Source organism: Rhizobium sp. BK008, assembly GCF_014197345.1.
Taxonomy (GTDB): Bacteria; Pseudomonadota; Alphaproteobacteria; order Rhizobiales; family Rhizobiaceae; genus Rhizobium; species Rhizobium anhuiense.
Map to the genome: position 1 here is coordinate 2,299,927 of NZ_JACIFK010000001.1, position 46,248 is coordinate 2,346,174.

At 62.5% G+C, this 46,248-nt stretch carries 37 protein-coding genes (1 of these 37 only partly in view); 16 read left to right on the top strand and 21 right to left on the bottom strand.

The window, feature by feature from the left end:
- From FHT69_RS11325 to FHT69_RS11345, 5 genes are all read right to left on the bottom strand, one after another.
- Positions 1-1,135, bottom strand: the 5' portion of a protein-coding gene (locus tag FHT69_RS11325) for a TadE/TadG family type IV pilus assembly protein (RefSeq protein WP_183905342.1). 467 nt of this gene lie to the left of the window's left edge; the window shows 1,135 of its 1,602 coding nt (coding positions 1-1,135); the start codon lies at positions 1,133-1,135; its stop codon lies off the left edge, out of view.
- A 93-nt stretch (positions 1,136-1,228) separates the two neighbouring features.
- Positions 1,229-1,534 (bottom strand): hypothetical protein, encoded by a 306-nt coding sequence (locus FHT69_RS11330; RefSeq protein WP_048338684.1) that lies wholly within the window; start codon positions 1,532-1,534, stop codon positions 1,229-1,231.
- The gene (locus tag FHT69_RS11335; protein WP_048338685.1) at positions 1,518-3,005 is read right to left on the bottom strand and encodes a type II and III secretion system protein family protein; all 1,488 of its coding nucleotides are present in this window, start codon (positions 3,003-3,005) and stop codon (positions 1,518-1,520) included. The genes FHT69_RS11330 and FHT69_RS11335 overlap by 17 nt, the downstream gene beginning before the upstream one ends.
- A gap of 56 nt (positions 3,006-3,061) precedes the next feature.
- Positions 3,062-3,979: a Flp pilus assembly protein CpaB gene (gene cpaB / locus FHT69_RS11340; protein WP_048338686.1), complete on the bottom strand. Its 918-nt coding sequence runs from the start codon at positions 3,977-3,979 to the stop codon at positions 3,062-3,064.
- 99 nt (positions 3,980-4,078) lie between these two features.
- Positions 4,079-4,276 (bottom strand): Flp family type IVb pilin, encoded by a 198-nt coding sequence (locus FHT69_RS11345; protein ID WP_018241340.1) that lies wholly within the window; start codon positions 4,274-4,276, stop codon positions 4,079-4,081.
- 258 nt (positions 4,277-4,534) lie between these two features.
- Between FHT69_RS11345 and FHT69_RS11350 the strand changes: the two genes are divergently transcribed.
- Positions 4,535-5,059: a prepilin peptidase gene (locus FHT69_RS11350; RefSeq protein WP_132574688.1), complete on the top strand. Its 525-nt coding sequence runs from the start codon at positions 4,535-4,537 to the stop codon at positions 5,057-5,059.
- Positions 5,060-5,311: 252 nt separating this feature from the next.
- Here the strand turns inward: FHT69_RS11350 and FHT69_RS11355 are convergent, their stop codons facing one another.
- On the bottom strand, positions 5,312-6,679 hold the full coding sequence (locus FHT69_RS11355) for an aspartate aminotransferase family protein (protein WP_097595000.1): 1,368 nt from the start codon (positions 6,677-6,679) through the stop codon (positions 5,312-5,314).
- Between the two features lie 81 nt (positions 6,680-6,760).
- Between FHT69_RS11355 and FHT69_RS11360 the strand changes: the two genes are divergently transcribed.
- Positions 6,761-8,113, top strand: a complete 1,353-nt coding sequence (locus FHT69_RS11360; protein ID WP_097594999.1) for a glutamine synthetase family protein — start codon at positions 6,761-6,763, stop codon at positions 8,111-8,113.
- Positions 8,114-8,132: 19 nt separating this feature from the next.
- On the opposite strand, the gene FHT69_RS11365 is transcribed toward FHT69_RS11360, so the two are convergent.
- Positions 8,133-9,077, bottom strand: a complete 945-nt coding sequence (locus tag FHT69_RS11365) for a diacylglycerol/lipid kinase family protein (protein ID WP_047616159.1) — start codon at positions 9,075-9,077, stop codon at positions 8,133-8,135.
- Between the two features lie 300 nt (positions 9,078-9,377).
- Between FHT69_RS11365 and FHT69_RS11370 the strand changes: the two genes are divergently transcribed.
- On the top strand, positions 9,378-10,604 hold the full coding sequence (locus FHT69_RS11370) for an MFS transporter (RefSeq protein WP_183905343.1): 1,227 nt from the start codon (positions 9,378-9,380) through the stop codon (positions 10,602-10,604).
- Here FHT69_RS11370 and FHT69_RS11375 read toward each other — a convergent pair.
- On the bottom strand, positions 10,530-10,967 hold the full coding sequence (locus tag FHT69_RS11375; protein WP_052215230.1) for a winged helix-turn-helix transcriptional regulator: 438 nt from the start codon (positions 10,965-10,967) through the stop codon (positions 10,530-10,532). The two genes, FHT69_RS11370 and FHT69_RS11375, sit on opposite strands and share 75 nt — an antisense overlap.
- Before the next feature lie 103 nt (positions 10,968-11,070).
- On the opposite strand from FHT69_RS11375, the gene FHT69_RS11380 reads away from it, so the two are divergent.
- Both FHT69_RS11380 and mgtE read left to right on the top strand, forming a co-directional pair.
- On the top strand, positions 11,071-12,084 hold the full coding sequence (locus FHT69_RS11380) for a zinc-binding alcohol dehydrogenase family protein (RefSeq protein WP_183903985.1): 1,014 nt from the start codon (positions 11,071-11,073) through the stop codon (positions 12,082-12,084).
- A 311-nt stretch (positions 12,085-12,395) separates the two neighbouring features.
- Positions 12,396-13,769: a magnesium transporter gene (gene mgtE / locus FHT69_RS11385; protein ID WP_048338692.1), complete on the top strand. Its 1,374-nt coding sequence runs from the start codon at positions 12,396-12,398 to the stop codon at positions 13,767-13,769.
- A 27-nt stretch (positions 13,770-13,796) separates the two neighbouring features.
- Here the strand turns inward: mgtE and FHT69_RS11390 are convergent, their stop codons facing one another.
- Positions 13,797-14,318, bottom strand: coding sequence for an Lrp/AsnC family transcriptional regulator (locus FHT69_RS11390; protein ID WP_174824460.1), 522 nt, complete (start codon positions 14,316-14,318; stop codon positions 13,797-13,799).
- A gap of 95 nt (positions 14,319-14,413) precedes the next feature.
- Between FHT69_RS11390 and FHT69_RS11395 the strand changes: the two genes are divergently transcribed.
- On the top strand, positions 14,414-15,319 hold the full coding sequence (locus FHT69_RS11395; RefSeq protein ID WP_048338694.1) for a DMT family transporter: 906 nt from the start codon (positions 14,414-14,416) through the stop codon (positions 15,317-15,319).
- An 81-nt stretch (positions 15,320-15,400) separates the two neighbouring features.
- Here FHT69_RS11395 and FHT69_RS11400 read toward each other — a convergent pair whose 3' ends face one another.
- Positions 15,401-16,015 carry a L,D-transpeptidase gene (locus tag FHT69_RS11400; protein ID WP_047616146.1) on the bottom strand — a complete coding sequence of 205 codons (615 nt, stop codon included), beginning with the start codon at positions 16,013-16,015 and terminating at the stop codon, positions 15,401-15,403.
- Positions 16,016-16,151: 136 nt separating this feature from the next.
- Positions 16,152-17,816: an electron transfer flavoprotein-ubiquinone oxidoreductase gene (locus FHT69_RS11405; protein WP_183905344.1), complete on the bottom strand. Its 1,665-nt coding sequence runs from the start codon at positions 17,814-17,816 to the stop codon at positions 16,152-16,154.
- A gap of 251 nt (positions 17,817-18,067) precedes the next feature.
- Here FHT69_RS11405 and FHT69_RS11410 point away from each other — a divergent pair, with 251 nt between their 5' ends.
- Positions 18,068-18,856, top strand: a complete 789-nt coding sequence (locus FHT69_RS11410) for an SDR family oxidoreductase (RefSeq protein ID WP_183905345.1) — start codon at positions 18,068-18,070, stop codon at positions 18,854-18,856.
- Between the two features lie 10 nt (positions 18,857-18,866).
- On the opposite strand, the gene FHT69_RS11415 is transcribed toward FHT69_RS11410, so the two are convergent.
- Complete coding sequence (locus FHT69_RS11415; RefSeq protein ID WP_183905346.1) at positions 18,867-19,745, bottom strand: phosphotransferase family protein; 879 nt, start codon at positions 19,743-19,745, stop codon at positions 18,867-18,869.
- Between the two features lie 296 nt (positions 19,746-20,041).
- Here FHT69_RS11415 and FHT69_RS11420 point away from each other — a divergent pair, with 296 nt between their 5' ends.
- The 6 genes from FHT69_RS11420 (at position 20,042) to FHT69_RS11445 (ending at position 27,501) form a co-directional block, all read left to right on the top strand.
- Positions 20,042-21,343 (top strand): efflux RND transporter periplasmic adaptor subunit, encoded by a 1,302-nt coding sequence (locus FHT69_RS11420; RefSeq protein ID WP_183905347.1) that lies wholly within the window; start codon positions 20,042-20,044, stop codon positions 21,341-21,343.
- Positions 21,340-24,456, top strand: a complete 3,117-nt coding sequence (locus FHT69_RS11425) for an efflux RND transporter permease subunit (RefSeq protein WP_183905348.1) — start codon at positions 21,340-21,342, stop codon at positions 24,454-24,456. The genes FHT69_RS11420 and FHT69_RS11425 overlap by 4 nt, the downstream gene beginning before the upstream one ends.
- A 216-nt stretch (positions 24,457-24,672) precedes the next feature.
- Positions 24,673-25,965, top strand: coding sequence for an Hsp70 family protein (locus tag FHT69_RS11430; protein WP_097631657.1), 1,293 nt, complete (start codon positions 24,673-24,675; stop codon positions 25,963-25,965).
- Positions 25,966-26,033: 68 nt separating this feature from the next.
- Positions 26,034-26,924 carry a uracil-DNA glycosylase family protein gene (locus FHT69_RS11435; RefSeq protein ID WP_097545377.1) on the top strand — a complete coding sequence of 297 codons (891 nt, stop codon included), beginning with the start codon at positions 26,034-26,036 and terminating at the stop codon, positions 26,922-26,924.
- 132 nt (positions 26,925-27,056) lie between these two features.
- Positions 27,057-27,248, top strand: coding sequence for a hypothetical protein (locus FHT69_RS11440; protein WP_047616129.1), 192 nt, complete (start codon positions 27,057-27,059; stop codon positions 27,246-27,248).
- Positions 27,249-27,342: 94 nt separating this feature from the next.
- Complete coding sequence (locus FHT69_RS11445) at positions 27,343-27,501, top strand: hypothetical protein (protein WP_179867927.1); 159 nt, start codon at positions 27,343-27,345, stop codon at positions 27,499-27,501.
- Here FHT69_RS11445 and FHT69_RS11450 read toward each other — a convergent pair whose 3' ends face one another.
- Both FHT69_RS11450 and FHT69_RS11455 read right to left on the bottom strand, forming a co-directional pair.
- Positions 27,502-28,374: a hypothetical protein gene (locus FHT69_RS11450; protein WP_183905349.1), complete on the bottom strand. Its 873-nt coding sequence runs from the start codon at positions 28,372-28,374 to the stop codon at positions 27,502-27,504.
- 245 nt (positions 28,375-28,619) lie between these two features.
- The gene (locus tag FHT69_RS11455; protein ID WP_097545380.1) at positions 28,620-29,558 is read right to left on the bottom strand and encodes a DMT family transporter; all 939 of its coding nucleotides are present in this window, start codon (positions 29,556-29,558) and stop codon (positions 28,620-28,622) included.
- Between the two features lie 341 nt (positions 29,559-29,899).
- Here FHT69_RS11455 and FHT69_RS34535 point away from each other — a divergent pair, with 341 nt between their 5' ends.
- The 3 genes from FHT69_RS34535 to FHT69_RS11470 all read left to right on the top strand — a co-directional run bounded on the left by FHT69_RS34535 (position 29,900) and on the right by FHT69_RS11470 (position 36,345).
- Positions 29,900-31,006, top strand: a complete 1,107-nt coding sequence (locus FHT69_RS34535; RefSeq protein ID WP_183905350.1) for a methyl-accepting chemotaxis protein — start codon at positions 29,900-29,902, stop codon at positions 31,004-31,006.
- Between the two features lie 188 nt (positions 31,007-31,194).
- A complete protein-coding gene (pepN, locus tag FHT69_RS11465; protein WP_183905351.1) occupies positions 31,195-33,843 on the top strand; it encodes an aminopeptidase N in 2,649 nt (882 codons plus the stop codon).
- Positions 33,844-34,035: 192 nt separating this feature from the next.
- On the top strand, positions 34,036-36,345 hold the full coding sequence (locus tag FHT69_RS11470; protein WP_183905352.1) for a PAS domain-containing sensor histidine kinase: 2,310 nt from the start codon (positions 34,036-34,038) through the stop codon (positions 36,343-36,345).
- Positions 36,346-36,370: 25 nt separating this feature from the next.
- Here FHT69_RS11470 and FHT69_RS11475 read toward each other — a convergent pair whose 3' ends face one another.
- The 7 genes from FHT69_RS11475 to FHT69_RS11505 form a co-directional block, all read right to left on the bottom strand.
- Positions 36,371-37,021 (bottom strand): glutathione S-transferase family protein, encoded by a 651-nt coding sequence (locus tag FHT69_RS11475; protein WP_183905353.1) that lies wholly within the window; start codon positions 37,019-37,021, stop codon positions 36,371-36,373.
- 103 nt (positions 37,022-37,124) lie between these two features.
- Positions 37,125-40,097 (bottom strand): bifunctional [glutamine synthetase] adenylyltransferase/[glutamine synthetase]-adenylyl-L-tyrosine phosphorylase, encoded by a 2,973-nt coding sequence (locus FHT69_RS11480; protein WP_183905354.1) that lies wholly within the window; start codon positions 40,095-40,097, stop codon positions 37,125-37,127.
- 135 nt (positions 40,098-40,232) lie between these two features.
- Entirely contained in the window at positions 40,233-41,642 is a 1,410-nt protein-coding gene (locus FHT69_RS11485) for a sensor histidine kinase (protein ID WP_047616113.1), read from the bottom strand.
- The gene (locus tag FHT69_RS11490) at positions 41,639-42,394 is read right to left on the bottom strand and encodes a response regulator transcription factor (RefSeq protein ID WP_373289194.1); all 756 of its coding nucleotides are present in this window, start codon (positions 42,392-42,394) and stop codon (positions 41,639-41,641) included. Before FHT69_RS11490 ends, FHT69_RS11485 begins: the two co-directional genes overlap by 4 nt.
- 66 nt (positions 42,395-42,460) lie before the next feature.
- Positions 42,461-44,053, bottom strand: coding sequence for a Do family serine endopeptidase (locus FHT69_RS11495; RefSeq protein ID WP_097545387.1), 1,593 nt, complete (start codon positions 44,051-44,053; stop codon positions 42,461-42,463).
- Between the two features lie 213 nt (positions 44,054-44,266).
- Complete coding sequence (locus tag FHT69_RS11500) at positions 44,267-44,722, bottom strand: cytochrome c-type biogenesis protein CcmH (RefSeq protein ID WP_048338617.1); 456 nt, start codon at positions 44,720-44,722, stop codon at positions 44,267-44,269.
- Positions 44,719-46,248: heme lyase CcmF/NrfE family subunit (locus FHT69_RS11505; protein WP_183905355.1), on the bottom strand; the 1,530-nt coding region annotated here is incomplete at its 5' end. The genes FHT69_RS11505 and FHT69_RS11500, both read right to left, overlap by 4 nt.

The window sequence follows — 46,248 nt, forward strand, 5'->3', positions numbered from 1 at the left end:
GCGCGACATTCCAATATGTCATGTACTGCCAATTGTTGCTGCTGCTGATCTTGCCGCCGGCAAGCGAGGTCATGGACGCCCCGTAGCCGAGCGGCAAAGCCTTGGTGGCATCGCCGACAACGGCTCCGGCCATGACCGGATTGTAAGTATCGCAACCCTTCTTTCCCTTACCGGTGATCGTCTGGGCGGAGCGCACGTTTTGGGCGGGTCGGTAACGATAATCGCCGTTTGCCTTGTTGAACGACGAGGAGTAAAAACCGAAGCGCGTATTGACGCCGTCCTCGACTGGCCCCGCCTTTGCGCCGGTCTCCGTATCAAGGCTGTCCTGCGTGTAGCAGGTACCGGGATTGCCGGTGGCAAGAGCCTCCGCCAGCACGGACGCACCATTGCCCAAGGGGGTCCGCAGGAACCCGAAATTGCCGGGACCGGGATTGGACGCCGAGGTGCTGTGAAGCTCGATCTGTCGCCCGTAGAGATTGCCGGCCGCAAAATTGGTGTGCAGGGCCGCGGCTGCAGCTTCGCTGGCGCTTTCACTCGTATTGCCCGCCGGCTCGAACGGATTGCAGATAAAGATCGGCGTCACGTCGCAGGCGCTGGCGTGGTATACCGCCACGGCGTCGGCAGAGATGTTGATCGTATCGCGGGTGAAGCCAACCGGGATCGGAAAGATCGTCGTCATCGCCTGCGGCTTGGCGATGACCCAGGCGTAGGACGCTTCGCTGGCCGTGGTCGTTTCCATCGAAGACGGGATGGGCGTATCGTCGTTGGCCGGGATGCTCTTCAGAAAAAGCACGGTGACCGTGCTCCCGGCATCGTTGCCGGCGTCATAGGCCACGGTAATATGCGAGCCAAGCGACATGCCGGTCCCGCCCCCGGAAAATGCCGCGCTATTGGCGATTTTTTCGATCGCCGTCTGCGCTCTCGAAATGGCATCATCGCGGCCATCGAGTTCGCGGGCTCCGGCCAGCGCCATCGCATCGACCGCGTTCTGGAGATCGGTATGCAGGTTGCTGCTGCGGCCGACATCGATGATCAGCAGCGAAAAGCCGAGAAGCATCGGCATGGCAATGAGCGTCAAGGCGATGACATAGCCACGATGATCGTTCCAGAACCGTCTGATAACCCTGCTCAGCATTGGCATACCCCCATCGCGGCGCTATCGCCGTGACGACCCTGTTTCGTGCATTTCCCCTTCCGGCGCGCTGCCGCCGTTCATGCCTTTCGACAGCTACTGGCTGACGGTGGCCCCACTGGACGCCCCATTGGCCTCCATGGCCGGCGACGGCTGAATAACGCCCACCCCACCGTTCTGATACTGAGTGACCGCCCTGCGAATTACCTTGCCATCGCTTGCGATACGGGTTCGCTGGGCCTCCGGCGGGAACGGGTCCTCGGTATGGATGGCCTTGTTTGCTTCCATGGCGTTGCCGGCCCCGAAGGTGATCGTATCGCGATGGTTCATGTAGTCGGCACAGCCGGAAACGAGGCCGGCGGCGGCAAGGACGAGAAGGACGCGCTTAGCGTTTTGTAGCAACGGCTTGGACTCCCTGGTTCAGGTCGAGACGATGGCCATAGGGCCCAGTCACGCCTACGCCATTGCGAAAGCGTCGGAGCATGTCCTTGTCGACTTCCAAGACACCGAGCGCGAAGAGCTCGACGTCGTTGGACGAACGCGTCTGGTCGAGCGGACTGTAGAGGTCCTCGCCCGGGCGAGCCGGTCGGACTATGTGCGGGGTGACGACGATGACGAGGTCGGATTCCTTCTTCTGGAAACTCGTCGAACGGAACAATGCGCCGAGGATCGGTATCTTCCCGAGGCCCGGCAGTTGCTGGATGTCTTTGGCATTGATCGACTGCAGCAAGCCCGCCATGGCAAAGCTCTGGCCGTCGCGAAGCGCTACCGTGGTGCTCGCAGCACGCGAGATGAAACCTGGATTGCCGTTGACGTTGATCGACGGATCAAGCTCGGAAACCTCAGGCTCGATCTCCAGATTGATGACGCCGTCGTCAAGCACCACCGGCTTGAAGGTCAGCCGCACACCAAAGGGGCGATAGTCCGTCTCGGTGGCGACTGTCGTGCCGTTGTTCGTCGTCTTCAGGATCGGCACTTCACCGCCGGCATGGAAGCTGGCGGTCGAGCCGCTCATTGCGATGAGGTTCGGCTGAGCCAGACGACGCACCAATCCCTTCTGCTCGAGCGCATTGATGACAACGTCGATACGGCCGCCGGAGATTTCCAGCACCTTGGCGATCAACTGGCCGAAGGGCAGCATACCCGTTGCCGCACCCTTGGGGTCAAGGAGGCTACGGGCCAGGTTGCCGTTATCGTCCACGGTGATACCCTGGCTGGTCGTTGCCTTGCCGATGCCGTTGTTGCCATGCCCGGACCAACCGATCCCGAGGTCCCGACCCGTCTGGCGCGAGGCTTCGATGACACGAACCTCCAGCATCACCTGCTGGCTGTCGCTGACGCGCAACTGGTTCAGCACCGGCTGCTCGGAATAGGACTGGGCGATTTCCATCACCCGCTGCAATTCGACGCCGTCACGAACCATGCCTGTCAGGCGAATGCGATCGTTGGAGTTGACCACGGTAACCCGGGCCGAGGGCGCAGCAGAGCGAATGGCGGCGGCGACTTCGGTGAAATCGTTGGCAACGCGGATGTCGATGACGCCGAGAAGCGATTTGTCGTCGCCATAGACCGAGATATTGGTGGCGCCGGTCTTCTTGCCGCGGATGAACAGCGACCGGTCGGAAAGCGGCACCACGTCGATCATATCGGCGCTGCCGATGACGAGATCGCCGAAGGGCTGGCCGGTATTGAGCGTCAGCGTCTCGTTCGGAGGCAACGTCACATGCTGGACCGATTTGCCGAGGGTGACCGACTTTTCCTGTGCGTTGGCGCAGCCGACAAATCCGGGCCCCAAACACACACAGGCCGAAAACACTGCCGCCAGTGCCGCAAGGCTTTTGGTCCTTGCGATTCGTCTCTTGCCGTTCGCCATGCCTGCTTTAGCCCCCCTCCTTCGGCTGGCCGCACCTGCGGCAGGCCGCATAAACATCACTGGATCAGGCCGACTCGGTGCTCCTCGCGCTTCGTCGTGTTCCAGACCCCCACCGTCACCCACTTCGGCTCGACCGGCAACACCGGTTCGACCTTTTCCTCCACAATCTGCACTTGTTTTTCGGGTTCTGGCAACTTATTCTTTTCCAGATCATTGCCGAGCTCCGTCGCCATCGCCCCGCCACCGAGGTCGGCGACGGTGATCGGTCGGGTTTGCTCGACAGAGGAAGAGGCAATATTGCGAAGCGCCAGTGAGAGCGTGCCGATACTGGAGCCGAGGGTCAGGCGCTGCGCCTCATCGGTCGTGACCTCAAAGGTCACGGTTTTCACGACGGATGGCTCGTCCTTGCGCTCGTCCGCCGTCTGGTCCACCGCCAGCACCTTGACGCCTTGCAGCAACACGTCGACGAAGGTCTGATCGTTGCCGGCCGGCCCGCGCACTACCCGCGTCAGAAGCACGTCGACGCGATCGGAAGGCCTGACGAAGCCGGCAACGCCGAGCACATCGTTGACGCGGATGGAAACTGCCTTCATGCCCTGGTCGAGGGCCGCCGACAGCGTGGCGCGTTCGCCGGTACCAGTGATTTTCGAGGATAGCACCGGCTCGCCAGGGTCGATCGCCGCCATGGCATAACGCGGCTGGGCATCGCTGCCGACGACCGCCTCGATGCTGACGAACGAGCCTGCGGGTGTTTCATTCGAGGGCCACGGAATGGCCCTGAGATTTTCGGATCGGATCCGGTCGCCGAAGCGCATTGGCTTGGCGGCGACAACGAGTGTCCGTTCCTCGGCCTTCATGCCGTTCATCGCCAGCAGCCGAGCCTTCTGATCGGAGAGATACTCGCGCATGCCGAAAACTGCTGCTGCTGCGAGGACAAACGCAATAACGAGACTTAAAATCGTTGACGAACGCATCGCGGTTACTCGCTACACTGGACGGAACGCATCCATTCATTAATTCTAATTTAGAAGAGAGGGGTTAACAAAAACCCCTCGCTTCTTCGAACGCCAGTATCAGGCTGCTGGGGCGGTCAGGTTGGTTGTAAACCAGCCTGCCCAGCCGTTCCAAACGGTAGCCAAGTTGGTGCCGGCCAGTGTCACCGCTGTGATCACGCCGCCAACCAGCAAGGCAAGCAGAATGAGGTATTCCGTGAGTGCGACGCCGTCTTCTTCCCGCGCGAAAGCGCGTACGCTATTTACAAAGGCTTTCATCGAGAATTTCCTCCCAGATAAGTTGTGCGCCGTAATTTCCCCCGGCCACCTTGTCGTCGAGACCGCCCCTTCGACTGGGAATATTAATAATCTCTTAAGACTAATTTAGTCAATTGTTTTATACGGAGGCGTTCGGCATCTATACTTTATGGTTAAGACCAAAGTCCCGGAGCCATTTGTAAAAACTGACGCACTCGTCTGGATTTATTGGAATACGACTTAAAGACCCGACTATAGTAGCCCAAAAGGTTGAATACCATGCTGCAAGTAATCCATGTCATTAGTTCGCTTTCGGTATTTCTTTTTCTCTATGCCGCATGGACCGATTTCCGCACATGGAAGATCCCCAACTCGATAGTGCTCGCATTGATTGCACTTTATGCATTGCGCGCGGCGGCCGTGATACTTGGCTCACAGGACGTCGGTGCTGCGCTATTTGCTTCGAGCGGAATTGGCGGCGACGTCGGCGCCGGCCTGCTGATGTTCATGCTGGGGGTGATGCTCTGGGGGCTCCGGCTGTTTGGCGCAGGAGACGCCAAGCTTTTCCTGCCGATCGGCCTTTTTATCGGATGGCACGGAATGCTGCCGTTTTCGTTTTTGCTCCTCGTCCTCGGCATCGTGACGCTCCTGGTCCTGCGGCTGCCGGTGCCGCTGCCCGTCGCACATCTCGCCTTTTTCATGCGTGTGGAGGAAATCCGGGCGAGCCGGAAGGTGCCCTATGGCGTCGTCATGGTTTTCGCCGCGCTCCTCACCTTGGCTTTGCCCATTATCCGACAGCAGTGACCTGGCATCGGCACAGCCGCTTCCTCGCAACCGCCCCATTGCCAAAGCAGGATGTTGCGCGCCTGCGGCCACGGATCTTCGACCGGTGGGTCGAAGCGAAGCGCCGCCACCAGCCATGATTCAATGGCTCTAGGCAATCTCGGCGTAGCCGCACCTGAGCTCTCAGTGGTCGACTTGCCCTATTTCTATGGGCGTGGCGGCGGCAGCTACCGTTTCGGTTAAGCCTGGGTCAACCAGCGGGGCTGAACGGCATCAGGACTTCAGCTCCTTCCAGGCCGCGTCCAGCGCCAGCTTGGTAATCCTTGCTATCTCGTCCACCTCCGCATGGCTGATGACGAGCGGCGGCGAGGCCAGCATGCGGTCGCCGGTGGCGCGCAGCACGAGGCCGTTCGCCAGCGCGTGGTTGCGCACCAGCGCACCGACCTGATCGGGCTTGGCATAACGGGTGCGCGTGCTTTTCTCGGCGGCAAGCTGCAGGCCGCCCATCAGGCCGATGCTGACGGCTTCTCCGACGAGATCATGTTCGGCGAGCACTGCCCAGGCCGTGCCGAAATAGGGACCGATATCGTCGCGCACGCGTTCGACCAGTCTTTCCTCCTCGATGATGCGCAGGTTTTCGAGTGCGGCGGCCGCACAGACCGGGTGACCGGAATAGGTGAAGCCGTGATTGAACTCGCCGACCTCGTTGATCAGCACATCGGCGATGCGGTCGCTGACGAGCACGCCACCGATCGGCAGGTAACCGGAGGAGAGCCCCTTGGCAATCGGCGCCAGATCGGGCTCGACGCCGAAATACTGGTGGCCGAACCAGGCGCCCAGCCGGCCGAAGCCGCAGATCACCTCGTCGGTCACCAACAGAATATTGCGCGCCTTGCAGATCCGATCGATCTCCGGCCAGTAAGTCTCGGGCGGGATGATGACGCCGGCGGCGCCCTGCACCGGCTCGGCGACGAAGGCTGCGACATTCTCCTCGCCCAGCTCGTCGATCTTCGCTTCGAGCTCGCGCGCGACTTTGAGACCGAATTCGGCGGGCGAGAGATCGCCGCCCTCGCCGTACCAGTAGGGCTGGCCGATATGGACGATGCCTGATATCGGCAGGTCGCCCTGTTCGTGCATGTATTTCATGCCGCCGAGGCTGGCACCGGCGACGGTCGAGCCGTGATAGCCGTTCTTCCTCGAGATCACGATCTTCTTCGACGGCTTACCGACGGCGCTCCAATAGACCCGGGCCATGCGGAACCAGGTGTCGTTGGCCTCCGAGCCGGAGCCGGTGAAGAAGATATGGTTGAAACGGGCGCCGGCATGGGAGGCGACCTTCTGCGCCAGCAGCGTCGTCGGCGTCGAGGTCGTGCCGAAGAAGGTGTTGTAATAGGGCAGCTCGTTCATCTGTCTGGCGACGGCGTCAGTGATCTCCCGGCGGCCATAGCCGATATTGACACACCAGAGGCCGGCGAAGCCGTCGAGATATTTCCTGCCGTGATTGTCGAAGATGTGGACGCCCTCGCCGCGCTGGATGATGCGCGTGCCTTCGGCATTCAGCTTCTTCATGTCGGCGAAGGGATGCAGGTGGTGCGCGGCGTCGATCGCCGCAAGGTTCGAGGGCGGGTAGCTATCGGGCATGGTGGTAAAGACCCTCGCGGATTGAAAGGCTGATGTCGATGGGTTAGGAGCTTGGCCTTGTCCCGGAGGATTTTCAAGGTCATGGCGAGCGACAGGATGGACGGCACGGCCGAAGGCGGCGACCCGCGTTTCGAGGTCCTGATCGTCGGCATGAACGGCGACCTGCGCGGCAAGCAGCTTCCGATCGGCGCCGAAAGCAAGATCTGGTCCGGAGACATCCGCCTGCCGACCTCGACGCAATCGCTCGACATCTGGGGCGACGACAATGACGACATCACCGGCCTGTCGCTGACGATCGGCGATCCCGACGGCATGCTCGTTGCCGACCGGCGCAGCCTGGCGCCGATGCCCTGGGCGCCCGAAGGCTCGATGCAGGTGCTCGCCAGCATGCACGAATTCGACGGCAGCCCGAGCTTCATGGACCCGCGCGCCATCCTCGCCTCGGTGCTGGAGCGCTATGCCTCGCGCGGCCTGACGCCAGTGGTGGCGACCGAGCTGGAATTCTACGTGATGGCGGGAGACTGGCGCGAGACCGGACGCCCCGCCCCGCCCGAAAGCCTGACCTATCGCGGCGAGCCGAACGGTTTCCAACTTTACGACATGAGCGCCGTCGACGCGCTCGACGATTATCTCAAAACGCTGAGGGCCTATGCGAGGGCGCAGGGGCTGCCGGCGGATGCGACGACGGCGGAGTTCGGCCCGGGCCAGTTCGAGGTCAACCTGCTGCACCGCCCCGATGCGCTGGCAGCCGCCGACGATTGCCTCTATCTCAAGCGCATCGCCGAGCAGGCGGCGCGCCGGCACGGGCTGAAATCGACTTGCATGGCCAAGCCCTATTCCGAACATGCCGGCTCCGGCCTGCATGTGCATGCGAGCATCATCGACGGCCAGGGCCGCAACATCCTCGATGCCGAAGGCGGCGAGCCGAAGCGGCTCAAATCGGTGACGGCAGGCCTGCTTAACACCATGCGCGAGGCGCAGCTGATCTTCGCGCCCTTCGCCAATTCCTACCGGCGGTTCCAGCCGGGCTCGTTCGCACCGGTCGATCTGACCTGGGGCAGCGGCCATCGCGGCACGGCGATCCGCATACCCGACAAGGACGGGCCGGCTGCACGCATCGAACATCGCGTCGCCGGCGCCGACGCCAATCCCTATCTGCTGCTCGCGGCGATCCTTGGCGGCATGCTCACCGGTCTCGACGACGAACTCGACCCCGGCGAAGAGACGACGCCGTCGCACATGCCGGCGAATACCGCACGCCTGACGCATGATTTCCTGAGCGCCGTCGAAAGCTTCCGCACCTCGCCCTTCATCGCCGATATCTTCGGCGCCCGGTATCAGGCGCTCTATGGCGACACCAAGCGCAAGGAAGCGCTGGCGCATCTGCGCACCGTCTCGGATTTCGACTATCGCACCTACCTGCCGCGGCTCTGAAATCTACGCGGCCGCCGACTTACGCGGCGGGCTCGCGGCGTTCGCTGGCGTGCACCTGCGCCGCAAGACCCTGCTTGACGAGAACCTTCAATTCGCCCGGATGCAGCCGGATCGAGACATCGCGTTCGAGTGGCAGCAACTCACCGTCCATGACGCAATTGGCCTTGAAGCGCAGTTTCGGGAAATGCAGGTGCACTTCGGCCGGGTGCATCACCATGACGTCGGCATTCTCGCGGAACTTGCCGCGCAGCATATCGATGGCGAGACGGGCGACACCCAGAGGCTTCAGCGGATTTGCCGTGTAGAAGCCGAGTTCGCCGCTTGTGAGATTATCGGCATAGAGCAGCGCATTTTCGCCGAAGGGGTTGTTGGAGACTGAAATCGCCGACACCCTGCGACGCTCCCTCATGCCGGCCGCCTCGAAATCGACCTCGAATTCCGGCGGATTGAACACGACGCCCAAGGCCGCCTTCGTGCTCGCCCGGATCTTGCCGAGCCGCGAGCGATAGCTGTAAGCGTTGCGGTAGCGCACCATGCGGGCATGCAGGCCGGCGGAAAACTGGTGGATGAAGGGCCGGCCGTTGGCGCTGGCGATATCGACATTGTCGATCTCGCCGGTGGCGAGCACATCGAGCGCCTGCCAGATGTCGAGAGGCACACGCAACGAGCGGGCAAAGAGGTTCATCGTGCCCGCAGGCACGACACCGAGCGCAATGCCGTTTTTCCAGGCGATCGAGGCCGCCGCCGAAATCGTGCCATCGCCGCCGCCGGCGACGATCCCGTCGATATCGTCCCGCTTGGCCGCTCGCTCCATGGCGGGAATGATTTCCTTTCCGGAGAAGACGATAGCATCGAAATCGTGCCCCGCTTCGCGGAAAGCCGCCTCTGCCCTCTTTTCGTAGGCCAGCATGTCGGTGGTCTTGAAGGTACCGCCGTCGCGATTGAAAAAGCCTACAAGCTTCATAAGGGCTCCAGTCCCTGGCGTGGAGATAATCCTGCCTTTGTCCATCAGATGGTTGCGATCATGGCGATTTCAAGCGCCACCGCTTCCCCGCAGAAATGACAGAAATGCAAAATTTGCAATAGACGTATGCACATAGCAGGACGCTGCACTGCAAAAAATGCACTCGACGCCAGCCTGAACGTTAGGGATAGATGAAGTATCGGGGACATGGGTCTCCACCTCCCGCCATTTTACGATCGGCTCGCGGCCGCGCCTGCGCCAAGGGCCATTTCCAAGCAGAAACCGCCTCGAGGAGCTCTCGTGAGTGAGATTGCCGTCAATATTTCCGTCGATAGCCGCGATGAAGAGCTGCCGTCGACAACGACCGTGGCGCTGGTGCAACTGGCGCTCGCCTGCGGCGGCTTCGGCATCGGCACCGGCGAGTTTGCGATCATGGGGCTGCTGCCCAATGTCGCCGAGACTTTCTCGGTCACCACACCGCAGGCCGGCTACGTCATCAGCGCCTATGCGCTCGGCGTCGTCGTCGGCGCACCCGTCATCGCCGTGCTCGCCGCGAAGATGGCGCGCCGCACGCTGCTCCTGACCCTGATGCTGATCTTTGCCGCCGGCAATATATCAAGCGCCATGGCGCCGACCTTCGAGACCTTCACCCTGCTGCGTTTCATCAGCGGCCTGCCGCATGGCGCCTATTTCGGCGTCGCGGCTCTTGTGGCCGCCTCGATGGTGCCGGTGCACCGCCGCGCCCGTGCCGTCGGCCGCGTCATGCTCGGCCTGACGGTCGCTACCCTCCTCGGCACGCCGCTGACGACGTTCTTTGGCCAGTCGCTCGACTGGCAGGTGGCGTTTTTGTCGGTCGGCGTACTCGGCCTGCTCACTGTGGCGCTGATCTGGTTCTACGTTCCGAAGGACCAGGTTTCCGAGGAAGCGGGGTTCCTGCGCGAACTCGGCGCCTTCCGCCGGCCGCAAGTGTGGCTGACGCTCGGCATCGCCGCCGTCGGTTATGGCGGCATGTTCGCGATGTTCAGCTATATCGCCTCGACGACGACTGCAGTGGCGATGCTGCCGGAAAGTGCGGTCCCGATCATGCTTGTTCTCTTCGGCGTCGGCATGAACGCAGGCAATTTCATCGGCTCGTGGCTCGCCGACAAGTCGCTGCTCGGCACGATCGGCGGGTCGTTGGTCTATAACATTGTCGTGCTGACCACCTTTTCGCTGACCGCCGCCAACCCCTATATGCTCGGCCTTTGCGTCTTCCTCGTCGGCTGCGGTTTTGCCGCCGGCCCGGCGCTGCAGACGCGGCTGATGGATGTCGCCGCCGATGCGCAGACGCTTGCCGCCGCTTCCAACCATTCCGCCTTCAACATCGCCAATGCGATCGGCGCCTGGCTCGGCGGCCTCGTCATCGCCTGGGGTTACGGTTTTGCGGCAACCGGTTATGTCGGCGCAGCGCTCTCATTCCTCGGCCTCTTCGTGTTTGCAGCCTCGTTCCACCTCGAGCGCCGCAGCCGGAGCGCGCAGGCCGTCTGAGGCCATGCGCAACTCGCGGCCTTCCGGGCTGCAGAAGACATAATCATCGCCCCATGCTGCGAGCGCTCGAATGACCGGCTTCAGCGTCATGCCGAGCGGCGTCATTGCATATTCGACGCGCGGCGGCACCACCGGAAAGACGGTGCGCGACACCAGACCGGACTCTTCCAGTTCGCGCAGTTGCTTGGTCAGCATGCGCTGGGTCACGGCCGGCAGTTTGCGGCGCAGTTCGTTGAAACGCAGGGTTCCTTCCATCAGATGAAAGAGGATCACGCCCTTCCACTTCCCATCGAGGTAAGTCAGCGTCGCCTCGACCGGGCACCCGGGAAAGTTCGTGACGAGCTTGGCGCGCGGCAATGACATTTTACGGTATCCTTTTGGGTACTACGTACAGAATTTGTGCATTCTTGCGTTGTCAGAACATAGTGCGCATCTAGCTTCCGTGCAATTAACACAGGAGTCTCCCATGCGCGCCGTCGCTTATAAAACGCCCCAACCGATTTCCGCCGAGACCTCGCTGATCGATGTCGAACTGCCGATGCCGGAGGCCAAGGGTCACGATCTGCTCGTCGAAATAAAGGCCATTTCGGTCAATCCCGTCGATGTGAAGGTCCGCGCCCATTCCGCACCACCCGCTGACGAGCTTAAGGTGCTCGGCTGGGACGCCGCCGGTATCGTCAAGGCTGTTGGCGCAGAGGTCACGCTGTTCCGGCCAGGCGACGAAGTATTCTACTCCGGCGTCATCAGCCGCCCGGGCAGCAATGCCGAATTCCATCTCGTCGACGAGCGCATCGTCGGCGCCAAACCGAAGAGCCTGGATTTCGCGGCCGCGGCCGCCCTGCCGCTGACCTCGATCACAGCCTACGAAGCCCTGTTCGACCGGCTGAAGGTACAGGACGCAGTGTCGGGAGCGGCACGCTCCATCCTGATCGTCGGTGGCGCTGGCGGCGTCGGCTCGATCGCCATCCAGATCGCCCGGGCCCTGACCGATCTCACCGTGATCGCGACCGCGTCGCGGCCGGAAACGCAGGGTTGGGTGAAGGAACTCGGCGCGCATCACGTCGTCGACCATTCCAAACCGATCGCGCCTCAGGTGGCAGCGCTCGGCATCGGCGCGCCGGGATTCATCTTCTCGACCACCAATACCGACAGCCATATCGGCGACATCGTCGAAGCGATTGCGCCGCAGGGCCGCTTCGCGCTGATCGACGACCCGAAGACGCTCGACATCGTGCCCTTAAAGCGCAAAGCCATCTCCGTTCATTGGGAACTGATGTTCACCCGCCCGCTCTACGGCACGCCTGACATGATCGAGCAGCACAAGCTGCTGAACAAGGTTTCCGAACTCGTCGACGCCGGAAAGATTCGCACTACGCTTTCGGAGATCGTCGGGCCGATCAGTGCTGCCAATCTCAAGAAGGCGCATGCCATGGTCGAAAGCGGCAGGATGAAGGGCAAGGCGGTGCTTGCAGGATTCTGAGATCGCCAGCAGGGCCGATGTTTCGGTTCCGCAAGGTCGTACAAACCATCCCCGTCCGGAGTGCCGCATCGCGGGGTGCGACATTCTGGCGTTAAGCATTGACCCCGCTTGACTTTTTCCGCGTTCGGGACCACCTAGCAAACACGTGACCGACACCTGTCGGCCACGGATTTCAACGGAGCCATCTTCACGATGCCAAGCGACAGTAGCAGTCGATTGCCTTTGCCGTAGGCGGCCCTCGTGCGCTGACCGACTCCTGTCGGCTCGCCCGATCGGACGCTACGGCGGATCGACGGAAAGGCGAGCCTCACATGAATATCAATCGCTTCCCTCTTCGGGCAGGCCATGCCGCCCGTGCCTTCATCAACAACAGCCGCGGCGCAACGATCGCCGAACGCGTCGATGCGTTGAACGCGCTCGCCGTCCAGGATGCCGGGCGTGTGCTCACCGGCATGCCGCTGGACTATGCCGTCAACATTCTCGACCGGCCGGAGCTTCGCAACGCTGCACAGATCCTTGCACTGATCAGCGCGGAGGACGCCGCACGGCTGCTGCACGGCATGTCCAACGACCGCGTCGCCGACGTGCTGCTCGAACTCGACGGCGAGACTCGCGCCCGGCTGTTCTCCAGCCTCGACGAGCCGGTGCGCATCGCGATCCAGCACCTGATGGGCTATCCGCCACGCACGGCCGGCGGCATCATGACGACCGAGTTCGTCAGCGTGCCTGACAGCTGGACCGTTGCCCAGACGCTCGACCATGTGCGGCAGGTCGAACGCTCGCGCGAGACCGTCTATGCCATCTACGTGCTCGACGAGATCAGCCACGCGCTCATGCATGTGGTGACGCTGCGCCGGCTCATCACCGGCGAGCCGGAGGCTTCGATCCTCACGGTGGCGCAGAAGGGTGCGCCGGTTTCGGCCGACCCGCTGATGAAGCAGGAAGATGTCGCCCGGCTGATCCGCAAGCACGACCTGCTCGCCCTGCCCGTCATTGACGAACATGGGCAGGTGCTCGGCATCGTCACCGTCGACGACGTGATCGACACGATGATATCGGACACGACGGAAGCCGCGCAGAAGTTCGGCGGCATGGAAGCCCTCGGCCAGCCCTACATGAAGATCAGCTTCGCCGGCATGATCCGCAAGCGCGCCGGCTGGCTCGCCGCGCTCTTCCTCGGCGAAATGCTGACGGCAAGCGCCATGCAGCATTTCGAAGGCGAGCTGGAAAAGGCCGTGGTGCTGACGCTGTTCATCCCGCTGATCATGAGCTCCGGCGGCAATTCCGGTTCGCAGGCGACCTCGCTGATCATCCGGGCCCTGGCGCTCGGCGAGCTGAAGCTTTCCGACTGGTGGAAGGTGCTGTTGCGCGAGCTGCCGACCGGCATCGTGCTCGGCGCGATCCTCGGCCTGGTCGGCTTCGTCCGCATCGTCTTCTGGCAGTCGGCCGGGCTCTACGATTACGGCCCGCACTGGCAGATGGTCGCCGTCACGGTATTCGCCGCCTTGATCGGGATCGTCACCTTCGGCTCGATCTGCGGCTCGATGCTGCCCTTCGTGCTGCAGAAACTCCGGCTCGATCCGGCCAGCGCCTCGGCCCCCTTCGTCGCCACGCTGGTCGACGTCACCGGGCTCGTCATCTACTTCTCGGTGGCGCTACTCATCCTCAGCGGAACGCTGCTGTAGCGCCCAAAACGGCAAGCCCGAGGAGAATTATTTCCCCTCGGGCAGCTTCAACGGCCCATGCGTCTTGATGCTGCGGATGGCGAAGTTGGAGCGGATGTCGCTGACATTCGGCAGCGTCAGCAGCGTTTCCGTCAGAAGCCGTTCGTAGGCGGCGAGATCCTCCACCACCACTTCGGCGAGGAAATCGGCCGTGCCCGAAATCAGGAAGCAGGAGACGATCTCGGGGATGGCGAGCAGCGCCTTCTGCTGCGCCTCGGAATTTTCGCGGCTGTGATGGACGACCTTGAATTCGACGAAGACGGTCAAGCCGAGACCGACCTCCTTGCGATCGATATCGGCCGTATAGCCGCGGATGACGCCGGAGCGTTCGAGATTGCGGATGCGGCGCAGGCAGGGCGACGGTGAAAGGTTCACCTTCTCGGCGATCTCGACATTGGTGGCGCGCGCATCCTCCTGCAGGCACTTCAGGATGGCAATATCGAATTTATCGAGATTTGGCATTTTCGCGATCCCTGTCGGCACGGATTGGCAGAAGATTGCGTCTAGCATGATTTTAGAGCCAGAGATAGCAAGGACATGCCCTGCCCTCTAGCGCTAGTCTTTTCTCAACCGGAGAGGCTCCGGACGAGAGAAAGGACAGGACGATGACCACCATTGCATTTACGAACGACAAGTCGCCGTCGCAGGCGTTGGGCTATGCCAGCGGCACTCTGACCGTGTTGATCTGGGCGACATGGTTTCTCGTCACCCGCCACAGCGCCGCAACGCCACTCGGCTCGATCGACATCGGACTGATCCGCTTCGGAATTCCGGCGCTGGTGCTTGCACCCGTCTGGCTGAAGACGGGACTGCTGCCGAAGGCCCTGCCGCTCCACCTGCTGGCGATCATGGTCGCCGGTTCCGGCGCCGTCTTCTTCCTGCTGACCACGCTGGCAATCCATTCGACGCCCGCCGCCTCTTCAGGCATTCTGCTCGGCGGCTCGATGCCGCTCGCTGCGGCGCTGATCGGCATTGCGCTGTTTCGCGAAAGACCTGACAGCACGCGCATCGCCGGGCTCGCCGCGATCATCGCCGGAGTACTGATCCTGCTGACGCAGAGCCTTGCGGACGCCTCGCTGCCCTGGACGAGCTTCGTGTTGCTGCCGGCCGGCGCCGTTTTGTGGGCAAGCTATACACATGCCTTCCGCCGCTCCGGCCTGACCGCCGTACAGGCGAGCGCCCTGATCGCCGTCTGGTCCTTCCTGATCATGGGCGCGCTTGCCCTTGTCTTCGGCATCTCACTGCCGCAGGCTTCTCTCCCGGATATCGGCCTGCAGGTGCTGAGCCAGGGCATTCTGTCCGGCCTGATCGCCATGCTGGCTTATGGCACCGCCGTCAGAACACTCGGCGGAACGCAGGCCGCCGCCTTCACGGCGCTGACACCGGTGCTCGCAACCCTCGGCGGCGGATTCCTGCTCGGCGAAGCGATCGGCATCACCGAAATCAGCGCCGCGGTGATCACCGGCATCGGGGTGGCGCTTTCGACGGGTATTGCCGCGCCGCGCCATTGACCATCAGCGGGAACCAACACGTCAACAGCCGTCGACAGCGATCGCTGCGGCGGCTTTTTCAATGAACCAGATTTTAGTCGCTCAAGCCTGGATGACAACGACCCTGGCACCGACTTCGACGCGGCTATAGAGGTCGATCACGTCGTGGTTCATCATGCGGATACAGCCGCTCGACATGGCAAGACCGATCGATTGCGGCTGGTTGGTGCCGTGAATGCGGAAATGCGTGTCGCCGCCGCCGCGGTAGAGATACATCGCCCGCGCACCGAGCGGGTTGTTCGGGCCGCCAGGCATACCGCCGGCAAGCTTGCGATAGCGTTCTTCGCGGCGCTGCATGTTTTCGGTCGGCGTCCAGCTCGGCCACTCGGCCTTGCGGCCGATATAGGCGTCGCCGGCAAAGGCCAGCCCCTCGCGGCCGACGCCCACCCCATAACGCACTGCCCTGCCGTCGCCGAGGACATAGTAGGCGCGGCGCGCCGGGGTATCGACCACCACTGTGCCGGCAGCGTGTGTGGTTTCATAGGCCACTTCCTGGCGGCGGAGCTCCGGCTTGATCTTGTCGATCGGCACCTGCTTCAGCGGAAATTTTTCTTCCGGAAGTGCGGCGTAATTGGTCTGGCTGTTCAGGCCGGTCGAAGAGCAGCCGGCGACAAAAAGCGGCAGAGCGATCAGAAAGCCCCGGCGGGAGATCGTCATGAATGTGTCCTTAGTGCGTCAACATGATGTCGCAAGCTAAGGAAATTATGGTTAACGAACGACTAACGACGGCCCGCAATAAGCGATCACGAAGGCGTCAGCACGTGAAAATTGTCGGCAGCGGGGATAATCCGCCTCACATATTCGGATAGACCGGCCCCTCGCCGCCCTGCGGCGGCACCCAGTTGATGTTCTGGTTGGGGTCCTTGATGTCGCAGGTCTTGCAGTGCACGCAGTTCTGGGCGTTGATGACGAAGGTGTCCTGCCCGTCCTTCTCCACCCACTCATAGACGCCGGCCGGACAGTAGCGTGTCGACGGGCCGGCATAGATATCGTGCTCGGAACGCTTCTGCAGGCCCATGTCCTTGACCTTGAGATGCACCGGCTGGTCTTCCTCGTGATTGGTGTTCGACAGGAACACCGAGGACAGCCGGTCGAAGGTCAGGACGCCGTCCGGTTTCGGATAGGCGATCGGCTTGTGCTGCGATGCCGGCTCCAGCGACTGCGCATCGGTCTTGCCGTGTTTCAGCGTGCCGAAGACGGAAAAGCCGAACAGCGTATTGGTCCACATATCGAAGCCGCCGAGCGCCACGCCAAGGGCGGTGCCGAACTTGGACCACAGCGGCTTGACGTTCCTCACCCGCTTCAGGTCGCGGCCGATGTCGCCCTTGCGCCATTCGTTCTCGATCTCGGCGACCTCGTCATGGCTGCGGCCTGCTTCGATCGCCGCCGCCAGCTTCTCGGCCGCCAGCATGCCCGACAGCACCGCATTGTGGCTGCCCTTGATGCGCGGCACGTTGACCAGACCGGCCGAACAGCCGATCAGCGCGCCGCCGGGGAAGGTGAGCTTCGGCACCGACTGGTAGCCGCCCTCGGTGATGGCGCGCGCCCCATAGGACAGCCGCTTGCCGCCCTCGAAAGTGGTGCGGATCGCCGGATGCGTCTTGAAGCGCTGGAATTCCTCGAAAGGATAGAGATAGGGGTTCTTGTAGTTCAGGTGAACGACGAAGCCGACCGCCACCAGATTGTCCTCGAGGTGATAGAGGAAGGAACCGCCGCCGGTCTTCATGCCCAGCGGCCAGCCGAAGGAGTGCTGCACCAGACCCTGCCGATGGTTCTCCGGCTTGACCTGCCAGAGTTCCTTGATGCCGATGCCGAATTTCTGCGGCTCACGGTCCTTCTGGAGATCGAACTTGGCAATCAACTGCTTGGCGAGCGAGCCGCGCACGCCCTCGCCGATCAGGGTATATTTGCCGAGCAGTTCCATGCCGCGGGTGAAATTCGGGCCAGGCTCGCCGTTCTTCTCGATACCCATGTCGCCGGTGGCAACGCCGATCACCGCGCCCTCGTCATTGTAGAGCACTTCCGCTGCGGCAAAGCCCGGATAGATCTCGACGCCGAGTTCTTCGGCCTTGGTCGCCAGCCAGCGACAGACATTGCCGAGCGAGACGATGTAATTGCCATGATTGTTCATCAGCGGCGGCATCAGCACATTCGGCAGGCGAATAGAGCCGGCCGGGCCGAGCAGCAGGAAGTGATCGGCGCTGACCTCGGTCTTGAACGGGTGCCCCTCCTCCTCACGCCAGCCGGGCAGCAGCCGGTCGATGCCGATCGGATCAACGACGGCGCCAGACAGGATATGCGCCCCGACCTCAGAGCCTTTTTCCAGCACCACGACCGAGAGGTCCGGATTGACCTGCTTCAGCCGGATCGCCGCCGCAAGACCGGCCGGACCGGCGCCGACGATCACAACGTCGAATTCCATGCTCTCGCGTTCGGGCAGATCAGTCGTCTCGGTCATTCACTCGTCTCCGCTTGGCCGCACGCGGCCGTCATCCCCGTCATGGCACTTTCTTGTCAAAACGAGAAAGCATTGTCGAGCCGGGATACGACAGCCAATCTTCCAATTCGCACAATGATATGCCTCACCAGTCAGAATTATATAACGTTTACGTCAACGTCAATTGTCAAACGCCACCAACCCGGCGACATTCCCTTTCCTTTTCCGCCGCCTGCGCCTTATACATCGCTGGAAAAATATCGGAGGATATCATGGATCTCGGCATCACAGGCAAACGGGCGCTCGTCCTCGCCTCCTCGCGCGGCCTCGGCCTCGGCATCGCCGTGGCGCTGGCGCGGGAAGGCGCGAACGTGCTGCTCTGCGGGCGCAGCGGCGAACAGCTGGAAGCCAATTGCAAGGCGATCAACAGCGAAGGCAAAGGCCGGGCCGACTGGATCTGGGCCGATCTCGGCGACGAACGCTTCGTCGAGATGGCGACGACGGCGGTGAAGGAAAAGTTCGGCGGGCTCGATATCCTCGTCAACAATACCGGCGGACCGACGCCGGGCACGACGGAGGAGATGACGGGCGAAAAGCTCGAGACCTATTTCTTCTCCATGGTCGCCCGCGTGATCACGCTCACCAACGCGCTGCTGCCCGGCATGAAGGCGCAGGGCTGGGGCCGCATCCTGACGATTGCCTCATCCGGCGTGATCGAACCGATCGCCAATCTGGCGCTGTCGAATACGCTGCGCCCCGCCCTTGCCGGCTGGAGCAAGACGCTTGCCTCCGAAGTCGCAGGCTTCGGCATCACCACCAACCTGCTCCTGCCGGGTAGCATCCTGACGGCACGGCTCGACGATCTCGATGGGGCTGCGGCTAAGCGAACGGGCAAGAGCCTCGAGGAAATCCGCGCCGACAAGGAAGCGCGCATTCCGGTCGGCCGCTACGGCAAGGTGGAGGAATTTGCCGCAACGGCTGCCTTCCTGTGCAGCCAGCCGGCAAGCTACATCACCGGCTCGCTCATCCGCTGCGACGGCGGCGCGGCACGGTCCGTCTGACCATCGCCTCTCAGCCGACGCGGGCGGCCGCCGCCCATGTCGCCACACTTCGGATCATCTGTTCGACGTTCGCCGGATCGTCCGCCAGTTCGGCGAGTTCGGAAAGGCGATGGAAACCCGTCAGGATCGCAATGCGCCGCCGGTCGAGCCTGCGTCCGGTCAGCATTTCATATGCCGATACGATGCGGGCGGTCAGATCGGGCGAGATGAAGTTCGAATAGATGAATTCCTGGTGCAACGGGCCAAAGCCTGAATCGGCAAAATCATAAATGCCGTTCAGCCGCTTTTGCCTATGGTCGAAGGCCATGTTCCAGCCATGGCCGTCGAAGAAGCCGTAGATGCTGCCAAAAGGATCGGGCGGCAAGGCTTCGAAATCGGAAATGATGGCCTGGGCAAAGCTCTTGATGTCCGGCGGCAGCAGCGGCAAGGCCCTCGTTCGCACCGCCTCCGGCGATAGCCATGGCTGAATGGGGCCGGCACCGGCCGAGCGCAGCCGATCGGCATCGAGCACGTGCAACTCGGCGTAAAAACGGGCGAGATCTTCTGCGAGGTGCTGACGATCGCCTTCGCGAAGCGCGTCGTAATCTTCGGCAATGAGATGCTCGCCGTCTAGCTTGGCATGGCTGGAGAAGATCGGCGGCCCGTCATGAATGCGCATGTCTGGAACCGCCATCGACAGCGACGGACGAACGATGTCGAGCAAGGCGGCTTCCTTCTGAAGCGCTCTCTCCGCGCCGAGATTGCGGGGAAACTTGAAGATCAGCGTGTCATCGACGTCGACCGCCATCGAATCCCAGCCCTTCGCCGCCAGCTTGAAGACGGAGGCCGTGAGTTCAGGAAACACGCTTGTGATGAGAGAGCGAAACTCGCTGGCATCCAACTCAGTCATGACGACCTGCCTTCTCTGGTTTTTTCCCGGTGTTCTTCCCGCGCGATGGACGGTATGCAGATCGACATTATCGCCGGGCAAACCGCCTGCGCATCGGCCATCGGGTTACACTGGATCTATATTAGTATAGTTTGAATATTACGGAATATTCATTACAAAAATTTAAGCCGTTATAACCACTTAGTGATCGCGCTCCGGGAATTATGTCTTTTTTGCGCCGCAATATAAGCGGCTCAATCAGAGCATAAAATTCGCAACCTTGCCCCCGCAACCTTGCCCAAAGACCGGTCTCGCCCATGAAGAAATTTTGGATCACCGTCAGCGTTATCGCAGTTGCCGCCGTCGGCGTCTGGCAATTCGGGAATCTGATCCCTTATGCCTCCCGCATCCCCTACCTCTCGCAGTTCATTAAGCAGCCGGCAGCCGGCAATGGCGGCGGGCAGCAGGCCGATCAGGCGCAAACCGATCAAGCGCAGAACGGTGGGCAACATCAGGGCGGTGGGCGCAGACGCGGCGGTGGTGGCCCGACCGTCGTCAAAACAGTCGCAGCGGTGAAAACGACGCTGCCGACGGATGTGACCGCTTCCGGCTGGGCCGATGCCGATGACAATACGACCATCGCCGCACAGGAACAGGGCTTGATCGTCAGCATCAATGCGCAGGATGGAACGACCGTCAAAGCCGGCGACCTGATCGCCAAGCTGGACGACCGGACGGCCAAGGCGGCCGTCGACAAGGACAATGCGATGATCGTGCGCGACAGGGCCACCCTGTCGGAATCCGAGACCGCATTGACGCGCGCGCAGGATCTCTTCAACCAGAAGGCCGGCACCCAGCAGAGCCTCGACCAGGCGGTCGCCGCCCGCGACACCGCCGCGGCCACCGTCGATGCCGACAAGGCCTCGCTTGCCTCCGATCAGATCATCCTCGAGAACACCGACATCCGCGCTCCCTTCGACGGCCGGCTCGGCGATATCGCCATCAGCAAGGGCGCCTTCCTCAATGCCGGCTCGGCAATCGTCACCATCGCGAAATACGATCCGATCTATGTGAAATTCCACCTGCAGGAACGCTATCTGCGTGAGCTGAAGAAAGCTCTGGCAGCCGGTCCGGTCGAGGTCAGCACCGCCCCCAGTTCCACCAAGGGCCAGGTCAGGAAGGGCGAGATCAGCTTCTACGACAACACGGTCGACACGGCATCGGGCACGATCCTCGCCAAGGCGAAATTCGAGAATGCTTCCGGCGCTCTCTGGCCCGGCCAGTCGGTCAACATCGTGGTGCATTTCAACAACGACGAACAGCAGGTGGTGGTGCCGACGGTTGCCGTCAGCCCCGGTCCCGAGGGTTTCTTCGCCTTCGTCGCCAAGGACGGCAAATCGCATCTGACCCCCGTCACCATCGCCCGCGCAAATGGCGGCTTCACCGCCATCGAGTCCGGCCTTCAGGCTGGCGACCATGTCGTCGTCGAGGGCCAGGGCCAGTTGAGCGACCAGCAGGCGATCAACGAGCAGTTCGACGAAAAGACGCTTGATGTCGCCTCCGCCGAAGAGCCTCGGCAGCAGCAGTCCGAGACGATCACGGTCGGAGCTCAGCAATGATCCCCAATTTCTGTATCCAGCGCCCTGTCGCGACGACGCTGCTTGCCATCGGCGTCATTCTGGCCGGCGTTGCCGGTTATCAACTCGTGCCGGTCGCGGCCCTGCCGCAGGTCGACTTTCCCACCATCAACGTTTCTGCGCAGTTGAGCGGCGCCTCGCCGCAGACGATGGCGACGTCGGTTGCGACGCCGCTGATCAAGCAGTTCGAGACCATTCCCGGGATCAGCGAAATCAGCGCCTCCAGTTCGCTCGGCAGCACCAGCATCGTGCTGCAGTTCGACCTCAACCGTGATATCGACGCGGCCGCAGCCGACGTGCAGGCGGCAATCTCGCATGCGACCCGGCAACTGCCCGACAACCTGACCACGCCGCCGAGCTATCGCAAGACGAACCCGGCCGATGCGCCGGTCATGCTGCTCTCGGTGCAGAGCAACACCATGCCGCGCAGCAAGCTCGACGAGATCGCCGAGGACATCATCTCGCCATCGCTTTCCACGCTTCCCGGCGTTGCCCAGGTCAGCGTCTATGGCGCCCAGACCTACGCCGTGCGCGTCGAAGTCGACCCCAACAAGCTTTTGACCCGCGGCATCGGCATCGACACCGTCAACAAGGCGCTTGCTGCCGCCAACAGCCAGCAGCCCGTAGGAACGCTGCAGAACAATTCGCAGAGCATGACGATCACGGCGAATACGCAGCGCATTAACGCCGAACAGTTCCGCTCGCTGGTCATTGCCAATCCGAACGGCGCGCCGATCCACCTTGGCGACATCGCCGATGTGCAGGACAGCGTCGAGAACCAGTATACCGGCAGCTGGTATGATGGCCAGCGCGGCATCATCCTCGCCATCCAGCGTCAGCCGGATGCCAACACGGTCGATGTCGTCGATGCGATCAACGCCAAGCTGCCGCAGCTTCACGCCGAAATTCCGCCTTCGGTCAACACCGTCGTCATGAACGACGCGGCAAAACCCATTCGCGCCGCCATTGCCGACGTGAAGTTCACGCTGCTCCTGACGATCGGTCTCGTCGTTCTCGTCATCTACCTCTTCACCGGCCACGCCACGGCAACGATCATTCCGGGACTTGCCGTTCCGCTGTCGCTGATCTCGACCTTCGGCATGATGTATGTGCTCGGCTACAGCATCGACAACATTTCGCTCCTGGGGTTGACGCTCGCGGTGGGGCTGGTGGTGGACGACGCGATCGTCATGCTCGAGAACATTCTGCGCCATGTCGAGGAAGGCATGCCGGTGCGGGAAGCGGCGATCAAGGGGGCGGGCGAAGTCAGCTACACCATCATTTCCATGTCGGTTTCGCTCATCGCCGTCTTCATCCCGATCCTGCTGATGGGCGGCGTCGTCGGCCGCGTGTTCAACGAATTCGGCATGGTGGTCGCCATCGCCATCATCTCGTCGGCCATCGTCTCGCTGACCGTGACACCCATGCTCGGCTCGCGTCTCTCCAACAATCATAGCCGCCCGCCGCTGCTCATCCGCATCTTCGATGCCGGCTTCGAGCGGACGCTCAACGGCTATGACCGGGCGGTCGGCTGGTGCCTTCGACATCGCCTGACCATCCTCGGGATTTTCCTCGGCTCGGTGGCGCTGACGGTCTATTTCTTCATGACGCTGCCGACGAGCTTCTTTCCGCAGGAAGATATCGGCCGCCTGACGATCAGCACGCAGGCCCGCCAGGATATTTCCTATTCCGCAATGGAGGCGCTGCAGCAGCAGGCGGCAGCGGCCGTCAAGGCCAACCCGGCGGTCAACCACGTGATGTCGACGATCGGCGGCAACCCGAACAAACCGCAGAACAACGGCTCGATGTTCGTCGAACTCAAGGACAAGAAAGAGCGCCCGCCGCTTGACCAGACGCTGCGCGAACTGCGCACGGCGATCAACAAGATCCCTGGCCTGCAGGCCTTCGTGACGCCGAACCAGAGCCTGCGCTTCGGCGGCCGCCAGACCGCCAGCCAGTATCAGCTGGTGGTGCAGGCGCTGAGTGCCGATCAGACCAACCTCTGGGCCGGCAAGATCCAGGCGGCGATGCGCAAGGACCGGCTGTTCACCGACGTGACGTCGGACGCCCAGAACAACGCGCTGCAGGCCAATATCGTCATCGATACCGAGCGGGCAGCAGCCTACGGTATCGACAACGACACGCTGCGCACGACGCTGCAGGAATCCTTCAGCGGCTATTCAGCGGCGGAAATCCAGTCGACCGGCGACAGCTACGACGTGATCGTCGAATACGACACCAGCAAACCCTGGGACGACCAGAAGCTCTCGGAGATCCGTGTCGCCTCGTCCAATGGCAGCTTGGTGCCGCTTTCGAACTTCGCGCATGTCCAGCGCACCACCGGCCCGGTCACCATCAACCAGACGGGCCAGTTGGTCTCGACCACCGTTTCCTTCAACCTGCCGGAAGGCGTCTCGCTCAGCGATGCGACGGCGGCGATCGATCAGATCAAGAAGGACATCGCCACGCCGGCCGACGTCTTCACCTCCTATGGCGGCACGGCTGAGATCTTCGAGCAGTCGCAGGGCAATACGCCCTATCTGATCCTGGCGGCCATTCTGACAATCTATGTCGTGCTCGGCGTGCTCTATGAAAGCTTCATCCATCCGCTCACCATCCTCTCCGGCCTGCCGGCCGCGGCCTTCGGTGCGCTGCTGGCTCTGAAGATCATGGGCTTCGACCTGTCGATCATCGCCCTTATCGGCCTGTTGATGCTGATCGGCATCGTCAAGAAGAACGCGATCATGATGATCGACGTGGCGGTGGAGACCATGCGCACGACCGGAGAAAAGGCGACAGCGGCGATCCACGAGGCCTGCGTGCGACGCTTCCGACCGATCATGATGACCACCTTCTGCGCCCTGCTCGGCGCCCTGCCGATCGCGCTCGGCACCGGCGCAAGCTCGGAGCTGCGCCAGCCTCTCGGCATCGCCGTCGTCGGCGGCCTTGTTGTCTCGCAGATGCTGACCCTGTTCATCACCCCCGTCATCTTCGTCGAGATGGACCGCTTCGGAAACTACCTCGGCCGGCTGATGGGCCAGAAGAAGGTCGAGGAGCCGAAGGTGCAGGAGGTAAGGGCGATGGCTGCCGAGTGATGACGGCCCTCTGAGTTCGGCATTGCCGATCAGCCCTTGCGGCGCACTTCTTCTTCCAACCGGGAGAGGAAGTGCGCCGCGATCACATCAACTTCCACTCCTCTTGAATGTGTCACGCCTCTGTGGCATCACCCGCCCTCCTTGATCCGGGCGTTCGTTCGCCCTTGCGGAGCAAAGCTCCGTCTCCAACAACAATCGGCATGAAGAGGTGCGGGCATGGCTCAGGCGCTGGGTTTCGACTTCGGCACGACGAATACGGTTCTCGCCCTGGCGGATGGCGGGGCGACGCGCTCGATGGCGTTCACGAGCACGGCGGGCACGGCCGACAGCATGCGCACGGCGCTGTCCTTCATGAAGGATGCGCAGCTCGGCGCCTCGGCACTGAAGGTGGAGGCAGGCCATGCGGCGATCCGCCAATTCATCGACAATCCCGGCGAATGCCGCTTCCTGCAATCGATCAAGACCTTTGCGGCGAGCGCCCTGTTCCAGGGCACGCTGATCTTCGCCAAGCGGCATAATTTCGAAGATCTGATGGAGGTCTTTGTCAGGCGCCTGCGCAACTATGCCGGCGACAACTGGCCCTCTGACGTCAGCCGCATCGTCACCGGCCGGCCGGTGCATTTTGCCGGCGCCAGCCCCGATCCGGCGCTGGCGACCGAGCGCTACAATGAGGCGCTGTCGCGCTTCGGCTTTCCCGAAATCCACTATGTCTATGAGCCGGTCGCCGCCGCCTTCTACTTCGCGCAGAACCTGAAGCAGGATGCCACCGTGCTGGTCGCCGATTTCGGCGGCGGTACGACCGACTATTCGCTGATCCGCTTCGAGACCGTTGCCGGCAGGCTGACGGCAACGCCGATCGGCCATTCCGGCGTCGGCGTCGCCGGCGACCATTTCGACTACAGGATGATCGACAACATCGTCGCGCCGCTGATCGGCAAGGGCAGCCATTTCAAGAGCTTCGACAAGATTCTCGAAGTGCCGTCCAACTACTATTCCAGCTTCGGCCGCTGGAACCAGCTGTCGATCTTCAAGACCACGCGCGAATTCGAGGATCTGAAGAAGCTGGTGCGCACCAGCCTGGAACCGGAAAAGCTCGAAATCTTCATCGACCTCATCGACCATGACGAGGGTTACCCGCTCTATCAGGCGGTGTCGGCGACGAAGATGGCGCTCTCGGCCTCGGAAGAGGCGCCTTTCGATTTCGCACCGCTCGGTCGCGGCGGGCGTCGCAGCATCAAGCGCAGCGACTTCGAAGGCTGGATCGCCGAGGATCTCGCCCGCATCGAAGGTGCACTCGACGACGTGCTCGAGAAGACCGAGACGAAGCCCTCGGAGATCGACAAGGTGTTCCTGACCGGCGGCACCTCCTTCGTACCGGCGGTGCGCCGCATCTTCACCGAACGCTTCGAGCGCGACCGGATCGAAAGCGGCGGCGAGCTGTTGTCGATCGCCCATGGCCTGGCGCTGATCGGCGAACGCGACGACATCGGGCAATGGACTGTGCAATAGCGCTGACAACGGCCTGCAATCCGTCGCCTGCCCTTTCAATGCCACTGTCTCTCCGCTAAACCTGTCGCATGATCTCCGCCAACGACCTTTCCCCCGCCGAGCTTGCGGCACTTCTGCATTTCCATGCGGATGCCGGCGTGGAATGGCTGCTGGAAGAAGAGGCGATCGACCGCTTCGCCGAGTTCGAGGCGATGAAGGCCGCCCGCCGCCCGGCGGCGACACAGGCGCAGCAGCAACAGCCGCCCGCCGGCGAACGCCAGACACCGCCGCGTCCGAATGCAGCGGCGCGCCCGGCGCCTGCCGAACGCGCAGCGTCCGGCCCGCAGCCTGCCATTCCGGATGGCGAGGCGGTGCAGCAGGCGCGTTTCGTCGCCGAAACTGCGCGATCGCTCGCGGAGCTCAAGACCGCGATCGAAGCCTTCAACGGCTGCAATCTCAAGCACAGCGCCCGCTCGACGATTTTTGCCAGCGGCGATGTCGAAAGCGGGATCATGGTGATCGGCTCGGCGCCGAGCGCCGAAGACGATCGCGAAGGTGCGCCTTTCTCGGGAAAATCCGGCCAGCTGTTCGACAAGATGCTGGCGGCGATCGGGCTGACGCGCTCGACCGTTCTGCTGACGCAGGTCATCCCCTGGCGGCCACCTGGCAATCGTGCGCCGTCGGCGGCGGAAATGGACATATGCCGCCCGTTCATCGAACGGCAGATCGCGCTTGCCGAACCCAAGGCGATCCTGCTGCTCGGCAATTTTTCGGCGCGTTTCTTCTTCGGCGAAAACGACACGATTCACGGCCTGCGCGGCCGTTGGAAGGAGATTGCGGTTGCGGACTGTGTCATTCCTGCCATAGCCAGCCTGCATCCGCAGGATCTATTAACCGCACCTGTCAACAAGCGGCTGGCCTGGAACGACCTGCTCGCCTTTCAAGCAAAGCTTAAGTCCCTCTCTTTGCTTAGAAATTAGCCAATGTTGAATATTTTATGAATCAAGCCATGCACCCTTCGCATGGCTGCATCCCGCCGTGACGCATTGCGAAATCAATGCTGCATCGCAATATGAAGATGTGTCTTGGGAGGAATCACAGGAACCAAGGCCATGAACAAGCGTTTTCGTCCTATCCATTGCGGGTTTGAAACCCTTCGCCTCGCCGGCGACCATGTTCGCTCCACTCAGGGCTACAGCCGTTACGGCTTTGCCACGAACGAACAGATGATTGCCCGCGGCACCGGCATCAACAGCCGCACGGCGCGCCCCGACGCGATTTTCTCGGACTTCCAGCAATATTGAGCGGCAGCCGCCGACAGCCGCTGCGCGTCTTCGGACGCGCAAAGGACGCTGTCGCACGTTGAATTGCTGCCCTTTCGTATCAAGAGTAACGCCAATGTCGACAATCCTGATATCGCTTTTGCGCAACATCGAAACCTTCGAGCATATCCGCGTCGCCGTCTGCGCCGCGCGGGAATATGAGCGGGAGCTTTCCGTCAATCCGGCTGATGGCGGCGAGCGTATTGGCGCAGGCGCTGCGGCGATCGTTCTCTGATCAGCCGGCCATATCCTCGATCTGGGCTTTCGCCCATTCGAAAGCTTCGTCGACATAGGCGAACTTGACCGACTGCCAGGCGCAATATTCCTCGACGAAATCCCGCGATATCCAAAGGTGCGTCTTGCGCGGCTCGTCATACCAACCGACGCAACCGCGCTGCGCCGCCTTTGCCAGCACACGCTGCAGATGGGTGCGCGACATCATGAAATCGGCAGCGAGCGCCCGGGTTTCGACGCGGCCGACCGAAAACCTGTCCGGCTCGCGGCTTTCTATATCCATCCGGGCGATGAAGTTGTCGACGACGAGGCCGCCGGCTTCCGTCCAAAGGAACAGTGCCACCTGCTCCGGCGGCTCGCGCCAGGCGGCATCTTCCAGGCAATGGCGGGCGATGCGCGGCTGAACGAGCCGCATCAAGGATGGGTTTGCCTGGAAAAAGACCGCCCTTTGACCACCGTCGAGCAGGTCGAGCGCAGCGAGATTGCCGAGAATCCAGGCAAACATCGCCTGATGGCTGACATCGGCCGGCTCGAAATGACGAGGCCGCCGCCGCTCGTCGCCGGGCGTGTGGACAATGAAGCGGTAGGTAAAGAGCTCTTCGATGAAGGCCAGCACGGTGTTGCGGCTTGCCACCTTGTGCCCGGTGATGCGTGCTGTCAGCCGGACGGCGGTGAAACCCGACGTCGGGTCGCGCGGATCATATTCCAGGTTGAGGGCATAGGCCGTCTGGGTCAGAAGCCAGCGCTGATGCGAGGCGAGCAGTCGCGCCAACCGCGGACCGGCATCGAACATGCCGCGCATCTGCCCAGCCAAAAAGCGGATGCTCATCAGAAAGGAAGGGTTCCCCGCCAATTGCGCCGCTGTGAATGTCATTATGCTTTTCTCCACCTCCGCTCGCAGGCCAGCGTTCGGAGCAACGACACCGAGAGCTCCTCCGGCATCAGCGGCCATTCAAACATGCACAGCTTGGAATAAATGATACTCTCTCATCTTCAACAATCACATTCCGCAGGCCGGTGGTATCCCAAGAATTCACCATTCTTTTCATGCTTTGAGAGCAAGCATCAAGCGTGGACAATCCCCGCGTTAAAACCTTCGATATCATGCGCTTGCAGGTGTCAGGCTTGCGGCGTCGAGGCCTTGCGCGCCTCTCTCTGTTCGATGCCGAGCTGATGCTCGCGATAGATGATGAAGATGCCGGCGCCGATGACGATCGCGGTGCCGATCAGCATGGTCACACTCGGCACATCGCCGAAGACGAAATAGGCGACGATGCCGCCGAGCAGGATCGAGGTATATTCGAACGGCGCGATGGTGGAGACGTCGGCATGGCGGTAACTTTCCGTCAGCAGGATCTGCGCGACACCGCCGCAAAAGCCGGCGGCGATCAGGTAGAGCGCCGAGGGCCACGGCAGGAGGAGCCAGCCGAAGGGAAGAGAAGCCAGCGAGAAGACCGATGCGGTGATCGAGAAATACAGCACGATCGTTGCCGTCTTCTCCTCCTCGACGAGGCGGCGCACCTGGATCATCGCCATGCCGCCGAGAACGGCCGAGAGCAGCACGCAGAGCGCGCCGACGGCCTGTTCCGCTTCCATGCCGCCGTTGCGAAACAGTGTGAGTTTCGGCCAGGAGATGATGGCGACGCCGACGATGCCGACCAGGACGGCACTCCAGCGATAGATACGCACGGTCTCGCCGAGAAAAACCGCAGCGAAGACGACGGCGACGAGCGGCAGGGCGTAGCCGAGCGCAATCGCCTCCGGCAGCGGCAGATGCAGCAGGCCATAGAAACCGAAAGCCATCGACATGATGCCGATCGTGCCGCGCTTGAGGTGACCGATCGGATTGGACGTGTAGAAGGCGGCGCGCAACTGTCCGATATAGGCGAGATAGGCCATGATCGGAAAGAGCGCGAAGAAGGACCTGCAGAAGGTGACCTGACCCGGCGGGATGTCTGAGCCGGCCAGCTTGATGAAGGTCTGCATGGCCAGGAAGACCACGACCGACGAGACTTTCAGCGCAATGCCTCTCATCGGGTTTCTGAGAACCGAGTGCATGATCCTGGCTCTTATATCGACTTAAGCGGAATGGGGAGACGCGTTCGACTCGGGAACGCAATGGATGACATCTTCCATCGTAGCGAAAGAAAATCCCGATGGGCGAAAAAACCGCAAGCCACGCATGAGAATCATAAAATCGCGTTCGGCCACAGGCGCAACCGTGCCTCAACCGCGCCACCGCCCTTAAATCTTTCTGTCTTGAGCCGTTTCACCCTAAAATGTTCACCGCTGACCGCTCGGCGTTAACCAATTGAAAACCATAGGCAAGCATCGTTTGTGGCTTATCCCGAAATTTTCTTCGCCACAAACAATTGCCCGTTCCTGCCAGGATCATTTTAATGAAGCCGCTTAGCGCCGAAACCATTGCCCAGTCGCAGAATGCGACTCCGCGCTCGATGCGCGTCGTCACCGACGGCATCAGCACCGACCTCGAGCGCTTCAGCGCCGACAACACGCATATCGTCAAGCAGATCAAGCTGCTGGCGATCAATGCGTTGATCGAGGCGGCACGCGCCGGCGAGACCGGAAAGGGCTTTGCCGTCGTTGCCAACGAAGTGCAGCGGCTGGCGCAGATCGCAACCGACATTACCGGCCGGTTCGAGAGCAACGTGCTCGGCCGCATCGGCCTCAGCCGCGCCATGGCGGATTCGCTGGTCGAGGAGATGGAGGGCGTTCGCCTCACCGATCTGGCGCAGACGCTGGTGCAGCTCATCGTCCGCAATCTCTTCGAGCGCACGGCCGATGTGCGCTGGTGGGCGACGGACCCGGCGCTCTGGCAGGCGCTGCACAACCCGGACCGGGAAACCGTCGCCTTTGCGGCGGAGCGTCTCGGCGCCATCAACCGCTTCTACACCGTCTATCTCGATCTCGTCATGACCGATCTCTCGGGCAAGGTGATCGCGTCGGCCAATCCCAAGTTCCAGCGCAAGATCGCCGGCACGAGCCTGGCCAGCGATCCGTGGTTCCGCGCCGCATCGGGCTGCGCTTCCGGCGACGCCTACATTGTCGACGAGGTCAAAGCGAGCCCGCTGCACGACAACAGGCATGCGCTCGTCTATGCCACAGGTATCCGCGAAGAGGGCAAGCTCGACGGACGGCTGATCGGCACGCTCGGCGTCTATTTCGACTGGCAGAACCAGGGCCAGGCGATCGTCGAGAAAGAGGCGAACCTGCCGCCGCAGTTGGCGGAAAGAACGACGGTCATGCTGCTCGACGGCAAGAGCCGGGTCATCGCCACCACCAATCCTGCCTTGCTGTTTTCCCATTTCGTGCTCGCCAACCCGTCCGGCCAGTCAAAAGGCAGCTACTACGATAATAACGGTTCGATCGTCGCCTTCGCGCGTACGCTCGGCTATGAGGATTATGACGGGCTCGGCTGGTACGGCGTCGTCGTGCAGCAGACCGAAAACGACGCGACAATCAAGGCTGCGCTCAATCTTAAGTAGAGTCCCTCCCCCTGGCGACCACGTTCATCAGCCCCAACAAGGTATTTTGCCCGCGAACTTCGCGTTCGCGGGCAATTTGCTTTAACTTTAGTTCAGACTTTAATGTAATCATGCCCGGCAAAATTTATGGCAGAGTGCGCCCGCCTCTGTATTCCGCGGTTGTCTAATAACGGTCTTCAGGAAACACCATGCGAACAGATACCGGCCAGGTCATTCATCTGGCAGATTACCGTCCCACCGACTTCGTGCTGGAACGCGTGGACCTCACTTTCGAGCTCGACCCGACGGAGACAAAGGTCGAGGCGCGACTGATCTTTCATCGTCGTCCGGGCGCCGATCTCAAAGCGCCGATCGTCCTCGACGGCGATGAGCTGGCTCTGTCGGGACTGCTGTTCGACCAGGTGGAGCTGGAGCCTTCGCGCTACGACGCAACACCGGAAAGCCTGACGGTGCGCGACCTGCCGGAGAGCGCGCCCTTCGAACTGACGATCACCACGATCATCAACCCTGAAGCCAATACCCAGCTGATGGGCCTTTACCGCACCGGCGGCATCTACTGCACGCAATGCGAGGCGGAGGGTTTCCGCCGCATCACCTATTTCCCCGACCGGCCCGACGTGCTGGCGCCGTTCACCGTCAACATCATCGCCGACAAGGACGCCAACCCCCTGCTGCTGTCGAACGGCAACTTCCTCGGCGGCGCCGGCTACGGCCCCGGCAAACATTTCGCCGCCTGGTTCGACCCGCATCCGAAGCCGAGCTATCTCTTCGCCCTCGTCGCCGGCGATCTCGGCGTCGTCGAAGACACGTTCACCACCATGTCCGGCCGCGGGGTGGTGCTGAAGATCTATGTCGAGCACGGCAAGGAGCCGCGCGCGGCCTATGCCATGGACGCGCTGAAACGCTCGATGAAGTGGGATGAAGAGCGGTTCGGACGTGAATACGACCTCGACATCTTCATGATCGTCGCCGTCTCCGACTTCAACATGGGGGCAATGGAGAACAAGGGCCTCAACGTCTTCAACGCCAAATACGTGCTCGCCGATCCCGAGACCGCGACCGATGCCGACTATGCCAATATCGAGGCGATCATCGCACATGAATATTTCCACAACTGGACCGGCAACCGCATCACCTGCCGCGACTGGTTCCAGCTGTGCCTCAAGGAAGGGCTGACGGTCTATCGCGACCACGAATTCTCGTCCGACCAGCGCTCGCGCCCGGTCAAGCGCATTGCCGAAGTGCGCCATCTGAAATCGGAGCAGTTCCCGGAAGATAGCGGCCCGCTCGCTCATCCGGTGCGGCCGACGAAATATCGCGAGATCAACAATTTCTACACGACGACCGTCTATGAAAAGGGCAGCGAAGTCACGCGCATGATCGCGACTTTGCTCGGCAAGGACGGCTTCAAGAAGGGAATGGATCTCTACTTCGACCGCCATGACGGCCAGGCGGTGACGATCGAGGATTTCGTCAAATGCTTCGAGGATGCGAGCGGGCGCGACCTCACGCAATTCTCGCTCTGGTACCATCAGGCCGGCACGCCGCTCGTCACCGCATCGGGCAGCTATGATGCGGCAGCCGGCAGCTTCTCCCTGTCGCTCGAACAGATGATCCCGGCAACGCCCGGCCAGCCGAGCAAGGAGCCGATGCATATTCCGCTCAGCCTGGCGCTGTTTGGCGAAAACGGCGGCAAGATCGAACCGACCGCGGTCGACGGTGCGGAATATGCCGGCGAGGTGCTGCATCTCACCGGCCGCACCCAGACGGCGGTATTCCATGGTGTTGGCTCGCGGCCGGTCGTTTCGATCAACCGCAGCTTCTCGGCGCCGATCAACCTGCATTTCGATCAGAGCCCGGCCGACCTCGCCCGTCTCGCCCGCCATGAGACCGATCATTTCGCTCGCTGGCAGGCGCTGACCGATCTGGCGCTGCCGAACCTCCTGAAAGCGGCACGCGACGCCCGCGAGGGCAAGCCAGTCGTCTGCGAGGCGACTTTCGTCGAGGCGCTGATTGCGGCAGCGGCCGACGAGAGCCTCGAACCTGCCTTCCGCGCCCAGGCGCTGGCTCTGCCGAGCGAATCCGATATCGCCCGCGAACTCGGCGGCAACAACGATCCCGATGCCATCCATGCCGGCCGGCAGGCGATCCTGAACCAGATCGCCGATGCCGGAAAGGACGTCTTTGCCGGCCTTTACGCGGCGATGACGACGTCAGGCGATTTCAGCCCGGATGCGAAAAGCGCCGGCCTGCGGGCGCTGCGCAATACCGCCCTCACCTACCTCTCGCATGCCGAACAGACTCCGGCCCGCGCCAAGGCCGCCTTCGATGCGGCCAACAACATGACCGATCTCAGCCATGCGCTGACGATCCTCGCCCATCGTTTCCCTGACAGCGCGGAGACCAGCGAGGCGCTGGCAACTTTCCGCGACCGCTTCGCGGACAATGCCCTGGTCATCGACAAATGGTTCGCGATCCAGGCCGGCATTCCTGGCGCAAAAACCCTGGAGCGGGTCCTCGCCCTGATGGACGACCCGCTGTTCAAGCGGACCAATCCGAACCGGGTGCGTTCGCTGGTCGGCACCTTCGCCTTTACCAATCCGACCGGTTTCGGCCGCGCCGACGGCGAAGGCTATCGCTTCCTCGCCGGCCAGATTCTCGATATCGACGAGCGCAACCCCCAGCTTGCCGCCCGCATTCTCACTTCGATGCGCTCCTGGCGCTCGCTGGAACCGGTGCGGGCCGATCACGCCCGCTCGGCGCTGACCGAGATCGAGCAGTCGGCCGATCTTTCGACCGACGTGCGCGATATCGTCGAGCGCACGCTTAAAGGGTAGTTTTGATTCGACTGGCCGCCGACGAAAACTCGGCGGCCGGTCGCCGATCGGTTCGAATCGTCTGAAAAGCACAAAATTATAAATAGTTAACGGATTTTTACCTTTGCCTCTGGACAAGGCGAATCACCCATGATTCTCTAAGTCAGGTTCGAGCGAGCGGCGCGCGAATCACACGAGGGACAAGGCGAAGAGATGATGGACGTGCGACGGGCAACCGTGGCCGAAGGACGGCTGCGTGTCGATTTTGACGGGCTGAAAGCCTGGCGAGACAGCCTTTCAGGCCGCCCGACATCGGAACCGCTGCTTCGGCATCTGCCGAAAGCCGAGCTCGTGCTGAAGCGGGCCATTCCGGCGCTGATCGTCGCTTTCCTCTCCGTCGTCGCCGCCTCGCATTTCTTCGGTATGATGAGCGAATATGGACGGCTGGAGTCCTCGGCCCGCCATGCCACGGCCCTTTCGGCGGCAACCGCCTCTGCCGTGTTTGCCGATGCAGCCGACATCTTCGATAGCGGCGACGTCGGCCAAGCGCAGGCCCGGCTTGCCAAATTCCTGCCGCAGGACCGGCTGGACAACGGCGCCTTCGTGCTGCTCGTCCAGGCAAGCGGCAAGGTTTTTGCCGCGACCACCGGCGGGCTTTCGCATGTGGGCAGCAATGTCGGCGATTTCTTCCCCGAGGTCTCGGCGATCCGGCGTTTCGGCGATCGCGCCGGCGTCATCGAAACGACGATCGGCGGCGTGCCGCATTATGCCGAGATCACGCTGATGGGCAATGCCGGCGGTTATATCGTCGCCGCCACTTCGCTCGACGAGATCGGACGGCTCTGGCGCGAGCAACTGGCGCTCAACGTCACGCTGTTTGCCGGCATCTCCTCGATCCTGCTGGTCATCCTCTACGCCTATTACACCCAGGTGAAGCGCGCCCGCGATGCCGACGACATCTTCCTGGAATCGAACCTGCGCGTCGAGACGGCGCTGTCGCGCGGTCGCTGCGGCCTCTGGGATTTCGATTTCGAGAATCGCGAATTCTTCTGGTCGCGGTCGATGTACGACATGCTCGGCCTGCCGGGTTCCGACAAGACGATGGGCTTCGGCGAAGCCGCGCGGCTGATGCATCCCGATGACGGCGGGCTCTACGAGATCGCCCGCGCCATCGCCAAGGGTGATTCCGGCCAGGTCGATCAGATCTTCCGCATGCGCCACGCCGGCGGCCATTATGTCTGGATGCGCGCCCGCGCCCAGGTGATCCGCAGCAATTCCGGCCGCATGCACCTGATCGGCATCGCCATGGACGTGACCGAACAGCATCGGCTCGCCCAGCGCTACGCAGAAGCCGACCAGCGCCTGGCCGACGCCATCGAATGCACCTCGGAAGCCTTCGTGCTCTGGGACAAGAACGATCGCCTCGTCATGTGCAACACGCATTTCCAGCAGGCCTATGGCTTGCCGGACAGTGTGCTGGTGCCCGGCACCGAGCGCTCGGTGGTCAATGCCGCCGCCGCCCGTCCCGTCATCGAGCGGCGGATCGCCGATGCCGACGGTTCGGGCTATTCGCGCACAACGGAAGTGCAGCTTGCCGACGAGCGCTGGCTGCAGATCAACGAGCGGCGCACCCGCGATGGCGGCAGGGTCTCGGTCGGAACCGACATCACGCTGATGAAGCGCCATCAGGAGCGGCTGCGCGAATCCGAACGCCGGCTGATGGCGACGATCGGCGATCTCTCGGCCTCGCGCCAGACGCTGGAGATCCAGAAATCCGAGCTTTCGACGGCCAACGCCAACTATCAGGCGGAGAAGGAACGCGCCGAGGCTGCCAACCAGGCGAAATCGGAATTCCTCGCCAATATGTCGCATGAGCTGCGCACGCCGCTCAACGCCATCCTCGGCTTCTCGGAAATCCTGCAGAACCAGATGTTCGGGCCGCTCGGCTCGCTGAAATACGACGAATATGCCCGCGATATCCATGACAGCGGCAAACATCTGCTCAACGTCATCAACGACATTCTCGACATGTCGAAGATCGAGGCCGGCCACCTCCGGCTGCACCGCGAGCGCATCGACCTCGTGCCGCTGATCGAGGAAAGCCTGCGCTTCACCGCCATGCCCGCGGCAGAAAAGAACATCGTCATCGAACAACGCATCTGTTCCGGCCTGACGCTGATGGCCGACCGCCGGGCGATGAAACAGGTGCTGCTCAACCTGCTCTCCAATGCGGTGAAGTTCACCGACAATGGCGGCCGCGTCGCGGTGCGCACCCGCCGCGTCGACGGCGCCGTCCTCGTCACCATCGCCGACACCGGCATCGGCATTCCCCGCTCGGCGCTGGCAAAAATCGGCCAGCCCTTCGAACAGGTGCAGAGCCAGTATGCCAAGAGCAAGGGCGGCTCCGGCCTCGGGCTCGCCATCTCCCGCTCGCTGACCTCGCTGCATGGCGGCCGCATGAAAATCCGCTCACGCGAAGCTGTGGGCACCGTGATCTCGCTGCGCATCCCCGACGATATTTAAAGGCCACGTCAAAATCCGACCGTTGTCAGCCGGCCGATGCGGCGGTGAAAACCGCCAACTGAGCGGCGAAAGCACGCATGTATGCAGGCCGCGCTTCGCCGCGGGCGACATAGGCGGAGAGGTTCGGATGATCGTCCAATATATCCGATCCCTTCAGCCTGAGCAGCACCGTCACCATCAGAAGATCACCGGCGCTGAAGGCGCCGTCCAGCCAGTCGGCATCGCCAAGGCGACGGGAAAGATCGTCCAGCCGTTTCCGGATGCTGATCTCGAGGGCATGCAGGCGCTGCTCATACCAAGGCTCGTTGCGCTCCAGGATTCTGGCGAGAGCGCGGTCGAAGATCGGCGGCTCTATGGTGTTGAGCGCGGCAAACATCCATGCGATCGCGCGCCCCCGGGCATTCGCATCCTCCGGCAGCAGGCCCGCATGACGCTCGGCGATATGGAAGACGATTGCTCCGGACTCGAACAGCGCGAGATCGCCTTCCTCATAGGTCGGAATCTGTCCGAACGGTTGAAGTCTGAGATGCGCGGGTTCTCTCATCGCCTTGAACGAAACAAGGCGAACATCGTAAGGCAGCCCCACTTCCTCGAGTGCCCAGCGAACGCGCATGTCACGCGCCAGCCCCTTGCCGCGATCGGGCGAGTGTTCAAAGGCGGTAATGGTAATCGTCATTGGTGTTCTCCCGAGCGTGCCTGCCTTGAAGACGACCGGCTAAACGAGATTCCGACAGCCCATGTTCGAGATAATCCTCGCGGTCATTCCAGCTGCTGTGAAATCATGCGCCTGAATTACCGGGCTTCACGACATTCTGGAATATTTTCCGAACCGCTTTCGAAAGCCGCTTTACCTCGGCTTCCAGGGTCTTGATGTCAGGGCAGTCGCCGGCGCGGCAGACGAGTTCGACGAGACCCGACGGCGCCTCCTTCGGATCGAACGGACCGTCAATGGACAGGCGGATCAGTTGCGAGAGGCCGGTATAAAGCGCGAAGGCCTCAAGGCATGTGTCGAGATCGGCTGTCGCCATCAGCCGGTCGCCAAGCACCTTCAGGGCCTCGCCGGTACTCATCCCGTTCACGGCAATGCCGACGCCTCTGGTCGGCGCAATCAGCGCCAGATATTGGGCGATGAATTCGAGATCGATGACGCCGCCGGGGATGAGCTTCAGATCCCACGGGCCGGATGGCGGCTTTTCCTTGTCGACCATTTCGCGCATCTCGGCGACGTCATGCGCCACCTTGGCAACGTCGCGATCGGCCGACAACACCTCCTGGACGATATGCTCGGCTTCGGCGATCAGGCTTTCATTGCCGCAGATCAGTCGGGCGCGGCTGAGCGCCATATGCTCCCAGGTCCATGCCTCCTCGCGCTGGTACTTGCCGAAAGCATTGATGCGGGTGGCGACCGGCCCCTTGTTGCCGGACGGGCGCAGCCGCATGTCCACCTCATAGAGCACACCTTCTGCGGTGGGCGCCGAGAAGGCGGCGATCAGCCTCTGGGTGATGCGGGTGAAATAACGCGTCGCGTCGAGCGGCTTCGGTCCATCGGATTCAGAGGCCGCATCGTCGTAATCATAGAGCAGGATCAGGTCGATGTCGGAACCGGCCGTCAGCTCGAAACTGCCGAGTTTGCCCATGCCGGCGATCGCGATACGCCCGCCGGGATAATCGCCATGGGCGGCCCGCATTTCGCTCACCACGGCATCGAGTGCCGCCGCGATGATGAGATCGGCCAGATGGGTGAAGGCGCGTGCGGCCATCGCACCATTGATCGCGCCGGTCAGCAGGCGGATACCGATCAGGAAGCGCTGCTCGGCGGCGAAGATGCGCAGCCGGTCGAGCACCTCTTCATAGTGGCGCGCCTGGGCGAGCGAGCCCTTCAGCCGTTCGCCGAGATAATCGCGGGTCGGCAGTTCGGCCATCAGGCCGGGGTCGAGCATGCCGTCGAAGACATGCGGCTTGGCGGCGATCACCTCGGCGAGCCGGGGTGCCGAGGACATGATGTTGACGATCAGCGACAAGAGCGCCGGATTGCTGCCGAGCAGCGAGAAAAGCTGGATGCCGGAGGGAAGGCCCGAGATGAAGCTGTCGAAGCGCAGCAGCGCCTCGTCGGCGCGCTTGCTTTCGCCGAAGACCCGCAAGAGCTCCGGCGCCAGCTCCGTCAGCCTTTCGCGCGCTTCCACCGATTGCGTCGCACGGTAACGGCCATAATGCCAGGTGCGGATGATGCGGGAAATGTCGGACGGCCTGGTGAAACCGAGTTTCTTCAGCGTCTCCAGCGTATCGGGGTCGTCGCCCTGGCCGGTGAAGACCAGGTTGCCGGTATCGGTGGAAAGCCTGCTCTCCTGCTCGAACAGGTGGGCATAACGCCGCTCGACCGTTTTCAGCACGCCGACCAGCCGCTCGGAGAAGCTCGGCGTGTCGGTGAATCCCATCATGAAGGCGATGCGCTTCAGGTCGGCATCCGTCTCCGGCAACAGATGGGTCTGCTCGTCGCGCACCATCTGGATGCGGTGCTCGACATCGCGCAGGAACCAGTAGGCCTCCGTCAGTTCGTCACGGGTTTCCGCGTCGATCCATTTCGCCTTGGTGAGTTCACAGAGCGTTTCTTCCGTCGCCCGGCCGCGCAAGGCCGGCATGCGGCCGCCGGCGATCAGCTGCTGGGTCTGGACGAAGAATTCGATTTCGCGAATGCCGCCGCGGCCGAGCTTGACATTGTGGCCCTTGACCGCGATCGCGCCGTGGCCCTTATGCGCGTGGATTTGCCGCTTGATCGAATGGATATCGGCGATCGCCGCGTAATCGAGATATTTGCGGAAGACGAAAGGGGCGAGCCCGCGCAGGAAATCGCCGCCCGCCGCCAAGTCGCCGGCAACCGCGCGCGCCTTGATGAAGGCTGCCCGCTCCCAGTTCTGGCCCCTGCCCTCGTAATAGATCATCGCCGCATCGACCGGGATCGCCAGCGGCGTCGAGCCGGGATCGGGGCGCAGTCTGAGATCGGTGCGGAAGACGTAGCCGTCGGCCGTGCGCTCCTGCAGGATGCGCACCAGCCGGCGCATCATTCTCGGAAAGACCTCGATCGCGTCATCCGGGTCGGGCACCACGCCTGCTTCTTCGTCGAAGAAGACGACGAGGTCGATATCGGAGGAGTAGTTGAGTTCGGATGCGCCGAGTTTGCCCATGCCGAGCACGATCAAGCCCGAGCCGTCACTGGGTGCCGCCGGATCCCGCAGCCGCAGCTTTCCGCCCTCATGCGCAGCAAGCAGCAGATGGTCGATGGCAGCAGCGACCGAAGCCTCGGCAAGCTCGCTCAGCCAGGCCGTCGTCGCCCGGCCGTCGAAGATGCGCGAGAGATCGGCGAGCGCGACGAGGAAGGCCACCTTGCGCTTGATGATGCGCAGCCTGCTCATCACCACGGATTCGGCGGGTGCCGCCCCCTCGCCGTCCGGTCGCCAGCACCCCCTGGCCTCGGCGACCAGCGCCTCGATCTGCGGCTCCAGCGGCTCGGTGACGGCACCGGCGAGGACGGCGGGGTCGAGATTGGCGATTTCGCGCAGGTAGGGCGACAGCGTCAGCACCGCCGCAATGAAATCGCGAAGCGGCCCTTCCGTCTTCAGCATCGTCGCCACCGACGGCTCGCTTTTGCCGGCCTCCTGAAGGTCGGCCAGCGCCAACTTCAATTCCGTCTGGTTCAGCGGACGCAGCAGCCCTTCGGCGACATCCTTCAGGCCATGCGTCGATTTCGTCAGCATGCGCTCTCCCTGCTTTGGCACCTCAGGAAACGACGACGCAGAATCGCAGTCCGCGCCTTCGATCGAGATTAAACTAGGGTCTTGGCCGAAAACCGCCAATACGCGATTCAACCGATCGTATTTCGGCGGAAGAGATCAGGCAGCCTTGGCCGGGAAGATCATGCTGACGGTCAATCCCCGCTGTTCGGGCTTGTCGGGATCGGTATCGGAGAGTTCCAGGCGGCCGTTGTGCAGCTCCATCACCGCTTCCACCAGCGAAAGCCCCAGCCCAGTCCCGGGTTTCGACCGGCTTTCATCGAGGCGGACGAAGCGCTTCACCACATCGTCGCGCCGGTCGGCCGGAACGCCCGGTCCGTGGTCGGCGACCGACAGGCAGATACCATCCGGACGGCGGGAAAGCTTCAGCGACACCTTGCCCGCGCCTTCGGTATCGGAGGAATATTTGATCGCATTGTCGAGCAGATTGAAGATCGCCTGGCCGATCAGCTCGCGATTGCCCTGCACCTCGACATCCGGTTCGATGCTGGAGCTGAGGCCAAGCCCGGCTTCTTCCGCCGCCGGTTCGTAAAGCTCGGCGCTGTCGGAGACGATCGCCGAAAGCTCCACCGGCGACATCTCGGCGGCGACCGACCCGGCCTCGACGCGGGAGATCATCAACAGGGCGTTGAAGGTGCGGATCAGCTGATCCGATTCGGAAATAATCCCTTCCAGTGCCGTACGCCGCGTCTCGCCATCGCTGATATCGAGCGCATCGGCCGCCTTGTTGCGCAGCCGCGTCAGCGGCGTCTTGAGATCGTGGGCGATGTTGTCGGAGACCTGCCGCAGACCCTCGTTCAGCTTCTCGATACGCTCCAGCATGGTGTTCAAAGACATCGACAAACGGTCGAATTCATCGCCCGAGCCGCCGACGGGCAGGCGCTGCGACAGGTCGCCGGCCATGATCTTCTTGCTGGCATCCGACATGCGGTCGATGCGTTTCAGCGCGTTGCGGCCGATGGCGAACCAGATGATGATGGCGCCGAGCCCCATGATCGCTAGGGCCACCATCAGCGCCTGGCGCACCAGCAGACGGAAACGCTCGGGATCGCCGAGGTCGCGGCCGATCAGGATTCTGAGACCGTTGTCGAGCACGAAGATATTGGCGATCGCCTTGTGGCGCCGCTCGATACCGCTGTCGGTATAGCGCTGATAGATGAAGGGCGCGGAGGTCCAGCCGATCTCCTCGAAGACACCCGGCTGCACCGACGCGACGTTGCCGGCGAGAATATCGCCCGAGGGACCGGCGATGATGTAGAGATTGGCGCCCGGCTGGCGGGCACGCCGCTCCATGGTGCGCAGGAGAAGGTTCATGCCGCCGGTGTCATAGGCGCGCTGCACCTGCTCCACCTCCTGGCGGACGGCGTCGCGGATCTGGCCGGTCAGCAGCCGTTCCGACATCGCCGTCACATAGAAGACGAGCGTCGCGGCGCAGATGGCGAAAAGCAGGATATAGAGTGCCGAAAGGCGGACTGCGGTGGACTTGAAGAGAACCCTGAAACGGCTCATCCCTCATCCTTGATCATGTACCCCGCGCCCCGGATGGTCTTCAGGAGGGGCTGGTTGTAGTCCTTCTCGATCTTCGAGCGCAGGCGCGAGACATGCACGTCGATGACGTTGGTCTGCGGGTCGAAATGGTAGTCCCAGACATTTTCGAGCAGCATGGTGCGGGTCACCACCTGGCCGGCATTCTTCATCAGATATTCGAGCAGGCGAAATTCGCGCGGCTGCAGCAAGATCTCCTTGCCGCTGCGGCGCACCTCATGGGAGAGCCGGTCGAGTTCGAGATCACCGACGCGATAGACGACGTCCTGATCCGGCGTGCCCTTGCGGCGGCCGAGCACTTCGACGCGCGCCAAAAGTTCGCTGAAGGCATAGGGCTTCGGAAGGTAGTCGTCGCCGCCGGCGCGAAGACCGGTGACGCGGTCATCGACCTGACCGAGTGCGGAGAGGATGAGGACCGGCGTATGGATGGCCTTGCGGCGCAGCTCGCTGATGACGGAGAGCCCGTCGCGGCGCGGCAACATGCGGTCGATGACGATGACGTCGTAGGTATTTTCCGACCCCATGAACAGGCCGCTCTCGCCGTCGCTGGCGTGATCGGCGACGATGCCCGCCTCACGAAAGGCTTTCGTGAGGTAGACCGCGGCTTCGAGATCATCTTCGATGATGAGAATCTTCATGCGGCCGACATTACCCACCGGCTGCGTTTCGGCAAGGCTCAAAGCATTTTCCTGCGGGGCGGCGCTCATGGCGATCATCCTTCAAAGCTCAGAAGAATCGAGCCGCGCGGACTTTCGTCCGCACGGCTCTCGTTTTCTTAAGGATCAGCCCTGGCCGTTGATCGGAAGCGCGACGAAACGGCTTCCTTCACCGGACTGGATCTGGAACAGCGCACGGGTGCGGCCGTCCTTCTTGGCCTGGTTCAGCACCTTGACGATATCTTCGGGGCTGGAGACCTCCTGGTTGTTGACCGAAGTGATCTTCTCGCCTTCCTTGATGCCCTTGTCGGCAGCGTCGGAATCCGGGTCGATGCCGGTGATCGCCAGGCCCTTGCCGTCGTCGGAAGGACCGACCGTCAGGCCGAGATCGGCAAGCGCCTTCTCGGAAGCCGGTGCCTCAGGCTGCTGCGGCTGGTTGTTGTCATCGGCCGACGCATCCTTCTGATCGATCGGCAGCGTGCCGAGCTCGACGGTGAGAGACTGGGCCTTGCCGGCACGCCAGACCGAAAGCTCGACCTTGCTGCCCGGCTGCATCGCACCGATGCGGCGGCTGAGATCACGTGCATCCTTGATCGTTTCGCCATTCAGCGCAGTGACAACGTCGCCCGCCTTCATGCCGGCCTTGTCACCCGGCGATCCGGCCTGCGGGGCCACGACAAGGGCGCCGCTCGGCTCGGACAGGCCGATGGACTCGGCGATATCCTTGGTCACCGGCTGGATCTGCACGCCCAGCCAGCCGCGCGACACCTGGCCGTCCTTCATCAGATCGGCAACGACATCCTTGGCGGTCGAGGCGGGAATGGCGAAGGCGATGCCGACGCTGCCGCCCGACGGCGAGAAGATCGCGGTATTGATGCCGACGACTTCGCCGCTGAGGTTGAAGGTCGGACCGCCGGAGTTGCCACGGTTCACGGCAGCATCCACCTGCAGGTAATCGTCATAAGGGCCGGAGCCGATATCGCGGCCACGGGCCGAGACGATGCCTGCTGTGACCGTGCCGCCGAGACCAAAGGGGTTGCCGACGGCAACGACCCAGTCGCCGACGCGGACATTGTTGTCGTCGGCCCAGTTGACGTAGGTGAACTTCTTGCCCTTGCCGTCGACCTTCAGCACGGCGAGGTCGGTGCGCGGATCCTTGCCGATCAGCTTGGCATCGAGCTCGGTGCCGTCATTCATCACGGCGACGAAGGCCTGGCCATCGGACACGACGTGGTTGTTGGTGACGATATAGCCGTCTTCGGAGATGAAGAAGCCGGAGCCCTGGGCGACGGGGCGCAGACGACCCTTGCCGCCCGGACCGTTCGGGCCGCCATTCGGGCCGTTCTGGCCGAAGCGCCTGGGATGGCCCTGCTGGTCATTCGGATCCTGGCCGAACTGCTTGAAGAACCGCTTCAGCGGGTGATCGTCGGGAAGGTCGTCGAAGCCGCGGCCGTTGAAATCGAAGGAGAAGCCGTCATTGTTGTCGGAGACGGGATTGACGCGGTTTTCGACCCGGACGGAAACGACGGCCGGCGAGACGGCGTCGACCACATTGGCGAAGCTCGGAACGGCAGGCGCCTGAATCTTGACAGCTTCGGCATAAGACCGGGTGATTTCGAGCGGAACGCCGGTTGCGAGCACAGCGGCTGCGATACCGGCGACGGTAGAAGCCTTGAGCACAGTGGCGAGGGACGGACGTCCGTTGAAATTCTTGAGCATTGGAGCACCTTCTCTTGTTCTTAAATCTTCAGACCGGCGACGCCGGATCAGTCGATGAATGAAGATATAGGACGCCGCACCTTACTGCGAACTGTCCGGCCAATGAAAAGTTGGTAATGTTTGTAATGTTTGCTTTTGGCCAAACGTGCCGCCAGCTTCCCGGGTAGCGCGGACGCGGCCAGATATGCTCGTCCGCCGGCTCAGCCCGGTCGGTTATTTCTTCAGAAGCTCGCTCAGCTTCGCCTGTTCGTCGGCCGTCAGCTTGCTGCCGGTCGGCTTGCCGGCCCTCTTGCGCGCAAAGACCAGCAATGACAGCCCGCCGAGGGTCACCAGCAGCACCGGCGCGCCCCAGAGCAGCACCGTCTTCATGCCGATACGCGGCTTCAGCAGCACGAACTCGCCATAGCGCGAGACGATATAGTTCAGCACCGCCTCGTCGCTGTCGCCATCGCTGATGCGCTCGCGCACCAGCAGGCGCAGATCCTTGGCGAGATCGGCATTGGAATCGTCAATCGACTGGTTCTGGCAGACCATGCAGCGCAGTTCCGCCGACAGGGCGCGGGCGCGCGCCTCAAGCGCCGGATCGGCCAGCACCTCGTCCGGATTGACCGCAAAGGCGGGGGCCGCCATCAGCAGCAAAGCGAAAGCCAGCAAGAGACGCCGCATCATTCCGCCGGCTCCATTGCAGCAGCAGGCTTCGCGGCTTTCGCCTTCCTACGCGGGGCGCCGACGCGCAGGCGGCGGTCGGTGAGCGAGACGAGGCCGCCGAAGGCCATGATCACCGTGCCGCCCCAGATGCAGAGAATGAACGGCTTCCACCAGATGCGCACGACGATGCCGCCGTCCTTGGTGGCGTCGCCGAGCGAGACATAGAGCTGGCTGAGCCCGAAGGTCAGAATGCCGGCCTCCGTCGTCGGCATCTGCCGGGCGGTGTAAAGACGCTTGGCCGACCAGGTATCGGCCACCGCGATACCGGCGCGCCGGATGGTGAAGTGGCCGCGCTCCTCAGTATAGTTCGGCCCGGTCGCCGGCTGCATGCCGTCGAAATGCAGGCTATAACCGCCGGCCTCGGTCACCTCGCCGGGCTTCATCTCGATGACGTGTTCGCTCTGGAAGGTCGTGACGGCGACGATGCCGAGCACGGTGACGCCGAGCCCGGCATGGGCAAGAGCGGTGCCGAAGGCCGAACGCGGCAGGCCGGAAAGCCGGCGCCAGGCGATACTGGCGGAAACCTTGCCGATGCCGGCGCGATACCAGAGATCGGCGATGGCGCCGAGGATGAGGAACAGGCCGGCCGCCAGCCCGAGCACTGACAGAACCGGTCCGCCATGTTGGACATAGAAGAAGACCACCGCGGCCAGGAAGGCGAGAGCTGCGACGACATAGAGCCGCTGCAGAGCGCCGAGCAGATCGCCGCGCTTCCAGGAAAGCATCGGCCCAAAGGGCACGATGACGATCAGCGGCGCCATCAGCAGGCCGAAGGTCAGGTTGAAGAAGGGCGGTCCGACGGAGATCTTGTCGCCGGTCAGCGTTTCCAGCAGCAGCGGATAGAGCGTGCCTGTCAGCACCGTGCCGCAGGCGACCGTCAGGATCAGATTGTTGACGACGAGCGCGCCCTCGCGCGAGATCGGCGCAAACAGCCCGCCGGCAGCGAGCCGCGGCGCGCGGAAGGCAAACAGCGACAGCGCCCCGCCGATGAAGATCAGCAGGATGCAGAGAATGAAGACGCCGCGGGTGGGGTCGCTGGCAAAGGCATGCACCGAGGTCAGCACGCCGGAGCGCACCAGGAAGGTGCCCATCAGCGACAGCGAGAAGGTGAGGATGGCAAGCAGCACCGTCCAGATCTTCAGCGCCTCGCGCTTTTCCATGACAAGCGCCGAATGCAGCAGCGCGGTGCCGGCCAGCCACGGCATGAAGGAGGCGTTTTCCACCGGGTCCCAGAACCACCAGCCGCCCCAGCCGAGTTCGTAATAGGCCCAGTAGGAGCCCATGGCGATGCCGAGCGTCAGAAAGGTCCAGGCGGCCAGCGTCCAGGGCCGCACCCAGCGCGCCCAGGCCGCGTCGATGCGGCCTTCCAGAAGGGCAGCGACGGCAAAGGAGAAACAGACGGAGAAGCCGACATAACCGAGATAAAGCAGCGGCGGGTGGATGGCGAGACCGATATCCTGCAGGACCGGATTGAGATCGCGGCCCTC

Excerpts from the sequence above, each read along its gene's own strand:
- FHT69_RS11485 (WP_047616113.1), bottom strand. The coding sequence starts at position 41,642 with ATGAGCCGTTTCAGGGTTCTCTTCAAGTCCACCGCAGTCCGCCTTTCG.
- FHT69_RS11360 (WP_097594999.1), top strand. The coding sequence starts at position 6,761 with ATGGCGAGCGACAGGATGGACGGCACGGCCGAAGGCGGCGACCCGCGT.
- FHT69_RS11390 (WP_174824460.1), bottom strand. The coding sequence starts at position 14,318 with ATGCTAGACGCAATCTTCTGCCAATCCGTGCCGACAGGGATCGCGAAA.
- mgtE (WP_048338692.1), top strand. The coding sequence starts at position 12,396 with ATGAATATCAATCGCTTCCCTCTTCGGGCAGGCCATGCCGCCCGTGCC.
- FHT69_RS11495 (WP_097545387.1), bottom strand. The coding sequence starts at position 44,053 with ATGCTCAAGAATTTCAACGGACGTCCGTCCCTCGCCACTGTGCTCAAG.
- FHT69_RS11440 (WP_047616129.1), top strand. The coding sequence starts at position 27,057 with ATGAACAAGCGTTTTCGTCCTATCCATTGCGGGTTTGAAACCCTTCGC.
- FHT69_RS11500 (WP_048338617.1), bottom strand. The coding sequence starts at position 44,722 with ATGATGCGGCGTCTCTTGCTGGCTTTCGCTTTGCTGCTGATGGCGGCC.
- pepN (WP_183905351.1), top strand. The coding sequence starts at position 31,195 with ATGCGAACAGATACCGGCCAGGTCATTCATCTGGCAGATTACCGTCCC.
- FHT69_RS11405 (WP_183905344.1), bottom strand. The coding sequence starts at position 17,816 with ATGACCGAGACGACTGATCTGCCCGAACGCGAGAGCATGGAATTCGAC.
- FHT69_RS11380 (WP_183903985.1), top strand. The coding sequence starts at position 11,071 with ATGCGCGCCGTCGCTTATAAAACGCCCCAACCGATTTCCGCCGAGACC.
- FHT69_RS11410 (WP_183905345.1), top strand. The coding sequence starts at position 18,068 with ATGGATCTCGGCATCACAGGCAAACGGGCGCTCGTCCTCGCCTCCTCG.
- FHT69_RS11450 (WP_183905349.1), bottom strand. The coding sequence starts at position 28,374 with ATGACATTCACAGCGGCGCAATTGGCGGGGAACCCTTCCTTTCTGATG.
- FHT69_RS11430 (WP_097631657.1), top strand. The coding sequence starts at position 24,673 with ATGGCTCAGGCGCTGGGTTTCGACTTCGGCACGACGAATACGGTTCTC.
- FHT69_RS11350 (WP_132574688.1), top strand. The coding sequence starts at position 4,535 with ATGCTGCAAGTAATCCATGTCATTAGTTCGCTTTCGGTATTTCTTTTT.
- cpaB (WP_048338686.1), bottom strand. The coding sequence starts at position 3,979 with ATGCGTTCGTCAACGATTTTAAGTCTCGTTATTGCGTTTGTCCTCGCA.
- FHT69_RS11365 (WP_047616159.1), bottom strand. The coding sequence starts at position 9,077 with ATGAAGCTTGTAGGCTTTTTCAATCGCGACGGCGGTACCTTCAAGACC.
- FHT69_RS11455 (WP_097545380.1), bottom strand. The coding sequence starts at position 29,558 with ATGCACTCGGTTCTCAGAAACCCGATGAGAGGCATTGCGCTGAAAGTC.
- FHT69_RS11335 (WP_048338685.1), bottom strand. The coding sequence starts at position 3,005 with ATGGCGAACGGCAAGAGACGAATCGCAAGGACCAAAAGCCTTGCGGCA.
- FHT69_RS11355 (WP_097595000.1), bottom strand. The coding sequence starts at position 6,679 with ATGCCCGATAGCTACCCGCCCTCGAACCTTGCGGCGATCGACGCCGCG.
- FHT69_RS11435 (WP_097545377.1), top strand. The coding sequence starts at position 26,034 with ATGATCTCCGCCAACGACCTTTCCCCCGCCGAGCTTGCGGCACTTCTG.
- FHT69_RS11375 (WP_052215230.1), bottom strand. The coding sequence starts at position 10,967 with ATGTCATTGCCGCGCGCCAAGCTCGTCACGAACTTTCCCGGGTGCCCG.
- FHT69_RS34535 (WP_183905350.1), top strand. The coding sequence starts at position 29,900 with ATGAAGCCGCTTAGCGCCGAAACCATTGCCCAGTCGCAGAATGCGACT.
- FHT69_RS11415 (WP_183905346.1), bottom strand. The coding sequence starts at position 19,745 with ATGACTGAGTTGGATGCCAGCGAGTTTCGCTCTCTCATCACAAGCGTG.
- FHT69_RS11490 (WP_373289194.1), bottom strand. The coding sequence starts at position 42,394 with ATGATCGCCATGAGCGCCGCCCCGCAGGAAAATGCTTTGAGCCTTGCC.
- FHT69_RS11400 (WP_047616146.1), bottom strand. The coding sequence starts at position 16,015 with ATGACGATCTCCCGCCGGGGCTTTCTGATCGCTCTGCCGCTTTTTGTC.
- FHT69_RS11345 (WP_018241340.1), bottom strand. The coding sequence starts at position 4,276 with ATGAAAGCCTTTGTAAATAGCGTACGCGCTTTCGCGCGGGAAGAAGAC.
- FHT69_RS11480 (WP_183905354.1), bottom strand. The coding sequence starts at position 40,097 with ATGCTGACGAAATCGACGCATGGCCTGAAGGATGTCGCCGAAGGGCTG.
- FHT69_RS11470 (WP_183905352.1), top strand. The coding sequence starts at position 34,036 with ATGATGGACGTGCGACGGGCAACCGTGGCCGAAGGACGGCTGCGTGTC.
- FHT69_RS11445 (WP_179867927.1), top strand. The coding sequence starts at position 27,343 with ATGTCGACAATCCTGATATCGCTTTTGCGCAACATCGAAACCTTCGAG.
- FHT69_RS11420 (WP_183905347.1), top strand. The coding sequence starts at position 20,042 with ATGAAGAAATTTTGGATCACCGTCAGCGTTATCGCAGTTGCCGCCGTC.
- FHT69_RS11395 (WP_048338694.1), top strand. The coding sequence starts at position 14,414 with ATGACCACCATTGCATTTACGAACGACAAGTCGCCGTCGCAGGCGTTG.
- FHT69_RS11425 (WP_183905348.1), top strand. The coding sequence starts at position 21,340 with ATGATCCCCAATTTCTGTATCCAGCGCCCTGTCGCGACGACGCTGCTT.
- FHT69_RS11475 (WP_183905353.1), bottom strand. The coding sequence starts at position 37,021 with ATGACGATTACCATTACCGCCTTTGAACACTCGCCCGATCGCGGCAAG.